This window comes from Sphingomonas carotinifaciens (assembly GCF_009789535.1).
GTDB classification, from domain to species: Bacteria; Pseudomonadota; Alphaproteobacteria; order Sphingomonadales; family Sphingomonadaceae; genus Sphingomonas; species Sphingomonas carotinifaciens.
Genome location: NZ_WSUT01000005.1, coordinates 452,101 through 509,069, shown reverse-complemented (window position 1 = coordinate 509,069; position 56,969 = coordinate 452,101). Strand labels below are relative to the sequence as shown.

Genomic DNA, 56,969 nt, shown 5'->3' with positions numbered 1-56,969 from the left:
GTCCTTTCGCATCGGGATGTTGGGGGGCGAGCCGCGGCTGGCGCGCTGCCTGTCCACCGCGGCGTCGCTGGGCGGATGGGAAGGCGGCGTGCCGGACAGCGGGCAAGGCATTGCCGCCCATGGCTTTCGTGGCAGCTATATCGCGGTGATGGCCGAGGCGCGGATGGGGCCGGGCGGGCGGCCGGTGGTGGAGCGGCTGGTCGCGGCGGTGGATTGCGGGCGGATGGTCAATCCGGACGTGGTGCGCCAGCAGATCGAGGGCGGGCTGATCTTCGGACTGGCGAGCGCGATCGGCGCGGCGACGGGCTTTGCCGGCGGGCTGGCGACGGCGCGCGGGTTCGACCGGCTGGTGCTGCCCCGCCTTGCCGACTCGCCCGACATCACCGTCGAGTTCGTCGCATCGGACGAGCCGCCGGGCGGGGTGGGCGAACTGGCGGTGCCACCCGTCGCGCCCGCCATCGCCAATGCATTGTATGCATCGGGCGGCTTCCGCATTCGCACATTGCCATTACATGGGGCGCCATGAACCTTCCCGCCGGGCACCCCGCCATTCCTTCGCCCAAGATCGGCGTGCTGCTGATAAACCTGGGCACGCCCGATGCGGCGGACCCACCGGCGGTGAAACGCTATCTGGGCGAGTTCCTGTCGGACAAGCGCGTGGTGGAGCTGCCGGCGATCGCGTGGCAGCCGATCCTGCGCGGCATCATCCTGACCACGCGGCCTAAAAAATCCGCCCATGCCTATCAACAGGTATGGCGCGAGGACGGGTCGCCGCTGGCGGCGATCACCAGGGCGCAGTCCAAAGGCTTGCAGGGTGCGTTCGGCGAGGGCGTGGTGGTCGACTGGGCGATGCGCTATGGCCGGCCGGCGATCGGCGACCGGATCCAGGCGATGAAGGAGGCGGGGGTGGAGCGCATCCTGCTGGCGCCGCTTTATCCGCAATATTGCGCGGCGACCACCGCCACCGCCAACGACAAGGCGTTCGCGCATTTGGCGACGATGCGCTGGCAACCGGCGATACGCACGCTGCCGCCCTATTATGACGATCCCCTTTATATCGATGCGCTGAAGACCAGTCTGGAGGCCGGGCTGGCGGCGCTGGATTTCACGCCGGATGCGATCCTGGCGAGCTTTCATGGTATGCCGCAGCGGACGCTGGAACTGGGCGATCCCTATCATTGCCATTGCCGCAAGACGGCACGGTTGCTGGGCGAGGCGATGCAGGAAACCCTGGGGGGACGCGAGCTGATCGTGACCTTCCAGTCGCGCTTCGGGCGGGCCAAGTGGCTGGAGCCGGCGACCGACACGGTGCTGGAGGCGCTGCCGGCCAAGGGCGTGAGGAAGGTCGCGATCCTGGCACCGGGATTCTCCGCCGACTGTCTGGAAACGCTGGAAGAACTGGCGATCCGCGGGCGCGAGAGTTTCGAGGGGGCAGGGGGCACGCACTTCGCCTATCTGCCCTGCCTGAACGACAGCGAGACGGGGCTGGCGATGCTGCGCGCGCTGCTGTCGCGCGAGTTGCAAGGCTGGGTTCCGTAAGGGAAAACCCGAAAGCCCCATTGCGGTGCGATCTTCGCACCCGTAGCATCGATCACGTCAAACCAAGGGAGAGGCTGATGGCACGAGTAGCGATCGTAACCGGTGGAACGCGCGGAATCGGCGAGGCGATCAGCCTTGCCCTGAAGGATGCCGGCATCACCGTTGCCGCCAATTATGCCGGCAATGACGAGCGGGCCCAGGCCTTTACCGAGCGGACGGGGATCAAGGCGTACAAGTGGGACGTCGCCGATTATGACGCATGCCAGGCGGGTGTCGCCAAGGTGGCCGAGGAACTGGGGCCGGTGGACATCATCGTCAACAATGCCGGCATCACCCGCGACGGCACCATCCTGAAGATGACCTACCAGATGTGGAAGGAGGTCATGGACACCAATCTCGGCGGTTGCTTCAACATGGCCAAGGCGGCGTTTCCGGGCATGCGCGAGCGCAAATGGGGCCGCATCGTCAACATCGGTTCGATCAACGGGCAGGCGGGCCAGTATGGCCAGGTGAACTATGCCGCCGCCAAGTCGGGCATTCACGGCTTCACCAAGGCGCTGGCGCAGGAAGGTGCGCGCGCGGGCGTGACGGTGAACGCGATCGCGCCGGGCTATATCGACACCGACATGGTGGCCGCGGTGCCCGCCGACGTGCTGGACAAGATCGTCGCCAAGATTCCCGTCGGCCGGCTGGGCCAGGCGAGCGAGATCGCGCGCGGCGTGGCGTTCCTGTGTTCGGACGAGGCCGGCTTCGTGACGGGATCGACGCTGTCGATCAACGGCGGGCAGCATATGTATTAAGGCGGTGTTTCCCTCTCCCCGGAGGGGAGAGGGACGGGCCCGCCGCGAAGCGGTGGGAGGGTGAGGGGGCGCCAAGCAGCGCTGCACTGCTTGTCTGCCCCTCACCCTTCCCACTGCCTGTCGGCAGCGGGCCCCTCCCAGCATCAGGTGAACAGCGCGGGGCGCTGTTCACCTGATGCTCCCCGTGGGGGAGAGGGATTTAAGAACAGGAAAGCCGGCCCCTGGTACATGGGGGCCGGCTTTCATCCTCGATACACTACGCGAGGAATTCGTGCTGCCGATCAGCGGCAGAAATTGGGGCGGTCGGACCGGTCGATCGCGCGGCCGGCAAGAGCGCCGGCGCCTGCACCCAGGATCGTGCCGAGGGCCCGGTCGCCGCGGGTGTCGACGGTGCGGCCGAGCAGGCCACCGGCGATCGCGCCGATGATGGTGCCGCCGTCGCCATCCTTGCAGGGGTTGCGACCACGATCCCGATAGCCGCGATCGTCGCGCCAGCCGCGATCGTTGCGGTAGCCACGGTCGTAGCGGCCGCGATCCCGATAGCCGTCGCGGTTGTAGCCGCGGTCGTAGCGGTCGCCATAATAGCCGTAGCGCTGTGCCTCTGCGGGGGCGGCGGCGACCAGCGAGCCGGCGGTCATCGCCAGTGCGGCACCAGCAAGCGACAGGCTCTTGATAAGCGGAACCTTGAACATCGTCTTCACTCCCGTTTCGTCTTCGCGGCGGCGGGATTTCCGTCGTCGTTGTCACGCTTATGGGTGATTCGCATTGAGCGATCCCTGAATGCGGTCGTTATCCTTCATTCAGGATGAAGCTGGCGGTATCGCAGCGCAGCACAGCCGTTATGACGCGGAGGTGATGCGTATTTTCCTGGCCCTGCTACTCGTCCTCATCGTCGTTCCCGGCTGGTCGGGGGAGGAGCGGCTGGCGCTGCTGAACGACCGCGCGCAGATGACGGTGACGCCCGTGGCGCTCGATCCGCGCGATCCGGGGGTGAGGCGGGTCGGCGCGCTGACCTATCTGGGCGGGATCCGCCTCAACAGTCGCGATCCGGCCTTTGGCGGCTTTTCGGCGATGACGCTGGTGGGGGACCGCTTCACGCTGCTCAGCGATGGCGGCAACGTCGTGCGGTTCCGGATGGGGGCGGACTGGCGGCCCTATGGCCTGCACTTCTCCTATCTGCCGGCCGGGCCCGGCACCGGATGGGAGAAGCGCGACCGCGACAGCGAATCGATGGCGATGGATCCGGCGACGGGCCGGATCTGGGTGGGATTCGAGCGGGCGAACCAGTTCTGGCGCTATGCCCCCGACTTCAAGGCGGCAGAGGGGCGGGTCGCCCCGGCGGCGATGAAGCGCTGGCCGGAGAATGGCGGCCCCGAATCACTGGCGCGGATGCCCGATGGTCGCTTCGTGACGATCAGCGAGGAGGCCAAGGTGCCGAAACCCCATTGGCGCGGACCGGAGGCACTGCGCCTGCATTCGCGCATCGGGCTGATCTTCGCCGGCGATCCGCTGGCGGGGCGGGCGCGGCGCTTCGGCTATATGGTGGCACCGCGCCATGACGTGGCGGATGCGGTCGCGCTGCCGAATGGCGACCTGCTGGTGCTGGAACGGTCGTTCGCGCTGCCGTTCCGATTCGGCAACCGGATCGTGCGGGTGGCGGCGCGCGACGTGGCGCCCGGCCGGGTGGCGCGGGGGCGGCTGCTGGCGACGCTGGCCGCCCCGCTGATTCACGACAATTTCGAGGGGATGGCGGTGGCCCGGGAGGGCGGGCGGACGATCCTGTGGCTGGTGTCCGACGACAACCAGTTTCCGCTGCAACGCTCGCTGTTGCTGAAGTTCGCGTTGGATGGGTAGGCTTGGCCTGGGCGACTAGCCTGAGCGATCCTAGGCAAACGCCGAAGGCCCGCCGCTCGGGGTGAGCAGCGGGCCTTTGACGCGATCGTCGCGAAGCGTTTAGGCTGCTTCGGTCTCGGCCGGGACGGCGCGCTTCTTCACCACGTCACGCTTCAGGCGACGGGCGCGCAGGCTCAGCTTGTCGTCCGAGGTCTTGACGAGCCAGTTGTCGAGGCCGCCATTATGCTCGACCGAACGCAGGCCGTGCGTGGACACGCGCAGGCGCACGCTCTTTTCGAGCGAGTCGGAAATCAACGTGACGTTCTGCAGGTTGGGCAGAAAGGTACGCTTGGTCTTGTTATTGGCGTGGGAAACGTTGTTGCCCACCTGCCGGCCCTTGCCGGTCAGCTCGCAAATGCGCGACATGATCGTTATCCTGGTTTCAGGCAATTGCCCGGAAAGGCCGCGCGGATAGCCTGTATGTCGGAGGTCGTCAACCGATTCACCGGTTGCCGGGTGCAACTCGCAGAGCGGCGCGGCGTTAGTTACGCTGCCGCACCATTCGGAGCCAGGACCTCATGCGTACGCTTCTTGCCCTTATCGCCATCGTCGTTCTTCTTGTCGCGGTGGCGATGAGCCTGGGCTGGGTCAGCATCGACCAGACGCGCCCCGGCGTGGTGCAGGCGCCGCAGTTCCGGGCCGAGGGGCCGAAGGTTTCGGTCGGCACGCAGACCAAGACGGTGGAAGTGCCGACGCTGTCGGTCGAGAAGCCGAGCGAGCAGCCCGCCAACGCGCAATAAGTTGCGGGCGCGCGGTCACACGGGCAGGGGGCGGAAATGTTCGCCACCCCCGATCCAATGCGCGCGGCACTGGAGGCCGCAGGCGCCGCGGCCGCAGCCGGCGAAGTGCCGGTGGGTGCCGCACTGGTCCATCAGGGGCAGGTGATCGCGGTCGCGGGCAATGCGCCGCGACGATTGTGCGACCCGACCGCCCATGCCGAGATGCGGGTGATTCGCGAAGGCGCGGCGCTGCTCGGGCGCGAGCGGCTGGAGGATTGCGACCTGTGGGTGACGCTGGAGCCGTGCGCGATGTGTGCGGGCGCGATTGCCCATGCGCGGATCGCGCGGCTCTACTACGCGGCGGCGGACGCCAAGGGCGGGGCGGTGGAGCATGGTGCGAGAGTGTTCGCGCAGGCCACCTGCCATCACCGGCCGGAGATATATGCGGGGATCGCCGAGCGCGAGGCGGGGGCGATGTTGCGGGAATTCTTTCTGGCGCGGCGGGGATGATCGCCATCGGGGTGCGCCTGGGGTAGCCCGTTGATCCGAAACGCCTCTCCCCCGAGGGGGAGAGGGCTGTTTCGTGAGCAATTAGCGCAGGTCGCCTTCGCGGATGGGTACGATCTTGATCTCGACGCGGCGGTTGGCGGCGCGGCCGGCATCGGTGTCGTTCGATTCGATCGGCTGCGTCTTGCCGAACCCGCGGGTGCCGATGCGGGCGCGCTGCACGCCGCGGCTGGCGAGGTAATCGGCGACGGAGACGGCGCGGCGCTCCGACAGCGTCTGGTTGTACGCGTCGCTGCCGGTCGAATCGGTGTGGCCGTACACGTCGATATAGGTCTGGTTATATTGCGACAGGGTGCTGGCGACCTGATCCAGCGTGCGCTGGAACTGCGGCTGCACATTGGCCGAATCATAGGCGAAGGTGATGCCCGAGGGGATGTTGAGCAGCAGATCGTCGCCCTGGCGGACGACCTGCACGTCGGTGCCCGCGGTCCGCTCGCGCAGCTCGCGCTCCTGCTTGTCCATATAGGCGCCAATGCCGGCCCCCGCGAGGCCGCCGATGCCGGCGCCCAGGATCTTTTCGGTGCGATCGCGGCGCCCGCCGACGAGATCGCCGAGCAGATAGCCGCCGACCGCGCCGCCCAGGCCGCCGATCGCAGCCTTGGAAATGCGACGTTCGCCGGTGACGGGATCGGTGGTGCAGCCGGCGGTGGCGACGAGTGCGGCCAGCGCGGCGGCGGTGGCGAACCTGGCGGATTTCAGCATGACGATTGTCCCTTTTTGCTGTCCCGATAACTCGGGCTGCTGATCCTTGTTCCGGATGCGAACTGAACGGTTGGTGACGGTTTAGCGACGAGGGCGCCATTTCGGCGATGCGCGCGAAGCCCAACAAGAAGCATTGTGGAAGGGGCGGCGTTGCGGTTAAGGACGATGCATTCCGATGGCACCGCTGCCCCCCTTCCCCTGGATCGACGTCGTCATCATCCTGCTGCTCGTGGGACTGAACGGCGTGTTCGCGATGAGCGAGCTGGCGATCGTCTCGGCGCGCAAGGCGCGGCTGGAGGCGATGGCGCGTACCGGGCGTAAAGGTGCGCAGGCGGCGATGCTGCTCGCCGCCGATCCGGGCAAGTTCCTGTCCACCGTGCAGATCGGCATCACGCTGATCGGCATCGTCGCGGGCGCCTATTCGGGATCGAGCCTGGGCGGGCCGGTGGGCGCGCGGCTGCAATTGCTGGGCCTGTCGGCGTCGACCGCGGCGTCGGTCGGCTTCGCGCTGGTGATCGGGCTGACCACCTATGCCTCGCTGATCGTGGGCGAACTGGTGCCCAAGCAGTTCGCGCTGCGCAAGCCCGAGCCGATCGCGGCGCTGGTCGCGCTGCCGATGCGCTGGCTGGCGGTCGTCACGGCGCCGATCGTCTGGCTGCTCGATTCGACCAGCGGCGTCGTCTTTCGCCTGCTGGGCCTGAACCGAGAGGCGGAAGACCAGGTGACGGCGGAGGAACTGCACCTGATCGTCGCCGAGGCGTCCAAGTCGGGCGTGATCGAGGAGCATGAACGCTCGATCATCTCGGGCGTGGTGCGGCTGGCGGACCGGCCGGTGCGCGAGGTGATGACCCCCCGGACCGAGATCGACTGGCTGGACTGCACGCTGGATGCCGAGGGGATTCGCGCCAAGCTGCTCGATACGCCGCGCACGCGCCTACCGGTGGGCGAAGGATCGATCGATTCGGTGATCGGCGTGGTGCAGGCGCGCGACATCGCGATGGCGCTGTTCCGCGGCGAGGCGCTCGACCTGAAGCGGCTGATGCGCAAGGCGCCGGTCGTGATCGACCGGATCGACGCGATGGATGCGCTGATCGCGCTGCGCCAGGCCGAGGTGCCGATGGCGCTGATCCATGACGAATACGGGCATTTCGAGGGGATCGTGACCCCGGCCGACCTGCTGGCGGCGATCGCGGGCGAGTTCGCCTCGGACGCGGAGCCCGGCGAGGCGCCCTCGGTCGTGGTGCGCGACGACGGGTCGCTGCTGGTGGCGGGCACGATGGCGGCGGATGCGCTGGCCGACCGGCTGGGCATCGACCTGCCCGACGACCGGGATTATGCCACCGTGGCGGGGCTGGCGCTGGCCGCGTTCCGCCACCTGCCGGGCGAAGGCGAAAGCTTCGTCGAGCAGGGATGGCGGTTCGAGGTGGTCGATCTGGACGGACGCCGGATCGACAAGCTGCTGGTCAGCGAGGAAGGCTGAAGCGACCGCTATTTCATGCGAGCGGCGCTGGTGATCTGCACCGGCTTGGCGAGCATCTCGCCCTTGAAGGGGCCGGCATTGGGATCGGTCGCGGTGTCGAGGATGCGGGCGATCACCTCCTTGCCCTCCACCACCTGGCCGAAGGCGGCATAGCCGAGATTGTCGCCGGGCTTCGTCGGATCGGCATCGAGCGAGGGCTGGTCGCCGACCATGATGGTGAAATCGCCACGCGCCGAGCCGGGGGCCAGACGGGCGATCGAGATGGTGCCGTCGAGATGCTTCAAGCCCGTCTGGGTGGTGGGTTCGTGCTTGATCGGCGGGAGGATGCGCTTGGGCTCGTTGCGGATGCCGAACTGAACGAAGCCGAAGCCGGGGGCGACCTTGACCGAGCGGTAGAAGTTGGTGCCGTTCAGCCGCTTTCCATCGACATAGCGCAGGAAATTGGCGGTGGTGATCGGCGCCTGGGCACGGGCGAGTTCGATGACGATGCGCCCGGCGGTGGTTTCGATCGCGACGCGGGTGGGCGCGGGCGCGGGTGCGGCGGCAGGCGTCGATGCCGCCTGGGGAACACCGGCGAGCAGCAGCGCGAAAAGGGGGGAAAGCATCGGAACGGTCCTTCGAGGCAGACAGGGATCGGCGCCAGTGTCTCACCGGAAGGGGCGGGGCGCCATCCCCAATGGGCTTCACCCGGCCGAGGGGTGATTATCATATCGCATCAGATATTTGGCCCGAAGGAGGCATAGTCGGATGCCGCCCTGTTCGACGCCGCCGCCGGGCGGCATCGTGGCGGCCGTCCCTTGCCACCAGCGCCCGAGGTAGGATGCGGCTGTTTCCCACGCGTGCCCCTCGCCTGCATCCGCAACGCCATACGGTGCGCAACACGCAGTCGGCCCCGCTGGAGGTACTCGTCGAGTATCTGCCCGACCGCTATGTGCTGCATCCCGGCGACGAAATGGTGATCGAGGCGCAGTCGCCGAACCGCGATGGCGGGTTCCTGGTGGTGGCCTATCCCGGCGGCCTGCAGGTGCATCCCGATTGGGGACTGGCAACTGGTGTCTGGATCAACGGGCGAATCGGGGTGACCGACTGGACGACGCCGGGGCCCAACGCCGTGGTGCGGCGGCACGAGCCGGTGGTGCGCCCGAGGATCCAGCGTGCGCGCGCGGCCGAAAAGCCACGGCGCCCTTATTCGATCACGGTGCGCATCCGGGGATCATAGCCGGCCGAACGCGGCCTCGAACCCGGCACGGTCGCCCGCGGCGAGAAGGCGCGCCTGTTCGCGCCAGCGGTCGCGCTGCATGCGGCCGGCAAAAGGACCGAGCTGCGCGTCGAGGGCGGCGGCCTGAGCGTCGTCCAGCGCGGCGATCTGGCCGACGGTGGTGATGCCCAGTTCGCCCAGACGCTGCTGGATCTTGGGACCAAGCCCCTTGAGCAGGCCAATCGGCTGATCCTGGGGCGCGGTGGCCGGGGGCGGGGTGGGGGCATCCGCCGCGATCGAGGCGGGGGTGGCGTCCATCGGCGCGGCGGCGGCCACCGGCTCGTCGGCGAGCGGGCTTTCGGGAAGCGGTTCGTCGACGGTGGGGATGGGGGCGGGTGCGGCCGGAGGCGGGACGGGAACCGGCCTTGACGCCGCGACAGGAGCCGGTGCCGGAACCGGGCTTGCAGCCGCAACAGGAGTTGGGGCTGCAACGGGAGCCGGAGCCGGAGCCGGAGCCGGAGCCGGAGCCGGAGCGGAAGCCGTTGGCTCCTTCAGCGGCGCCGTATCGGGCTCGATCATCGGCACGCCGGCCTGCTCGGCATTGCGCTCGACGGTGCGTTCCGCGTGCTTGCGGATGCGCTTGCGGCGGACGCCGATCAGGATGATCGCGATGGCGAAGGCGGCAACAAGTGCGATGAACACGAAGTGCATCGTCGTGATCGTGGCGACGCCGTCCGGGATCAGGCTGTCGCCGGGTGCGGCGGCGGTGGTTTCGTTCATGCGACCCGTTCTAGCTGGGGGGTGAATACACCGCGAGCGTTATTCGCCCGCGGCCGACCCAGCGTCATGAAGCCCCGCCGCGCGCGTGAGTTCCACGAATTCCTGTCGCCATGGCCCCCTGGGGTCGCCGGCGAGGCGGCGGACATCGCCCCAGGTGAAGCGGGCGAGCAGGGGATCGCCGCGCAGCTTCTGCCCAAAGGCGGCGACCGCGGTGACGAACGCCATGTCGCCGGCGGGCGCGGTGGCGCTACGCAGTTGTGCGGCGGGAATGGCGCGCGCGATCTCACGCGAGGTGGCACTGTCCGGCAGCTTGTAGCGCAGCTTTACATAGGCGCATTCGGTGCCCCCGGTCGTCTTCGCCAGCGGGCGATTGGCGGGATAGCGGCGAGCATCGCTCCACCCCTTGGCGTCCACCGGCACGACCTCGTACAGGGCGGTGACCTGATGGCCGGCGCCGATATCGCCGGCATCCACCGCGTCGTTGGTGAAATCCGCCTCGGCCAGCGCGCGATTTTCATAGCCGATCAGGCGGTACTGGCGAACCGCGTCGGGATTGAACTCGACATGGACCTTTACGTCCTTGGCAATGGTGACGAGGGTGGCGGACAGCTCGTCGTCCAGCACTTTGCGGGCCTCCATCGCGCTGTCGATATAGGCATAGTTGCCGTTGCCGATATCGGCGATGCGCTCCATCATCGCCTCGTTATAGTTGCCGCGGCCGAAGCCCAGCGTGGTGAGGGTGATGCCGTCGTCGCGGTTGCGTTTGACCAGTTGTTCCAGCGCCGTGTTGTCGCTGATGCCGACGTTGAAGTCGCCGTCGGTCGCCAGCAGGATGCGGTTGATGCCGCCCTTCACAAAATGCTGGCGCGCGGTGGTATAGGCGAGCGCGATGCCCTCGCCTCCGGCGGTCGAGCCGCCGGCGTCGAGGCAGGTGAGGGCGGCCTTGATCGCGTTCGGATCGGCGGTGGGGTCGAGGACAATGCCGGCGGCGCCCGCATAGACGACGATCGAGACGCGGTCGCGCGGGGTGAGCCGACCGGCGAGCATGGTCAGTGCCGATTTCACCAGGGGCAGCTTGTCCGGCTGGCCCATCGAGCCCGATACATCGACCAGAAAGACGAGGTTGGCGGGCGGGCGCCGGTCGGTCGCGACGTCATAGCCGCGCAGGCCGATGCGGATCAGGCGGGTGTCGGGGTTCCACGGCGTGACCGCGACATCGGTGGAGACGCCGAATGGTTCGGCAGCGTCGCGCGGACGAGGATAGTCGTAGCGGAAATAGTTGATCATCTCCTCGGTACGGACCGCCTCTGCGGGGACCGGCTGGCCTTCGCGCAGGAAGCGGCGGACATTGGCATAGCTGCCGGTGTCGACATCGACCGAGAAGGTGGAAACGGGGTTGGTGGCGACGTCCTGTACCGCCGCGACCTGCTGGCCGGCATAGCGTTCGGTGTTCGCAGGCGTGCCGTAAGGGGCGGTGGCCACCCCCGGCATGCGGGCGAGCGTCTGCGACACCATCGGGGCGGGTGGGGCGGACGGTGCCGGCACCGGTGCCGACAGAACCGCCGGTGGTGGCGGTGGCGGCGGCGGTGGTGGTGGTGGTGGTGGTGGTGGGGCGCCGGGGGCGAAGACGCGGCCGTTCGTGACCATGATCTCATTGTTCGTGCGGTCAGGCGTGATGCAGCGCACCGGCGACGCAGCTTTGCGCGCCTTGGCCTGGGGCAGCGGCGGTGGCGCCGCGCCGGTGGTGAGCAGGCCGACGAGCGCGACGAATGCCGTGAACCGCATGGTGTTCTCCCCCTTGCCGCTTCTTCTCTCCCAAGGAAGAAAAGGAGCGGCCTCCCTGACGGGGATATCGTGTCACGGTCGTGTTACAGCTTCAACCGCGTTCACGTTCCACTTCGCGCCAGCCGATGTCGCGGCGGCAGAAGCCGTCGGGGAAGGTGATCGCATCCACGGCGCGATAGGCGGCGGCCTGGGCGTCGGCGACGCTGGCGCCGCGCGCGGTGACCGCCAGGACGCGGCCGCCCGAGGCGACCAGCCGGTCGCCGTCCATCCGGGTGCCCGCCTGGAAGACGGTGGCGCCGGTCGCCTCGGCCGCGGCGAGGTTGTCGATGCCGCCGCCCGACTTCGGTGTGCCGGGATAGCCGGCCGCGGCCATCACCACGGTCAGCGCGGGCTCGGGCGAGAAGGTGGGGGCGGGGTGCTCGGCAAGCCGCCCCTGTGCCACGGCCAGCATCACGCCAAGCAGATCGCCGTCGAGGCGCGTCATCAGCACCTGACATTCGGGATCGCCGAAGCGGGCGTTGTATTCGATCAGCTTGGGCCCCTGCGCGGTCAGCATCAGCCCTGCATAGAGGACGCCGGAAAAGGGCGTGCCCTCCTCACGCAGCGTGTCGACGGTGGGCCGCACGATCGTGTCGATCGCCAGCGCCTCCAGTTCGGGCGTCAGGACGCGCGCCGGGCTGTAGGCGCCCATGCCGCCGGTGTTGGGGCCGGTATCGCCGTCGCCGACGCGCTTGTGATCCTGTGCGGAGCCGAAGGGCAGGAGCGCGGTGCCGTCGGTGAGGACGAACAGGCTGGCTTCCTCGCCGTCGAGAAACTCCTCGATCACCACCTCGGCACCGGAAACGCTGAACAGGTCGGCGAGGGCGGCGCGCGCCTCGTCCTTGGTGAAGGCGATGGTCACGCCCTTGCCGGCGGCGAGGCCATCGGCCTTGATGACCACGGGCAGGCCGAAGGTGGTGTCGAGCGCGGTCGCCGCGGCCTCCAGGCTGGAAACGCGCAGATAGCCGGCGGTGGGGATGTTCGCGCGGGCGCACAGGTCCTTGGTGAAGCCCTTGGACCCTTCGAGTTGTGCCGCCGCCTTTGACGGGCCGAAGACGGGGATGCCGGCGGCACGAAGCGAATCGGCAAGGCCGTCGACCAGCGGCGCCTCCGGCCCGATCACGACGAGGCCGATCGCGTGGTCACGCGCAAAGGCGATCACCGCGGCGTGATCCGTCGCGGCCAGCGGCACGCAGGTCGCATGCGCGGCGATGCCGGGGTTGCCGGGCGCGGCATAGAGCGTATCTAACCCCGGCGATTGTGCCAGCTTCCACGCCAGTGCGTGTTCGCGGCCACCCGATCCCAGCAGCAGGACGTTCATGCCCGATCCCTTATTCCTTGACGAAAGTTCGCGGCTGGTAGCCGAGCCGGTGGCCGGCGACAACGCGCTCGCGCTGTCGGTGGGCGAACTGAGCTTCAAGCTGAAGCGGATGGTGGAGGGCGAGTTCGGCCATGTCCGCCTGCGCGGCGAGATTTCCGGCTACAAGCGCGCGACCTCGGGCCATGTCTATCTGGCGCTGAAGGACGATCAGGCGGTGATCGACGGGGTGATGTGGAAGGGATCGGCGAACGCGCTCGCCTTCCAGCCGCAGGACGGCATCGAGGTGATCGCCACCGGCAAGCTGACCACCTATCCGGGGCGATCCAAATACCAGATCGTGATCGAGCGGATGGAACTGGCCGGCGCCGGCGCGCTGATGGCGCTGTTCGAGAAGCTGAAGGCGAAGCTCGCCGGCGAAGGGCTGTTCGACCGGGGGCGCAAGGTGGCGCTGCCCTTCATGCCGCGCACGATCGGCGTGGTCACCTCGCCGACCGGCGCGGTGATCCGCGACATCCTGCACCGGCTGGAGGATCGGTGCCCCACCCATGTCATCGTCTGGCCGGTCAAGGTGCAGGGCGAGGGCGCGGCGGCCGAGGTGGCGGCGGCGGTACGCGGGTTCGATGCGATGCCCGTGGGCGGCCCCGTGCCGCGGCCCGATCTGGTGATCGTCGCGCGCGGCGGCGGTTCGATTGAGGACCTCTGGGCGTTCAACGAGGAAGCGGTGGTGCGCGCGGTGGCAGACTGCACCATCCCGATCATCTCGGCGGTGGGGCATGAGACCGACACGACCCTGTGCGACCATGCCGCCGACCTGCGCGCGCCGACGCCGACCGCAGCCGCCGAGATCGCGGTGCCGGTGCTGGCCGACCTGCGCCTGACCGTCGCCAGCCACCGCCAGCGCACCGAGCGGTGCGCGCGCCGCTATGTCGAGCGCGGGCGCGAGCGGCTGGACGCGATGGCGCGGCTGCTGCCCAAGCGCGACCAGTTGCTGGGGCCGCAGCGCCAGCGTGCGGACGATGCCGGCACGCGGCTGGACCGGGGGCTGGAGCGGCGGGTGACGCTGGCACGCGGCGGGCTGGACCGGGCGGGCGCGGCGCTGCGCCCCGCCGTCCTGCTGCGGCAGGTGGAGCGCGGACACGAGCGGCTGGCGAACACCTGGCGGCTGGTGCAGTCGCTGAACCCCGACCGCATCCTGGAGCGCGGCTATGCGCGGATCACCGCGCGGCCGGGTGGCGAGACGCTGTCGTCGGCGGAGGCGGTGCGTGCGGCGGGCGCCATCACGCTCCGCTTCCGCGACGGCGCGGTGGAAGCGCGGGTTGAGCGCGCGCCCCCGCGTACCTATGACAAGGTGGTACCCGAACAGCCCGACCTGTTCTGATCCTTATCGAGAAGTGTTCCGTTCCATGCTGATGTCCAATGCCGATCGGGCCGCGCGCCTGCACTATATGGCCAATGGTTTCCGGGTGCTGTCGCCGGGCGATCATGTCGTATGCGCCCGGTCGGGGGCGCGGATCGCGCTGGAGGACCTGCGCTACTGGAGCGTGGCGGCGCAGGAGCCCTATGCGAGCCCGGCGATCGCCAGCGAAAGCCTGCGCCCGCGATGAGGGTGTTGGCGGCGGGAATGCTGGTGGCGGCTCTTGGCGGATGCGTCGCGCCGCGTGAGGACGTCGCGTCGTGGCTGGTCATGCCCGCGCCGCCGCCTCCACCGCCGCCGGTCAAGCCTGTCACCCCTGCGGCGATCGTGCTGGAGGGGGCCGCGATCCAGGGCGGGCTGGTCTTCGGGCGCGTGCCCGCCGGCACCACCGCGATGACGCTGGATGGCGAGGCGGTGCCCTTTGCCGATGACGGGCGCTTCGTGATCGGGTTCGACCGTGACGCGGGGCCGTCGGCGCAGCTGGTCGCGACGCTGGCGGACGGACGCCGGGTGGAGCGCGCGCTGGTGGTGGCACCGCGGGCGTGGCGGATCGAGCGGGTCGACGCACCCTATCGCGCGGGCAAGACCGATGCCGAGTTCGCCGCGGCCCGGCCCGCCGAACTGGCGCAGATCGTCGCGGCGCGGGCGCGGACCAGCGATGCGCAAGGATGGCGGCAGGCGATGCGCTGGCCGGCGACCGGGCGGCAATCGGGCTGGTTCGGGGCGCAGCGCGTTTATCAGGGCAAGCCCGGCGGCTATCATTCCGGCGCCGATGTCGCGGTGCCGACCGGCACGCCGGTGGTGGCGCCCGCCGACGGGGTGGTGATCCTGGCGGCGGCGGACAGCCCCTTCACGCTGGAAGGGCATCTGTTGATGATCGACCACGGCATGGGGCTGAACAGCGCGCTGCTCCATTTGTCGCGGATCGATGTGCGCGTGGGCGACACGGTACGGCGCGGCCAGCGGATCGGCCTGTCGGGCGCGACGGGCCGCGCGACGGGGCCGCATCTGCACTGGGGCCTGCAATGGCGCGGGCGCAAGCTGGACCCGCTGCTGGTGGCGGGACCGGTAAGTTAACGCGCGCAAGAGTTGCGTTGCATGGCTGTTCCGCTCACTCATCATGCATAGAGCCACGCGGTTGATGGATCATGGCCCCGAGTGGTCAAATGGAGGGCTCTCGGGATTTCCGTGAACTCAACGTGGCTGGTCGATGGTGGGCACGTGATCCGGAGCGTAGTCTGGGAGCGCCGCGTACATCTCATTACTTGTGAGGTGGTAAGGCATTGGTCGTCTCGCCTTCCGATCTTAATTGGAATGTCCGAAACCGCCCAGTAGCGGACATTATCCGCTTCACGTAGTGTGTGCGGATGCATCGTCGCTCACTCTGCCGGAATTTGGTATGTCTGCCCCTGGTCGTGAGCGGATGTGGCGGCGGGCAGCCTTCACCGACAACTGCCGTTCTAACGGTCAAAGAAGCACGAACACTGGCGCCCAGAATCCTCGCAAGCCGGCTTATTGGACCTGCTTTAGGATCGCGTGTCATCGAGGCTGTTCGCCGCGAGTACCCTGCCCGAGGCGGTATACCTCGTGAAGTCGATCTTTATTCCCAGCCCGAGTTCGCGTGGCCACAGATCAACGGGATCTGCCGAACAGACGTTGTGACTGTTGAGTACGATTGGTTTGATCACGACAATGCCAGCGAGACGACTCCGCTCAATGTCGTGCACGTGGAGGCAGTTAGTCGCTACAAAGCGTTCCCGATGCCGCCGGGAGAACCGGGATCATCGACAAATGAAGAGGCGCAATCAGAGCAGTGCGCTAAGATGACCACTGCTAAGGATGCTTTTCGTGCCCCAAGCGCTGGAGATGCGCAGTGGCTGGCAAAGCTTGCGCAGGAATATATGCGAGGTCCGGTCGGCCGAGCCTTCCCGTTCACGTGTGACGATTTTCAAGACCTGAGCTGCAAGCGGTCAGGGATGGCACTTCGCGGCCTTTCGCCTGGCCGCGCAACTCGGGTGGTTGCTGTTGACTGCCATAATCGCCGGCCTAACGATCAGATCAACTACTGCTACCAGCTGACGTTTCCCTATCCCGATAGTGATAACGTCGAGTGGCAAATTGCCGTCGAGGGCGGCATGCGCAACGGCATGGCCCCAGTTGAGATAAGATCGCTGCATCTCCATCACCAGCGAAAGCCTATGGTCATGCACTGAACGTCCACGTTCCACCAAAAACCGATTTGTGAAGCCGTGAGGTCCGACACGTCGTCGATCCCCGTCAATCCAGCGGGCGGACCTTGATCGAGGGGCCGGTTTTCACCTTCAGCCGGTAGCTGCCGAGCGCGCCAGCGCGGACTTCCACTGCGTCGCCGGGGTTGGGGCGGCGGCCGAGCGGGGCGTCGTCGGTCTGTAGCCAGCGGCCCCCTTGCGCCAGCGTGAAGATCCAGCGGCCATCGCCGCCGACGCTGGCGGTGCGCAGCGTGGTGGTCAGCGGGCCTTCCTTGTCCTCGTTCAGCACGCGGCGCGGCGCCGGATCGCGGCTGCGCCCCGGCAGGACGGCCATCGCGTCGTAGCAGGCGAGGCGGGTCGTGGTATCGGTCAGCGTGCGGCAGCGCTTCAACTGGTCCGCCAGCGGTGCCGATGCCTGTACGGGCGTCGCCCGTACCGGTGCGGCAGTGAGCGGCAGCAGAAACAGAAGGATCTTGAAGGGCTTTGACATGCACTCTTGCTGGCGAAATCGGGAGTGAAACGCAACATGCCGCATACGCACTGTTTTGTTGCTTAACCGCCACAGCGCTGGAATAATATGTGGCCTGCTTTCAATGGGACGTTGCATCTATGTTGCAGCGCCGTGAAAACCCCGGCCAGCGACCCCGTGACCGCAACCGGCCCGGGGTCCGAAGTTTCCTTCGGCAGGCACAGCCGCCGGAGAAAAGGGGACGTTTCATGAAGGCCATTTCCATCAAGACCTGCCTGCTGGTGACCACGGTGTTCACTGGTGTCGCGATGATCGCACCGGCATCGGCGCAGACGACGACCGATACGCCGTCCACCCAGAACGAGGGCACGACGGCGCCGATCGCGCCCGCGACCTCCAATACGCCGGACGCCGATACCGGCGGCGACATCGTCGTGACGGGCTCGCGCATCGCATCGCCGAACCTGACCTCGGCCAGCCCGATCACCGTGGTGAACTCGCAGGAAATCCGCCTGCAGGGTGCGACCCGCGTCGAGGACGTGCTGAACAGCCTGCCGCAGACCTTCGCCTCGCAAAGCTCGTCGGTGTCGAACGGATCGAACGGCACCGCGACCGCCAACCTGCGCAACCTGGGCGATCAGCGCACGCTGGTGCTGGTCAACGGCCGCCGCCTGATGCCGGGCGATCCCAACTCGACCAGCTCGGCCGCCGACCTGAACGTCATCCCGTCGACCCTGATCAAGCGCGTCGACGTGCTGACCGGCGGTGCCTCGTCGGTCTACGGTTCGGACGCGGTCGGCGGCGTCGTCAACTTCGTGCTGGATACCGATTTCACCGGCGTCAGCGTCGATGCGAATTATGGTTTCTACAACCACAACAACAACAACCAGCGGTTGCAGAACCTGGTGCGCAGCTCCGGCTATGACGCGCCGAGCGGCTTCACCAACGACGGCAAGCAGTTCGACGTCAACCTGAAGATCGGTGGCGGCACCGAGGACGGGCGCGGCCATGTGGTCGGCTATCTCGGCTACCGCAAGATCGACGCGATCACGCAAGGCAGCCGCGACTATTCGTCGTGCGGGTTGAACGCAGGCGCGGCAGGCAGCAGCGAATATGTCTGCGGCGGTTCGGCCACGGCATTCCCGGCCAACTTCACGCTGGTCGATGCCGTATTCAACGGCACCGCGACGGGCCTGCCGCAGCAATATACGCTGAACGGCGCAGGTGGTTTGGTCGCGGGGCGTACGCTCTACAATGCGAACCCGCTGAACTATTACCAGCGTCCGGACACGCGCTACACCGCCGGCTTTTTCGCCCATTACGACGTGAGCGAAGGGTTCAAGCCCTATGCTGAGTTCATGTTCATGGACGATCGCTCGGTCGCGCAGATCGCGCCGTCGGGCAATTTCAGCAACACGCAGGTCCTGAACTGCAACAACCCGTACCTGTCGCCGCTGCAGCAGGCGACCTTCTGCCGTACGACCAATCTGGTGCGTGACGGGGCGGGCAATGCGGTGACGCTGACCAACCCGGACGGCTCGACCTACAACCAGGCCAAGGTGCTGATCGGCCGTCGTAACGTGGAAGGCGGCGGGCGTCAGAGCGACCAGACGCACACCTCGTACCGCTTCGTCGCGGGCGCGCGCGGCGATGTCGCGGCCGGCGTCAGCTACGACGTGTATGGCCAGTATGGCACGACCAAGTACAACCAGATCTATCGCAACGAATTCAGCGTTTCGCGCACGCAGCGCGCGCTGGATGCGATCACCGACACGCGCGCCGGCTCCGCAACGCTGGGCCAGATCGTCTGCCGCTCCGTCGTCGATGGCACCGATCCGAACTGCGTGCCGCTGAACATCTTCGGTTCCGCGGCGATCACGCCGGAAGCGCTGAACTATGTTCAGGTCGCGGGCTTCATGCAGGGCCAGACGAAGGAAAAGATCGTCAGCGGCTCGGTTACCTTCCGTGGGTCCGAATATGGCATCACCTCGCCCTGGGCGAGCGAGGGCATCGCGCTGAACATCGGCGGCGAATATCGCGAGGAGTCGCTGGAGCTGGAGGTCGACACGGCGTTCGCGACGGGCGATCTGGCGGGCCAGGGCGGCCCGACCCTGCCGGTAGCGGGTCAGTATAACGTCAAGGAAATCTTCGCCGAAATCCAGCTCCCGCTGGTCAGCGACCGCCCCTTCTTCCACGAACTGACGGTCAACGGCGGCTATCGCTATTCGGACTACAACACCTCGGGCGGCGTTCACTCGTACAAGGGTGAGATCACCTGGGCCCCGGTACGTGACCTGACGCTGCGTGGCGGCTACAACCGCGCGGTGCGTGCACCCAACGTGCAGGAACTGTTCCGTTCGCAGTCGGTGCAGATCGACGGTGCGACCGATCCGTGCGCGGGTGCCAACCCGACCGCGACGCAGGCACAGTGCGTCAACCTGGGCGTGCCGGCGAACCTGTACGGCCTGATCGCGAACAATCCGTCGGAGCAGTATAACGGCTTGGTCGGCGGCAATCCGAACCTGCGTCCGGAGACGGCAGACACGTTCACCGCGGGTATCATCCTGCAGCCGCGCTTCCTGCCCGGCTTCAATCTGACGGTCGATGCGTTCAGCATCAAGGTGAAGGACATCATCGGCGTCATCGGAGCCGATACCATCCTGAACCAGTGCGTGCAGACCGCCAATCCGCAGTTCTGCGACCTGATCAACCGCGATGCTGCCGGAACGCTGTGGCAGACGCCGCAGGGCTTCGTGGTCGACACGAACCTGAACGCAGGGTCGATCAAGACGCGCGGCATCGACGTGAATGCGGGCTACGTCGTCCGTACCGCCTCGGCGGGCAGCTTCGCGGCGAACTTCACCGGCACCTATGTCGACGAGTTCACCCGCGACAAGGCGGGTGCGCGCTTCGACTGCGCCGGCCTGTACGGCGCACAGTGCGGTTATCCGCAGTCCAAGTGGCGTCATCAGGTCCGCCTGACCTGGGACGGGCCGGACGGCATCGGCATTTCGGGCCGCTGGCGCTACCTGTCCGCGACGGAGTTCGAGCGGACGAGCAGCGACAGCGATCTGGCCGCCGGCTTCTTCCCGCTGGACGCGCGCGTTCCCTCGCAGAGCTATTTCGACCTGGCGCTGACCGCGCGGGTGCAGGATGGCTTCACCTTCCGCCTGGGCGCCAACAACCTTCTGGACCGCGAGCCCCCGGTGCTGAGCGCGACGGCTTCGCCGATCGGCTCGTTCGGCAACGGCAACACCTATCCGGGCATCTACGAGGCCAATGGCCGCTACATCTTCGTCGGCCTGACCGTCGATATGTAAGCTGCCCTGACGGGTATCTTGGCGGCGGGGCGAAAGCTCCGCCGCCGGTAAAGGGAGTGGTGTCGTCCGGACGCCGCTCCCTTTTGCTTTTCAGGGGCCTCACGCGCAGATCGGGCGGTTCGGCATCCTCGCAGTGCGAAAAGGGGTAAAGACGCCTGATGAGCCTTTTACGGGGCAATGACGCCGCACAGACTTTGTGGACGCGCCAAACATCGCCACGCGTCACACAGCGATCAGTCGCGACCTTGTCCAAATTGTCGATTGCTGCATGCGGCCATGACCAAGCATGACGCCAAGAGTTTGCCACCTGGATCATCCGATCCGCCGCAAACTGCATTTCCACCATGGGTGGAAAATGGTGCCCAGAAGAGGACTCGAACCTCCACGACCTTGCGATCGCCAGCACCTGAAGCTGGTGCGTCTACCAATTCCGCCATCTGGGCACGGGGTAGGGCCGCGCCTTTAGGGTGGGTTTGGATGCCTTGTCAACGGGGGAAGTGAACGGCAAAGGGGCGGCACGCACTTTTTTTCTCTTTCGCGGGTGAATGGCATGAAGAACAAGCTGGTGACGCTGATCGGCGGTGGAGGCTTTGTCGGCCGGTACGTCGCGCAGGCCCTGTTGAGGGCCGGGGCACGGGTACGGATCGCGCAGCGCGATCCACGCGGGGCCTTTTTCCTGAAGCCGCAGGGCGGGCTGGGGCAGACGCAGTTCATCGCCGCCGACGTTTCGCGACCCGAGACGATCGCGCGCGCGGTGGCGGGTGCGGATGCGGTGGTGAATCTGGTCGGCGTGCTGGCGGGCGATTTCCAGCGCTACCATATCGAGGGCGCGCGGATCGTGGCAGAGGCGGCGCGAAACGCGGGCGTCGAGGCGCTGGTGCAGGTGTCGGCGATCGGTGCGAACCCACAGGCCGAATCGGGCTATGCGCGCAGCAAGGGCGAGGGAGAGGCCGCGGTGCGGGCCGCCTTCCCCGGTGCGACGATCATGCGCCCCTCGATCGTGTTCGGGCGCGAGGACCAGTTCGTGAACCGGTTCGCCGGCATGGTCGCCAAGGCGCCGGTGGTGCCGGTACTGCGCGCGCCGACGCGGTTCCAGCCAGTATTCGTCGCGGACGTGGCCGAGGCGATCGTGGCCGCGGTCGCCGATCCCGGCACGCATGGCGGACATATCTATGAACTGGGCGGGCCCGACATCATCAGCATGGGTGCGCTGATCCGGTGGATCGCCGAGGCGCTGGGCCGCTCGCCATCGATCGTGGAACTGCCGGACAGCGTGGGCTCGATGCTCGCCAGCCTGCCCGGCAGCCCGATCACCCGCGACCAGTGGCGCATGCTGCAGACCGACAATGTGGTGAGCGATGGCGCCGAAGGCTTTGCCGCATTCGGCATCGCGCCCCGTCCGCTGGAAGCGGTCGCCCCCGAATGGCTGGTACGCTTCCGTCGTCAGGGCCGCTTCGGCCGGCGCCTGAAGACGATCGCCGCCTGATCCATATCCCCCCGGGAGACACGCTTTTGTCCGAAATCCTCATCGCCATCCTCCTCGGCATCGTCGAGGGGGTGACCGAATTCCTGCCCGTATCCTCAACCGGCCACCTCGTGCTGGCCACCGAACTGCTCGGCTATGATCCGCAGCGCTGGGCGGTGTTCAACATCGCGATTCAGCCGGGGGCGATCCTGGCGATCGTGGTGCTGTACTGGCGTACCTTCTGGGCGGTGTTGCAGGGGCTGATGCGCGGGTCGCGCGAGTCGATCGCCTTTGTGCGCAACCTGTTGATCGCCTTCGTGCCGGCGGTGGCGCTGGGACTGGCGTTCAACGACCAGATCGAGACGCTGCTGGAGAATGCCACGGTGGTCGCCTGGGCGCTGATCGTCGGCGGCATCGGCATCCTCGTCATCGAGCGGCTGGCGCGGCCCAAACAGTCCGGCGGGATCGCGGCGGTGTCGGTGGGCCAGTCGGCCAGCATCGGCCTTGTCCAGTGCATCGCGATGATCCCCGGCGTCAGCCGTTCGGGCGCGACGATCATGGGCGCTATGGCGCTGGGCATCGAGCGGCAGACGGCGGCCGAGTTCAGCTTCTTCCTGGCGCTGCCGACGCTGACCGGTGCCACCGTTCTGCAGATGGCCAAGCATCACGACGCGATCACCAGCGGCGACCTGCAACTGATCGCGGTCGGTTTCGTGGTGTCGTTCGTGGTGGCGCTGGCGGTGGTGAAGGCATTCCTGGCGGTGGTGACCAAGCACGGCTTTGCCCCCTTTGCCTGGTACCGAATCGCGGCGGGTGCGGTGGCCCTGATCGCCCTGTCGATGCGGTAAGGTTTAAACCGGACCTAATATAGGCGACTCAGTTGCGAGCGACCCGCAACTGAGTCGCCTATCGCATCTATTATAGACAGCAATGCTGTCTCAAATGCTGTTTTGCGAGTGACAAGGCAGCGTGTGCGCAATATCCGCGTCTTCGGAGGCGGGTATGGCGAACGAATCTATGTTGAAGTTCGTGGGACGCGAGCAGGCTTATCCAGCCAAGCGGGACGCGACCCATCGTGCGGAAGATTTTCAGGAGATCGCAGGGCGCTATGCCGTGGCGGCCGCCGAAGATCAGGCGGGGCGCTGTTCGCAGTGCGGCGTGCCCTATTGCTCGGTGCATTGTCCGCTGCACAATCACATTCCCGACTGGCTGCGCCTGACCGCCGAGGGGCGGCTGCGCGAAGCCTATGAGCTTTCCAACGCGACCTCGACCATGCCGGAAATCTGCGGGCGCATCTGTCCGCAGGACCGGCTGTGCGAGGGGAATTGCGTGATCGAATTCTCCGGTCACGGCGCGGTCACGATCGGGTCGGTCGAGAAGTTCATCACGGACACCGCCTGGGAAGAGGGCTGGGTCGAGCCGCTGGTGCCGGGGCCGGCACGCGGACTGTCCGTGGGCGTGATCGGCGCGGGGCCGGCCGGGTTGAGCGCGGCGGAATATCTGCGCGGATACGGCTATGACGTGCATGTGTACGACCGGCACGACCGGGCCGGCGGGCTGCTGACCTACGGCATTCCGGGGTTCAAGCTGGAGAAGCCCGTGGTGATGCGCCGCGTCGAGCGGCTGAAGGCGGGCGGCATCGTGTTTCACGAGGGCTTTTCGGTCGGCGAGGATGCCAGGCTGGACGAGCTTCGCCAGCGTCATGACGCGATCCTGATCGCGACGGGGGTATACAAGGCGCGCAACGTCGATGTGGACGGTGCCGCCGCCGAGGGCGTGATCGCGGCGCTGGATTACCTGACCGCATCGAACCGCAAGGGCTTTGGCGACACGGTCGAGGCGTTCGAGGACGGCCGGCTGGATGCGGCGGGCAAGAATGTGGTGGTGATCGGCGGCGGCGACACCGCGATGGACTGCGTGCGTACCGCCATCCGCCAGGGCGCCAAGAGCGTGAAGTGCCTGTACCGCCGCGACCGCGCGAACATGCCGGGCAGCCAGCGTGAAGTCGCCAATGCCGAGGAGGAAGGCGCCGAGTTCGTCTGGCTGTCCGCGCCGCTGGGCTTCGAGGGCGGCGAGGCGGTGCATGCCGTGCGCGCCAACCGGATGCGGCTGGGGGCGGCGGATGCCAGCGGCCGGCGCTCGCCCGAGGTCGATCCGGGCGGCGAGTTCGCGCTGGAGGCGGACATGGTCATCAAGGCGCTCGGCTTCGACGCCGAGGACCTGCCCGGCCTGTTCGGCGCGCCCGAACTGGGCGTCAGCCGCTGGGGCACCGTGCTGGTCGACAGCCGCACGCTGATGACCAGCCTGGACGGCGTGTTTGCCGCCGGCGACATCGTGCGCGGGGCCAGCCTGGTGGTGTGGGCGATCCGCGACGGCCGCGACGTGGCGAGCGCGATGCACAAGTGGCTGAAGAACAAGGCCAAGAACGAAAGGCAAGCGGCGTGAGGCGCATCGCATATGGCTCGGCGCTGACGCTGGCGCTGGCGATGCCAGCCGCGGCGCTCGCACAACAGGCGACCCCGCCCGCGACCGCCGCCGCGCCGATCGAACCCGCGCGACTGGCCGCGGCGCGGCAGGTGATCGACCTGATCATGCCCCCCGCCACGCGCGCCGCGATGATCCGGTCGCTGCTCGACCCGATGCTGACCAATATCCGTCAGGGCATGATGCAGGCGCCCGTCTTTGCGGACGCGATCGGTCGCGACCAGCGCGCCCGTGCCACGTTCGACACCTTCATGACGCGCCAGAACGAGAAGACGATGGCGATGTTGGAGGCGGACCTGCCCAGCATGGTGGAGGCGATGAGCCGCGCCTATGCCCGGCGCTTCACCGTCGCACAGCTCGGTGACCTTCGCACGTTCTTCGAAACGCCGACGGGGCAGGTCTATATGCGCGAAGCGTCCACCCTGATGAGCGATCCGGACGTGGCGGCATGGCAGCGGCAGATGATGGCCCGGTCGATGGAACGGGTTCAGCAGGACGTGGCAGCGTTCGCCAAGGACATGGCGAAGATCCAGCAGGACAAGAAGTGATGACCGACCAGCGCACCTATCTTGCCGAACATGGCATGTACCGGCCCGAGTTCGAAGGCGATGCCTGCGGCGTCGGCCTGGTCGCGGCGACCGACGGGCGCGCGTCGCGCCGCGTGGTGCAGTCGGCGGTCGATGCGCTGAAGGCGGTGTGGCACCGCGGCGCGGTGGATGCGGACGGCAAGACCGGCGACGGCGCCGGCATCCATCTGGACCTGCCGATCCGCTTCTTCGACGACGCGGTGGCGGCATCGGGGCACAAGGTGCGGCCGAACCGGCTGGCGGTGGGCATGATCTTCCTGCCGCGCACCGATCTGGGCGCGCAGGAGACGTGCCGGACGATCGTCGAATCGGCGATCATCGAGGCGGGCTACACCATCTATGGCTGGCGCCAGGTGCCGGTCGACGTGTCCGTCATCGGCATGAAGGCGCAGGCGACGCGCCCCGAGATCGAGCAGATCATGATCGCCGGGCCGATGCCCGACGAGGTGGACGCCGCCGAGTTCGAGAAGAACCTGTATCTCGTCCGCCGGCGCATCGAGAAGCGGGTGATCGCCGCGCAGATCAGCGGCTTCTACATCTGTTCGCTGTCGTGCCGGTCGATCATCTACAAGGGCCTGTTCCTGGCGGAAAGCCTGTCGGTCTTCTATCCCGACCTGACCGACCAGCGGTTCGAAAGCCGCGTCGCGATCTTCCACCAGCGTTATTCCACCAACACCTTTCCGCAATGGTGGCTGGCGCAGCCGTTCCGCTGCCTCGCGCACAACGGCGAGGTGAACACGATCCGCGGCAACAAGAACTGGATGCTCAGCCACGAAATCCGGATGGCCTCGATCGCGTTCGGCGACAATTCGGAGGACATCAAGCCGGTGATTCCGGCGGGTGCGTCCGACACCGCCGCGCTGGACGCGGTGTTCGAGACGATCTGCCGGTCGGGGCGTGACGCGCCCACCGCCAAGCTGATGCTGGTGCCGGAAGCGTGGCAGGCGGATGCCGACGTGCCCGGCGATCATGCCGCGATGTACCAGTATCTGGCGAGCGTGATGGAGCCGTGGGACGGCCCGGCGGCGCTCGCCATGACCGACGGCCGCTGGGCGGTGGCCGGCATGGACCGCAACGCGCTGCGCCCGCTGCGCTATACGCAGACCGCCGACGGGCTGCTGATCGTCGGATCGGAAAGCGGCATGGTCGTGGTGCCGGAGGCGACGGTTGTTGCCAAGGGGCGGCTGGGGCCGGGGCAGATGATCGCGGTCGACCTGGCCGAGGGCAAGCTGTTCCACGACCGCGCGATCAAGGACCGGATCGCGGGCGAGCAGGATTATGCCGCGATGATCGGCGAGTTCCTGACGGTGGACGACCTGCCGGCGGCCGGGGAGGATGCGCTGATGCGCTACGGCCGGGCCGATCTGGCGCGCCGCCAGGTGGCGGCCGGCCAGACGCTGGAGGATATGGAGCTGATCCTGTCGCCCATGGTCGAGGGCGGCAAGGAAGCCATCGGATCGATGGGCGACGACACGCCGCTGGCGGTCATTTCCGACAAGCCGCGCCTGATCAGCCAGTTCTTCCGGCAGAATTTCAGCCAGGTGACGAACCCGCCGATCGACCCGCTTCGCGAACGTTACGTCATGTCGCTGAAGACGCGGTTCGGGAACCTTGCCAACATCCTGGACGTGCGCGACCAGCGCGAGCGCGTGCTGGTGCTGGACAGCCCGGTGCTGACCGGTGCCGACTGGCAGCGGCTGCGCGCGCATTTCGGACGCTCGGCCGCCGAGATCGACTGCACGTTCGAGGCCGATGGCGGCCCCGAAAAACTGCGTGCCGCGATCCAGCGCATCCGCAACCAGGCCGAGCAGGCGGTGCGCGAGGGCCGGTCCGAACTGTTCCTGACCGACGAGCATGTGTCGGAGGACCGTGTCGCGATCGCGGGTGTGCTGGCGGCGGCGGCGGTGCACACGCATCTCGTTCGCCGGGGCCTGCGCTCCTATGCATCGATCAACGTGCGTTCGGCCGAATGCCTGGACACGCATTATTATGCGGTGCTGATCGGGGTCGGCGCGACGACGGTGAACGCCTATCTGGCCGAGGCCGCGATCGTCGATCGCCATGGCCGCGGGCTGTTCGGCGACCTGTCGATCGAGGACTGCCTGACGCGGCATCGCACCGCGATCGAGGAAGGCCTGCTCAAGATCATGTCGAAGATGGGGATCGCGGTGATCTCCAGCTATCGCGGCGGCTACAATTTCGAGGCGGTGGGGCTGTCCCGCGCGCTGGTCAACGACCTGTTCCCCGGCATGCCCGCCAAGATCTCGGGCGAGGGCTATGCGTCGCTGCATTACAGCGCGCTGGTGCGGCACGAGGCGGCGTGGGATGCCGCGGTGGCGACGCTGCCGATCGGCGGCTTCTATCGCCAGCGTCATTCGGGCGAGACGCACGCCTATTCCGCGCAGCTGATGCACCTGCTCCAGACCGCGGTCAGCACCGACAGCTATTCGACCTATCTGCAATTTTCGCGCGGGGTGGCGGATCTGCCGCCCGTCTACCTGCGCGATCTGTTGCAGTTCAACTTCCCCGGTGAAGGGGTGCCGGTCGATCAGGTCGAGGCGATCACCGAGATCCGCAAGCGCTTCGTGACGCCGGGCATGTCGCTGGGCGCGCTGAGCCCGGAGGCGCACGAGACGCTGGCGATCGCGATGAACCGCATTGGCGCCAAGGCGGTGTCGGGCGAGGGCGGCGAGGACAAGAGCCGCTACACGCCCTACGACAATGGCGACAACGCCAATTCGACGATCAAGCAGATCGCGTCCGGGCGGTTCGGCGTCACCGCCGAATATCTGAACGCGTGCGAGGAGATCGAGATCAAGGTCGCGCAGGGTGCCAAGCCCGGCGAGGGCGGGCAGCTGCCCGGCTTCAAGGTGACCGAGTTCATCGCCAAGTTGCGCCATGCGACGCCGGGCGTGACGCTGATCTCGCCGCCGCCGCATCACGACATCTATTCGATCGAGGATCTCGCGCAGCTCATCTACGACTGCAAGCAGATCAACCCGCGGGCGCGGGTCTGCGTGAAGCTGGTCTCGTCGGCCGGTATCGGCACGGTGGCGGCGGGCGTGGCGAAGGCGCATGCCGACGTTATCCTGGTATCCGGCCATGTCGGGGGCACGGGTGCGAGCCCACAGACCAGCATCAAGTACGCCGGCACGCCGTGGGAAATGGGCCTGTCGGAGGTCAACCAGACGCTGACGCTGAACGGGCTGCGCGGGCGCATCCGCTTGCGGGCCGATGGCGGCCTGAAGACCGGGCGCGACATCGTGATCGCGGCGATCCTGGGTGCCGAGGAGTTCGGCATCGGCACGCTGAGCCTCGTGGCGATGGGATGCATCATGGTGCGCCAGTGCCATTCGAACACCTGCCCGGTGGGCGTGTGTGTGCAGGACGAGCGGCTGCGCGCCAAGTTCACCGGCACGCCGGAAAAGGTCATCAACCTGATGACCTTCATCGCCGAGGAGGTGCGCGATATCCTGGCAAGGCTGGGCTGCAGGAGCCTGGACGAGGTGATCGGGCGCACCGAGTTCCTGCGGCAGGTGAGCCGCGGCGCGGAACATCTGGACGACCTGGACCTGAACCCGATCCTCGCCAAGGTCGATGCGACCGATGCGGAACGGCGCTTCTCGCTCAACACCTTCCGCAACGACGTGCCGGACAGCCTGGACGCGCAGATCATCAAGGATGCGTCCGCGGTGTTCAGCCGTGGCGAGAAGATGCAGCTGACCTATTCGGTGCGCAACACGCACCGGGCGGTGGGCACGCGCCTGTCGAGCGAGATCACCCGCACCTTCGGCATGAGCAAGCTGGCGGACGGGCACGTCACGATCCGGCTGCGCGGAAGCGCGGGCCAGTCGCTGGGCGCGTTCCTGTGCAAGGGCATCACGCTGGAGGTATTCGGCGACGCCAACGACTATGTCGGCAAGGGCCTGTCCGGGGGCACGATCATCGTGCGGCCGGCGGTATCGTCGCCGCTCGCCAGCCAGGACAACACGATCATCGGCAACACCGTGCTGTACGGCGCGACCTCCGGCCGGCTGTTCGCCGCCGGGCAGGCGGGCGAGCGCTTTGCGGTGCGCAATTCCGGCGCGACCGTGGTGGTCGAGGGCTGCGGCGCGAATGGCTGCGAATACATGACCAACGGCATCGCGGTGGTGCTGGGCGCGGTCGGCGCGAACTTCGGTGCGGGCATGACCGGCGGCATGGCGTTCATCTACGACGCCGAGGACCGCTTTGCAGCGCGGGCCAATCCGGAGAATATCGTGTGGCAGCGCCTGGCATCCGAACACTGGGAGGGCGTGCTGCGCGATCTGGTCGAACAGCATGCCAAGGCGACCGACAGCCGCTGGTCCAAGGGGCTGCTGGATGACTGGGACCGGGTCGCGGGCAAGTTCTGGCAGGTGGTGCCCAAGGAGATGCTGACCCGGCTGGCCCATCCGCTCGACGACAGCGTGGCACTGGAAGCCGCGGAATAGGCTTGGCGAGGGCTGCCACTGGCGCTTAGGTGAGGGCCATGTGGCAGCTCTTTCAATTTCCCCTGTGTCCCTTCTCGCGCAAGGTGCGCCTCCTGCTGGGCGAGAAGGGCGTGGGATACGAGCTGGTGCGCGAATCGCCCTGGCTGCGGCGGGATGAATTCCTGGACATGAACCCTGCCGGCCAGACGCCGGTGATGGTCGACAACCAGCGCGGCATGCTGCTGATCGATTCGATGGCGATCTGCGAGTATTTCGAGGAAACCGTCGAAAAGGCCGCGATGATCAACGGCACCGCGGTGAACCGCGCCGAGATCCGCCGGCTGGTGACGTGGTTCGACACGCATTTCTACCGCGACGTGACCGGGCCGCTGCTGCACGAGCGGATGGTGAAGCGCGTCGCCAAGGTGGGCAGCCCCGATGGCCGGGCGCTGCGCGAGGCGATGAAGGCCGCGGTCGGGCATCTCGATTATACCGACTATCTGCTCGACCATCGCAACTGGCTGGGGGGCGCGACGCTGAGCCTGGCCGATCTGGCGGCGGCGGCGCAGATTTCGGTGGCGGACTATCTGGGCGGGATCGACTGGAAGGGGCATGAGCAGACCGCGCGCTGGTATCGCGGGCTGAAGAGCCGGCCCTCCTTCCGTCCGCTGCTGTCCGAGCGGATGGAGTTGATCGGGCCGCCGGCCCATTATGACAATGTGGACTTCTGATGCACGTATCGCATGATCCGGCGGCGGCAGCCGCGGAGACCATCGGGTTCGACGCTTTCCTGAAGGTCGATATCCGGGTGGGGACGGTCGTCGCCGCGGAGCCGTTTCCCGAAGCGCGCAAGCCGGCGATCAAGCTGACCATCGACTTCGGCCCCGCCATCGGGATCAAGCGGTCGTCCGCGCAGATCACCGAGCATCATCCGGTGGATAGCCTGGTCGGTACCCAGGTGGCGGCGGTGGTGAACTTCCCGCCGCGGCAGATCGGGCCGATGATGTCCGAGGTGTTGACGCTGGGCTTTCCGGACGCGGACGGCAAGGTGGTGCTGGCGCGCCCGAGCGAGCCGGTGCCCGATGGCGGACGGTTGTTCTGAGCGAGGGAAGCCGACGGCGTTGTGCTTGCCCTTCGCCTTCGCTCAGGGCGAACGAAGGTTTTTAGCTTACTCCAATGACTTGCTGGCCTGCTCGTAGAGATCGCGGGACAGGCCGGGGACCGCGACGATGCGTTGCAGCTCGGCGCGCATGAGGTCGGCGCGGGCGGCGTCGAAGCGGCGCCAGCGGCCGAGCGGGGGGAGCAGCTTGGCGGCGGTCTGCGGGTTGAGGCGGTCGAGCGCGATCAGCTGGTCGGCGAGGAAGCGATAGCCCGAGCCGTCGGCGGCGTTGAAGGCACGCTGGTTGACGCCGAACGCGCCGATCAGCGCGCGGGCGCGGTTGGGATTGGCGAGGGTGAAGTCCGGATGGCGGGCAAGCGCCGCGACCACCGCACCGGTATCGTCGCGTGAGGACAGCGCCTGCGTCTGGAACCATTTGTCGAGCACGAGCGCGTTGCCGGCATAGCGCGTGTAGAAGCGGTCGAGGGCCGCCTGGCACGCCGGGCCACCAAGATTGACCAGCGTGCTGAGCGCGCTTTGCCGGTCGGTCATGTTGTCGGCCGCCTCGAACTGGCGGAAGGCGAGGTCGGCGGCGTCGGGGGCGCCGCTGGCGGCGATATAGCCGAGCGCGACGCCGCGCAGCCGGCGCTTGCCCTTGGCCTCCGGCGAATAGGTGTAGGCGCCCTGTCCGGTCTGGTCGTAGAGCGCACGCCAGCGATCGGCGAGCGCGGTGCCGAGGGCCTGGCGAAGCGCCTCGCGCGCGGTATGAATTCCTTGCGGATCGACCACCGCCAACTGGTCGCCGACAAAGTTTTCGGAGGGGATCAGCACCGCCTCCGCCAGGAACGCCCAGTCAAGATCGGGGCCGTCGAGGGTGCGCGCGACCGCATCGACCACGCCCTGATGATCGGCCGCATCGCCGAGCGCGCCGGCGACGAGGGTGTCGAGCATCAGTTGCTGCATCGCCTCGTACCGGGCGAAGGGGTCGTCGTCATGCGCGGACAGGAAGGCGAGGTCGGCGGGCGAGCGGTCGCTTTCCACCACCACCGGGGCGGAGAAGCCGCGATTGATCGACAGCACCGGCCGCTCGGCCACGGTTTCGAAGACGATGGTCTTGCTGGGCTGGTCGAGCAGGACGAGCTGTTCGTCGGTCAGCGGCTGGCCGGTTTGCGCGCCGAACAGGCGCAGGCGCAGCGGCAGCACCATGGATTGCTTGACCGGCTGGCCGGGGGTGGGGGGCACATGCTGGGCGAGGCGCAGCGTGGCGCGGCCGCCGCCGGCCTGATGCTCAAGGCTGGCGGAGACGCGCGGGGTGCCGGCTTGGCTGTACCACAGGCGGAATTGCGACAGGTCGATGCCGCCCGCTTCCTCCATGCAGGCCACGAAATCCTCGCAGGTGGCGGCCGTCCCGTCGAAGCGGTCGAAATACAGGTCGGTGGCGGCGCGGAAGGACTGGGGCCCCAGGATGGTCGCCATCATCCGGATCAGCTCGGCGCCCTTGTTGTAGATGGTGGCGGTGTAGAAGTTCGAGATTTCCAGATAGGCCTCGGGGCGGACCGGATGGGCGAGAGGGCCCGAATCCTCGGGAAACTGGCTGGCGCGAAGCCCGCGCACATCCTCGATCCGCTTGACCGCGGGCGAGCCCTGATCGGCGGAGAAGCCCTGGTCGCGATAGACGGTGAAACCTTCCTTCAGCGACAATTGGAACCAGTCGCGGCAGGTGATGCGGTTGCCCGACCAGTTGTGGAAATATTCGTGCGCGACGACGGCGGCGATCGCGTCATAGTCGTAATCGGTCGCGGTATCGGGATCGGCGAGGATGTAGCGGCTGTTGAAGATGTTCAGCCCCTTGTTCTCCATCGCGCCGAAGTTGAAATCGTCGACCGCGACGATGTTGAACACGTCGAGATCATATTCGCGGCCATAGACGCGCTCGTCCCACGCCATCGACAGTTTGAGCGCGTGGAGCGCATGATCGGTCTTGGGCAGGTCGGCGGCGCGAACCCAGATGCCGAGTTGCACCACGCGCCCCGAACGGGTGGTGAAGGTGCCGCGATTGACCGCCAGATCGCCCGCGACCAGCGCGAACAGATAGGACGGCTTGGGAAAGGGATCGTGCCATTCGGCCCAGTGGCGGCCGTCCGGCAGCTCGCCTTGGCCAACGGGATCGCCGTTCGACAGCAGGACGGGAAAGCGCCGGGCGTCCGCGGTCATCCGCACCCGGTAGACGGTGAGGACGTCGGGGCGATCGGGAAAGAAGGTGATGCGGCGAAACCCCTCCGCCTCGCACTGGGTGCACAGATTGCCGCCGGACGCGTAGAGGCCCATCAACTGGGTGTTGCGATCGGGCGCGATCTCCACCTCCGTCTCGACGCGGTGCGCGTCGCCGGCAAGCGGCACGACGAGCCGCTCGCCCTCCATCCACCAGTCGTTGACCGCGACGCCGTCGACACGGACCGCCAGCGGGGTCAGCCCCTCGCCATCCAGACGCAGCGGTTCGCCGTGCGCGCCGCCGCGTTCCACCGACAGCGTGGCGCGGACGCGTGTGGCGGCCGGGTCGAGATCGAAATCCAGCGCCAGTTCGGGCACGCGCCAGGCGGGCGGGCGGTAATCCGCGCGGTGGATGACCGACGGGGTGGCGGCGCTGTGCTGCATGTCCATGGGCCGCAATATAGGGGCAAGCGGCGGCGGCGTCAGTGGGGTGATTCGGGGCATTTTCGGCGACATGGCCGGGCGGGGCGGCTGGAAGTGGACACTACACCCCCCTCCTGTGTCCACTTACCGTTTTTGCAATCGGGCGCTGGGGGGAAAGGCCGGGTCTGGGGCCGGGTGCGCATGGCGTGGATGGTAGCGGATTCGGGGTTTGTAGGACAGCGGCGTGTGTTCCCTCGCCCCTTCGGGGAGCATCAGGTGAACAGCGCCCCGCGCTGTTCAGCCCATGCCGGGGGCATGGGCGACCTGATGCTGGAAGGGGCCCGCTGCCGTCAGGCAGTGGGAAGGGTGAGGGGTTGACCAGCAGTGCTGCGCTGCTTGGCGACCCCTCACCCTCCCACCGCTTTGCGGCGGGCCCCTCCCTCTCCCTGGAGGGGAGAGGGTAAGGTTATGAAAATCATCATGATTCAGGTTGGTGTCGAGTGGTTTTGCCGGACCCTCCCCGGGCGCTGCACGTTGGCGGGCGGAAGGAGTAGCGGATGCGGATCCATCATCTGAACTGCGGCACCGATTGCCCGGTGGGCGGCGCGTTGTTCGACGGGTGCAGCCACGGCGTGCTCGGGCATCTGGTTTGCCATTGTCTGTTGATCGAGACGGATGCGCATGGGCTGGTGCTGGTCGATACCGGCTATGGTTTGCGCGACGTGGCGCGGCCGCATGCCTCGCCCTCGCCGCGGATCACGCGGACGTGGCGGGCGATGCTGAACATCCGGCTGCGCGAGCGGGAAACGGCGATCCGGCAGGTCGAGGCGCTGGGATACCGGGCGCAGGATGTGCGGCACATCGTGGTGACGCACCTGGATTTCGACCATGCCGGCGGGCTGGAGGATTTTCCGAATGCCGCGGTGCATGTGATGGCGCGCGAATATAGCGACGCGACGGGCCCGCGTGCGGGCGTGGTGGCGCAGGCGCGGTGGCGGCCGAGCCAGATCGACGGCGTGCGCGACTGGCAGCTATACGGTCCGCAGGGAGACGGCTGGTTCGGCTTCGAGGCGGTGCGCGACCTGAAGGGCCTGCCGCCCGAGATACTGATGGTGCCGCTGCCCGGACATACCTGGGGACATGCCGGGGTGGCGGTGGCGCAGCCGGGTGGCCGCTGGCTGCTGCACGCAGGGGATGCCTATTTCTATCGCGGGGAGATGCGGAGCGCGCGGCGGCGGTGCACGCCGGGTCTGCGCGCCTATCAGCGGCTGATGGAGGTGGATGCGCGCAGCCGGATGGACAATCAGGCGCGGCTGCGCGCGTTGTCGATCGAGCAGGCGGACGTGGTGACGGTGACGTGCACGCATGATCCGGTGGAACTGGCCCGCGCGCAGGCGGGAAAGCCGCTTTGAGTGCTGTTTCGATCGGGTGCGATGTGCTTTAGGTGCGTGCAACAGTCTGTTCCGAAGGACCCTGCATGTTCCGTCGTGTCGCGCTCGTTTCGCTGCTTGCCCTGTCCGCCGCCGTGTCCGCCCAAACCACGCCCGCCATCCCCGAACTGCCGGCCGACCAGGCGGCCATGCGCGCGCATGTCATGTTCCTGGCCTCCGACGCGATGAAGGGGCGCGAGGCGGGAAGCCCCGAATATGACATCGCGGCGCAATATGTCGCATCGCAATTCTATGCGGCCGGGCTGAAGCCGGCGGGCGATGCCGGCGGCTATCTGCAAAAGGTGCCGCTGGTCAGCTACAAGGCGGCCGATCAGGGAAGCTTCGTCTGGACGGCGCGCGGGGGGCAGCCGGTGACGCTGACCTTCGGCGAGGATTATGCGCCGTCGCCGGTGCCGGGGCAGGCGGAGACCAGCCTGTCGGCGCCGGTCGTCTTCGTCGGCTATGGCATCGATGCGCCGCAATATGGCCAGAACGACTTCAAGGGCGTCGACGTGCGCGGCAAGATCGTGGCGTTCGTCCCCGGCACGCCCGCAGGGCTGGGCGGCGAGGAGCGCGCCTTCTTCGGCAGCGCGGCGAACAAGGCCGCACTGGCCGCCGCGCGCGGTGCGGTGGGTGCGATCCAGCTCGACATGCCGGGTGGCGGCGGGCGGCAGCGGCCGTTCAACCTGCTGGCAGGCAGCTATGATCGGCCGCGCGTGGGCTGGGCCAATGCCGACGGCACCGTCCATAATCCGACGCCGGGCACGCCGATCCTGGGAACGCTGAGCGCGGCGGGCGCGGCCAGGCTGTTCGGCAAGGACTGGGATGCGGTGGTGAAGGCCGCGGCGGCAGAAACCCCGCGCTACCGGCCGGTGGCGGCCAGGGGCACGCTGACCGTCGCGCTGAAGACCAGCGCGACGCCGATGCCGAGCAGCAACGTCATCGGCATGATTCCGGGCAGCGATCCCAAGCTGAAGGACCAGGTGGTCGTGCTGTCCGCGCATCTGGACCATATCGGCGTCAACGAGGGCGGCGACGGCGACCGGATCAACAATGGCGCGCTGGACAATGCGATCGGCATCGCCAGCCTGATCGAGGAAGCCAAGCGCTTCAAGGAAAGCGGCAAGCCGCCGCGGCGCAGCGTAATGTTCCTGGCGGTGACCGCAGAGGAGAAGGGGCTGGTCGGGTCCGACTATTTCGCGAACAACCCGACCGTGCCCCTGGCGTCGATCGTGGCGGACGTGAACCTGGACATGCCGATCCTGACCTACACGTTCGAGGACATGATCGTGTTCGGCGCCGAGCGCTCGACGCTGGGGCCGATCGTGCGCAAGGCGGTGGGGGCGCTCGGCCTGCCGCTGTCGCCCGATCCGATGCCGGAAGAGGGCATCTTCGTGCGCTCCGACCATTTCCGCTTCGTCCAGAAGGGCATCCCTTCGGTCTTCCTGTGGCCGGGCCAGAAGGGGCCGGGCGCCGCGGCGGTGAAAACGTTCATGTCGACCAACTATCACCGGCCGTCCGATGATCTGAGCCTGCCGATCGACTGGAGCCAGGGGCCGCGCTTCGTGGGCGTGAACTATGCCATCGCGCGCGAGATCGCGGATGGCGATGCGCGGCCGGTGTGGAACAAGGGCGACTATTTCGGCACGCTCTACAAGGGGCCGATGGCGGCCAAGTAAGGCGCATCGGGTGAGCCGGCTTCTGGTCTTCGGCATGGGCTATGTCGCGTCGGCACTGGCGGCGCGGCTGACCCGTGCCGGCTGGCAGGTGACGGGCACGACGCGCGACGGGCGGGACGGCACGATCCGCTTCGACGACGACGCGGCGGTGGTCGCGGCGCTGGCGTCGGCGACGCATGTGCTGTCCTCGGTGCCGCCGGCGGACGAACGCGATCCGGTGCTGGACCGGTACGGTGCGTGGCTGGGGCGCGGCTGGCTGGGCTATCTGTCCTCCACCGGCGTCTACGGCGATGCCGGGGGCGCGTGGGTTGATGAGAGCGCACCGACCGGCGGCGGGCGGCGGGTGGCGCGCGCGCAGGCGGATGCGGCGTGGCTGGCGCGGGGCGCGCGGGTGTTCCGCCTGCCCGGCATCTATGGGCCGGGCCGCTCGCCGATCGACCGGGTGCGTTCGGGGCGGGCGCACCGCATCGGGCTGGCCACCCAGGTGTTCAGCCGGGTGCATGCCGACGACATCGTGGCGGGCGTGATCGCTGGGTTCGATGCGCCGGCCGGGGCGTACAACCTGGCCGACGATGTCCCATGCCCGCAGGACGATGTGGTGGCGTTCGCCGCGTCGCTGATTGGCCTGCCGCCGCCGCCGGTCGTATCCCTGGACAGCCTGTCGCCGATGGCGCGTGGTTTTTATGCGGAGAACCGGCGGGTGGCGAACGGCAAGGCGAAGCGGGTGCTGGGCTGGACCTTGCGCTTTCCCGATTACCGGTTGGGCCTGCGCGCGCTGAGCGCGATGACCAGCCCCAGCCCGGTGACGGCGGCCCCGGCGGCGGCGAGCGGCGACCAGCGATAGCCCTCGAACAGCGTCGACAGCAGCATCGCGATGACGGGGACGATGACGCTGGAATAGGCCGCCTTGGCCGGGCCGATGACGCGCAGCACGCGGTAATAGAGCGGAAAGGCGAGCGCGGAAGCGGCGAGGCCGAGATAGACGATGCCGGCGACATAGCCGGCGCGCCACTCGAAACTGGGTGGTCCGGCCAGCGCATAGGCGAGCAGGGCATCCATGCCGGCGCCCGAGAGCATCGCCACGGCAAGGACGCTGTGCATCGGATAGCGTTTCGCGGTGCGGGTCGCCTGCATGACGTTGGCGGTGGAGGCGGCGAGGATGGCGAGGGCGGTGAAGCCGATGCCGGCAAGGGCGTTGGCGGGGCCGGCGGGATCGACGCGCGCCTCGTGCACGAAGAGGAGGGCGGCGCCGGCCATGGCGACGGCGGAGCCGGCGATGAGCTGTCCGCCGAGGCGCTGTCCGAGGAAGACGCGCGCGAACAGGGCGTTGGGGACGAGCAGCATCGCGAAGACGACGGCGACGAGGCCGGAGGTGATGAACTGTTCGGCGCGGTAGACGAAGTTGAAGTTCATCACGAACTGGAACACGCCGATGGCGAGCGCGAACAGCAGCCCGCCGGCGCCCAGCCGGAAGCTTTCGCCGCGAAACTTCGCATAGGCGGCCATGGCGAGCCCGGCGACGAGGAAGCGGTAGCTGACCGACCAGGAGGGCGGCACCACGCCCAGTTGATCGCGGATGACCAGCCAGGTCGATCCCCAGATCAGCGTGACGATCGCAAAGGGGACGAGGATCGCTGCCTTGGTCGATTGCGGGCGGTGGTCGAATTCGCTCACAGGAGGGCAATCGCGTCGGCGAGGCGGGCGACGGCGTCCTCGTCGCTGTCCCAGGCGGTGACGAGGCGAATCTCGCCCGCCGCCCAGTCGTAGAAGTCGAAGCCTTGCGCCCGGAGCGCCGCGGCCTCGTCCGGGGTCATGCGCAGGAAGACCTCGTTGGCCTCGACCGGATGGACCAGCCGGTCGCCGGCGGCGGCGGCGAGGCGCGCGGCATGCGCGTTGGCGGCAGCGCCGTTGGCGATCCACAGATCGTCCTCGACCATCGCCAGGATCTGCGCGGCGAGATAGCGGCCCTTGGAAAAGAGCAGCCCGGCCCGCTTGCGGCGGCGGCGCGCGGCATCGGCATGGCCGGGGGTGAAGAAGACCAGGGCCTCCGCACTCATCCCGCCATTCTTGACGAAGCCGAAGGACAGCGCATCGACACCCGCGCGCCAGGTCAGGTCGGCAGGGTGCGCGCCGGTGCCGGCGACCGCATTGGCGAAACGGGCACCGTCCATGTGGAGCGCGAGGTTGCGGCTCCGGGCAAGTTCGCCGATCGCGGCGACCTCGTCCGGCGTGTAGACGCGACCATATTCGGTGGCGTTGGTAATCGATACGGCGTGCGGCTGGACGCTGTGAACATGCGCCGGGATCGCATCCAGCAGATGGGCGATGGTGGCCGGCGTCAGCTTGGCACCCTCGCCATCGGCCAGCATCAGCTTGGCGCCATGGGTGTAGAATTCGGGGGCGCCGCCCTCGTCATTCTGGATATGCGCGTCGCGGTGGCAGACGACGCCGCCATAAGGCGGGCAGAGGCTGGCCAGCGCGAGGCAGTTGGCGGCGGTGCCGGTGGGCACCCACAACACCTCCACCGTGGTATCGAACAGCGCGGAAAGCCGTGCGTCCAAGCCTTGCGACCAGCGATCGCCGTCATAGGCGGTGTCCAGCGTGTCGGCGGCGACGATCGCGTCGAGAACCTTGGGATGGATGCGGGCGGCGTTGTCGGAAAAGAAGCGCATGCGCAGCGCCTTGGGCGCGAGGCGCGGGGGCGTCAACGGCTGTCCGCGATGCGTCAGGGTGCGACCACGATCAACCGTTTCAGCGCCGGCCGCATCCTTGAGGCTCGACCGCGAGAATATGCCCCGGCACAGCCGGCTGCCTAGATCGGTGTGCAGCCACAGCGCCACGCCGGTATAGAGAAGCGGGTGGAGCAGCGCGATCATCGGCTTGGTCGGTATCACCGGTCGAGATCGACCGCCGCGGCGTGAACCTTGTAGATGCTGCAGATGGCTACTGCATGCGCCCGGGCGACGGTGGCGACATCGTCGCTCGACAGCGCGGTTCCCCTCTCTCCGGAAGGGAAAGGGCTTCAGCCGACCTCTAGAAATCCTCGTCCGGTTCTTCCGGCCCGTCGCGGGGGCGGCGGTCTTCGGGGGGTGGGCCGCGTTCCTCGTCGCGGCGGCCGCGGGTGGGGCCGACGATCAGCGAGCCGTCCTCGCCCAGCCGCATGTCGACGCCCATGCCCTGGATCAGGTCACCGACCGGGTCACCGCTTTCCATCACGTTGGCGTCGATGACGTTTTCGTCGACCGCCTCTTCCACGACCGGGGCGGGAACGGGGGCGATGTCGAGCGCGGATTGCATGAAGTCGCGCCAGATCCGCGCCGGCACGCCGCCGCCGGACAGGCCGGGATTGGGGGTGTTGTCGTCGTTGCCGACCCAGACGCCGACCACCAGATCGCGCGCGAAGCCAACGAACAGCGCGTCGCGCGCATCCTGCGTCGTGCCGGTCTTGCCATATGCGTCGACGGTCAGCAGCGCCTCGCGCCCCGTGCCGCTGCGGATCGAGGAGCCGAGCAGGTCGAGCATCCCGTCATGCACGCTGGCGGAGAAACCCTGGGGACGATCGGTCAGCGACTGGTACCAGCTCTTGTCGCGGACATCGGCGAGGCCGCGGGGTTGGACCGGATAGCTTTCGTTGGCGATCGCGGCATAGGCGGCGGTGAGTTCGAGGAGCGAGACGGTGGAGGTGCCGAGGCCGATCGTCGCCTCGTTGGCGATCGGGGTGGAGATGCCGAGATCGCGGGCCGCCTTGATGACCGCGCGGACGCCGACCTGTTGCGTCAGGCGTGCCGCCGCGACGTTGGACGACCGCGCGAACGCCTGACGCAGCGTGATGTCGCCGAGATAGCGGCCGTCGCTGTTGCGCGGCTTCCACCCGGCGATGTCGACGGGGCGATCCTCGACGGTCGAATCCGGGGTCAGGCCGGAGCGGAGCGCGGCGAGATAGACGAACAGCTTGAAGGCGGAGCCCGGCTGGCGGCGCGCCTGGGTGGCGCGGTTGAACGGGCTCTTGGCGTAATCCTTGCCGCCGACCATCGCGACGACGCGGCCATCGGGGCGCATCGCGACCAGCGCGACCTGCGCCTGACGCAGTCCGGCGCGGCGCACGGTGCGCTCGGCCAGGCGCTGGAGGCGGCGGTCGAGCGTGGTCCTGACGGTCGCCTCGGTCTTGATCTCGCCGGCCTGATCGCGCGCCTCGGGCAGCACCCAGTCGGCGAAATAGGTGCCGCTGGGCAGGGTTTCGGGGCGCTGCGCCAGCACGCGTTGCGGGCGGACGGCATCGGCCTCCGCCTTGGTGAGGAAGCCGGCATCCTCCATCGCGGCGACGACCACCGCCTGCCGCTTGCGCGCGCCGGCAAGGTTGCTGGTGGGGGCGAGGCGCGAGGGCGCCTTGACCAGCCCGGCGAGCATCGCGGCCTGACCGATGTTGAGCGTCTTTGGCGTGCGGCCGAAATAATGCTTCGCCGCCGCGTCGATGCCGTAGACGTTATCGCCGAAATAGACGTTGGACAGATAGCGCGACAGGATCTCGTCCTTGGTCAGCCACGCCTCCAGCCAGAAGGCGATCATCGCCTCGCGGATCTTGCGCCCGGCGGTGCGGTCGGAATCGAGGAAGGCGTTCTTGGCGAGCTGCTGCGTGATCGTGCTGCCGCCCTCGCGCACGCCGCCCGAGCCGAGATTGTGGACCAGCGCGCGCAGGATGCCGCGCGGGTCTATGCCCCAGTGCGAATAGAAACGCCGGTCCTCGATCGCCATGAACGCCTCGCGCACATGCGGGGGCAGGGTGGCGGCATCGACGGGCTTGCCGATGATCGCGCCGCGCCGGGCGATCGGCTGGCCGTCATCGTCGGTCAGCGTGATCGAGGGCGGGGTGGGCGGTTGCAGCGAGCGCGAAAGGGGCGCGGTGACCGCCAGCCAGATGATCGCGACGACGAGCAGGACGATGCCGGCGCCGAGCCCGCGCACCAGCCACTTGCCCCAAGCGGGGCGGCGGCGACGCGCGGGCTCGTCCACCGGGCCGAAGGACCAGCGTTCGTCATTCTCGTCATAATAGGGGCTGGCGTCGCCGATCGGTTCGAACGGGCGATCGGGTGGCGGACGCTCGCCCCGGAAAGGATCGTTGGGATTGAAGGGATCGGGGCGCATGACTTGGGGTTCCGGCGGTCGGCCACTCGCGTGTATTACCTTGGCAACGCACCGCTGGCAAGCTCATGCGCCTTTTACGCCGCGGGGGCGGCCTCGGGCAAGACGTCCTGCGTGGGCGCGTCCGCCAGCAGGCCGGCACGCTTGGCGACCAGCGTCGGGACCAGCGCCTGCCCCGCGACGTTGATCGCGGTGCGGCCCATGTCGAGGATCGGGTCGATGGCGAGCAGGAGGCCGGCTCCCTCCAGCGGCAGGCCAAGGGTGGAGAGCGTCAGCGTCAGCATCACCACCGCGCCGGTCAGCCCCGCGGTCGCGGCCGAGCCGAGCACGGAAACCGCGACGATCAGCAGGTAATCGGTCGCATGGAGGGCAAGGCCGTAATATTGCGCGACGAACAGCGCGGAGATCGCCGGGTAGATCGCGGCGCATCCGTCCATCTTGGTGGTCGCGGCAAAGGGCACGGCAAAGGCCGAATAGGCGCGGGGCACGCCGAGGCGGCGTTCGACGGCATCCTCGGTGACGGGAAGGGTGGCGATCGAGGAGCGCGAGACGAAGCCGAGCTGGATGGCGGGCCAGGCGGCGGCGAAGAAGCGGCGGGGGGAGAGGCCGTTGGCGAGGAGGAGGAGGGGGTAGACGACGAAGAGGACGAGGGCGAGGCCGAGATAGACGGCAAACGCGAAGCTGCCCAGCGCCGACAGCGATTGCCAGCCATAGCGGACGATGGCGTTGCCGAGCAGCGCGCCCGAGCCGATCGGGGTGAGGCGGATCACCCAGGTGAGGATGCGGCGGAAGATGGCCAGCGCGGAGGCGTTGAACGACAGAAAGGCGTTGCCCGCCTCGCCCACCCGCACCGCGGCGACGCCGATGGCGACGGCCATGACGATGATCTGGAGGATGTTGAAGGACAGGGCGGTCGCGAAACCGCCGGTGTCGGGCACCTTGGTGGCGGCGGACAGACCCAGAATATTGGCGGGAATCAGGCCGCGCAGGAAATCGAGCCAGGAGCCCGCGGTGTCGGGGCGGGTGGCGGTCGCGGGGGCGACGCCGGCGTGGAGGCCGGGTTCGAGGATGGTGCCGAGGGCAAGGCCGATGGTGACCGCGATCAGCGCGGTGATGGCGAACCAGATAAAGGTGGAGGCGACGAGCCGCGCGGCATTGTTGAGATTGCGCAGCGCCGCGATCGACGCGACGATCGCGGTAAAGACCAGCGGCACGACCAGCACCTTGAGCAGCTGGACGAAGCTTTCCCCGACGATGCGAAGCGCCTCGGCCAGGCCGGTGAGGTTCGACTGGCGCGCGAGAAGGCCGAGCATCAGGCCGGCGGCCATGCCGACGAACACCTGTGCCCCGAAGGAGAAGCGGATCTTCATCGCGGCAATGTAGTGCATGGCGACAGCCGCGACAGCCAAGATTTGCGTGAGGCGGCTAAAGCGCGGGACGGGCACCGATGCGCTCGGCCAAGGCGATCGTCGCCAGCATGGCGAGCGACAGCATGGCGATGGCGATGCCGAGCCCCGGCCAGCCCCAGAGCCCGACGACCAGGCCGCCGAGCGGCGGGCCGATGAGCGCGCCGCCCGCGCCGAACTGGGTCAGCAGGCCGTTGGCGGTGGCGATGCGCGGATCGTCGGCCGCGGCGGCGCGCGCCAGGATCGGCAGGCGCGCGAAGACGAGCGGGGAGACGAGGCCGCTGGCGCCCACCACCGCCACCGCGACGAGCGCCGCCATGCCCCAGCCGCCGATATCGACGAAGACCAGCGGCGCGAGCAGCGCGGTGACGGCAAGTGCGGGCGCGACGATGCGCATCATCGCGCCGGACCTGAGCGCACCGCGCCGCATCAGCGCCATCGCGATCGCCGATCCGGGAAGCGCCGCAAGCGAGGCAAAGGCGGCAACGAGCCCGGCGGTGGCGAGCGAGGCACCGCGCATCTCGGTCAGGAAGGTGGGCAGCAACATGGTCAGCGCGCACAGGAACAGCGTGTAGAGGCCGAAGCCGAAGGTGGCGATCCACGCCGCCGGCGCCGGCAATGCGAGCCCGCGGGACGCGGCGGTGCCGAGCGGCAGGCGCAGCGCCGGTATGACCGCCAGCGCCAGCAGCGCCGCCCAGAGCAGGAGCAGGCCGGTGGCGTCCAGCACTTGCGTCCCCATGCCCGTCACCGCGCCGCCGATGGCGACGCCGACGGGCACGAAGCTGCTCCACAGGGCCAGCGCGCGGGGGCGGTCGCGGTCGCTTGCGATGGCGGCGATCGCGGTGGGCGCGGCGATGACGACGAGAAGATAGCCGATCCCCTCCACCCCGCGTGCCACGAACAGCGGGGCGGGGGTGGTCGCCAGCGCCTCGACCAGGCTGCATCCCGCCAGCGTGGCGAGCCCGGTGACCAGCGCGCGGCGATAGCCGATGCGGCCGAGCGCCAGCCCCGCGACAAAGCCGAGCAGGCCGCCGCCGACCTCCAGCAGCGAGATCAACAGCCCGGTGGCGGGCAGCGACAGCGCAAAGCGGGCGCGCAGGACGGGCGCGATGGTGGAGAATTTGGCGAGCTGCGCGGCGGCCAGGACGCCGAGCAGCCAGAGCGCGATGATGGCGGGCCAGCGGCGATGCATGCGCCGCCGCCTAGCGGCCGGGCGGCGCGATCGCAAATGCAGGCGCCGTTTCGGCGGCGGCGCGTGCCCGATGAAGGCGGACGGGGCGGCGTCATCATACCTATTGAGGGCGTTTCTTGACGATACTCTGGCCGCATGATGTGACGTTGGCGAATTTTGTCCGAGCGATGATTGACGGCCCCTAAAACTTGTATGATAAGCCGCAGCAACAGCGGAATACCGTGGCAAGAGGAGGGGTGAGGTGAGAACAGCGATGCTGATCGGTGCGTCTTCGGGCGCGATGGCCCTGTTGCTGGCGGGATCGCCGGCGGCGGCACAGACCAACCTGTCGACCCCGCCGGGCGCCAATCCCGCTCCGAGCGCGCAAAGCCCCGATCCGCAGACCGCACCGGCCGCGCCGCCGGCATCCGACACGCCGACCGCGCCGACCGCGGTGCCGCCGCAGGACGGGGCGAGCGGCACCGAAGGCGGCGAAATCGTCGTCACCGGCTTTCGCCGGAGCCTGGCCGAAGGGCTGGAGTTGAAGCGCGAGGCGATCGGCGTGCGCGATTCGATCGTGGCGGAGGATATCGGCAAGTTCCCGGAAGCCAATGTCGCCGACTCGCTGCAACGCATTCCCGGCGTGATCCTGAGCCGCGACGGAGCCTCGAACGAGGGGCAGCGGATCAGTATCCGCGGGCTGGGGTCCGAATTCACCGTCACCACGATCAACATGGCGCCGGTTCGCACGACATCGTCGCTGGATGCGGGCGGATCCTCGCGCAACTTCAACTATGACGTGTTTCCGTCCGAATTGTTCGGGCGCGTCGACGTATACAAGACGCCGCTCGCCAATCTGGAGGAAGGCGGCATCGGCGGCAATGTCGACCTGCAGACGCCGCGCCCTTTCGACAGCAAGGGGCGGGTGATCCGCTATACCGCGCAGGGCAATTACAACACCCAGTCCAAGCGCTGGGGGCCGCGCGGATCGCTGCTGTTGAGCGATACGGTGGGCAATTTCGGTGCGCTGGTGGGCGTGGCCTATTCGCGCACGGTCAACGAACGCTCGGGCTTCCAGTCGACCGGCGGGTACAATTCGTCGGTGATCGGGTCGGGCGGTTATCGCACGCCGCCGGGGCAGACGCGCCCCCTGGTCGGACCGTTCGAGTTCCAGCTCGACCTGGACAATCCGCGCGCCAATTTCGGCGGGCTGACCCGCGAACAGGTGGCCAACGGGCTGTTGCCGCGCTTCTACCGCGTGTTCGCATCGGATAATGAACGCGAGCGGCTGGGGCTGGTCGGCTCGCTGCAATACAAGACCGACCGGCTGGATATCAGCCTGGACGGCATCTATTCGCACCTGAAGGACATCGGCGACGAGTTCACCTGGGGTGTGGCTGTGCGCAACAGCCGCACCGTGCCTGGCTCGACCGACCCGGCCGGTCGCGGCACGAATTCGGGCATCATCCCGCTCGACGTGAAGCTGGACCAGTACAACAACCTCTACGGCACCTTCGGCAATACCAGCGTGCTGACCGAGAGCCTGTATCGCACCAGCGAGACCAAGTTCCGCTACGGCATCCTGCGCGCCTCCTATGACGTGACCGACGCGGTAAAACTGTCGGTACAGGGCAATCTGAGCGACAGCCGCGCCTACAAGGAAGGCAATCGCATCCTGTCCAACATGTACGGGGTGACGACGACGTTCGATCCGACGGTGAACGTCACCTATCCGACGATCACCACCCCCGGGCTCGATCCCACCGATCCACGCAACTATTCGGTGCCGACGCTCGGCTTCGGCCGCGACGAGGAGGACGACAAGCAGCGCAATGTGCGCGCGGTGGTCGACTGGAACATGGTCGATGACGGCGACCGGCTGTTCGCGCTGAAGCTGGGCGGCAGCTATGTCTCCACGGTCAAGGAGATCCGTCGGCGCGACGGCAGCACCATCGCCACCAACCGCGTGCTGCCCGGCGGCGGCACCTTCCGCACGATCGACGTGTTCGCCAACATGGACCCGTTCGTGCAGTTCGGGAGCTTGCGCAACGGCGGCAATGCCGGTTTCCCGTCGCAATTCGCGACCTTCCCGCGCAGCTTTGTCGAGGGGACGCTGGATGCGGGCGGCGCGAACGCGGCGGCACCGGTGCAGTTGAACGGCGCGTTCCGGGCGGAGGAAATCGTCTCCACCGGCTTTTTCGAGGTCAATTTTAAACTGCCGCTGCTGGGCAGCGAACTGCGCGGCAACGCGGGCGTGCGCTATTCGGACACGCGCACCGTGGTCGACAATTATGTAACCAACGGGCGTGGCGGCTTCGTGCCGGCCAATCGGCGCGGCGGCTATGACAACTGGCTGCCCTCGGCCAGCCTGGCGTTCGATGCCACCCGCAACCTGACGCTACGTGCATCGGCGGGTCAGACGATCACGCGCAACGCGCTATCGTCGATTGCGGGCAGCACGGTGATCGGCAACCCGTTCAACGCCGACGTCACAGTGGGCAATCCGGACCTTCGCCCCCAACTGGCGACGCAATATGACGCGGTGGCCGAATGGTATTTCGCGCCTGGCGCGCTGCTGAGCGCGGGCGTGTTCAAGAAGGACATCACCGACCGGCCCTTCTCGTTTCAGGATTTCGTGTCGTTCGGGTCGCTCGGCCTGTCGTCCAACGTCTTCAATGCCCTGTCGCTGGGCTTCCCCAGCGGCATCATTCCGGACGATTTCCAGATCCGGCGTACCCGCATCATCAACCAGGGCGAGCTGAAGCTGAAGGGGCTGGAGGTCGGATACCAGCAGAACTTCACCTTCCTGCCCAAGCCCTTCGACGGGCTGGGGGTGACGAGCAGCTTCACGCTGATCGACCAGGAGGGCGGTGATTTCATCGCCTCGACGGGCACGCGCCGGTCGATCTCGTTCGTGCCGGACTATTCGTACAGCATCACCGGCTTCTACGAAAAGGGCCCGGTCTCGATCCGCGGCTCGTACAATTACCGCGCCAAGACGGGCACCTCGTTCGTCAACGTCGGCAACGACCAGATCGCCTATGTCGCGCCGCAGGGTTTCCTGGACGGCACGGTCAGTTACCGCGTGAACGATTATATCGAACTCAGGGTGGATGCGCTGAACATCACCAACGAGAACGTCTATCTTTACTATGAAAATCCCGACCAGCCGGATGGCAACGGTCTGTCGCGGCGGGACAATTCCTTCTTCAACGGCACCACCATCTCGTTCGGCATCCGCGGCAAGTTCTGATCCCGACCCCTCCTGGGTGCCCGGCCCGGACCCCGGCCGGGCACCCGCTTTTTTGGCCGCTGCGGGTTGCGGTGGCCGGGTGGCTGTGCTGTTCGGCTCCCCATGCACAATTACGCTTTGGCCATCGCGCTGATCGGCGCCCTTGGCGTCGGTGCCCAGTGGCTCGCATGGCGGACGGGCTGGCCCGGCATCGCCCTGATGCTGGCGGCCGGCATCATCGCCGGACCGGTGACCGGCCTTGTCCGCCCCGCCGAGGTGTTCGGCCCGCTGCTGGAGCCCGCCGTGTCGATCGCGGTCGCGGTGATCCTGTTCGAAGGCGGGTTGAGCCTGAATTTCCGGGAATTGCGCAAGACCGAGGGCGCGGTGATGCGGCTGGGCCTGATCGGCATGCCGGTCGGCTGGGTGCTGGGGACGCTGGCCTGTTACTATATCGCCGGGCTGGTGTGGCCGGTGGCGATCCTGTTTGCCGGCATCCTGGTCGTCACCGGGCCGACGGTGGTGCTGCCGCTGCTGCGCCAGAGCAACATCGCGGCGCGGCCGCGCGCGATCCTGAAATGGGAAGCAATCGTCAACGACCCCTTTGGCGCGCTGTTCGCGGTCATCACCTATGAATATCTGCGCCGGTCGGGGGACGGCGCGTCGCTGGCAGGCGTCACCGCATCGATCCTGTTCGCCGCGATCGTCGCAGGGGTGATCGGCTTTGCCATGGCCTGGGCGATCAAATGGGCGTTTCCGCGCGGCCATGTGCCCGAGCATCTGAAGGCGCCGGTGCTGTTCGTCGCGGTGATCGTCACCTTTGTGCTGTCCAACCTGATCCAGCACGAGACCGGGCTGGTCGCGGTGACGGTGATGGGCGTGGCGCTGGCCAACATGAAGCTGAGCAGCCTGCGCGACGTGCATCCGTTCAAGGAGAACGTGACCGTCCTGTTGATCTCGGGCGTGTTCGTCCTGCTGTCCGCCTCGCTGGACCTGGACGTGGCGCGGCGGTTCGAATGGCGGTTCCTGGCGTTCCTGATCGCGCTGCTTTTCCTGGTGCGGCCGGCGACGGTGCTGGTCAGCCTGGCCTTTTCCAAGGTGCCGTGGCGCGAGCGCATCCTGATCGCGTGGATCGCGCCGCGCGGCATCGTCGCGGTGGCGATGTCGGGGCTGTTCGCGCTCAGGCTGGGGGCGCTGGGCTATGGCGACGGCGGCATCCTGGTCACGCTGTCCTTCGGCGTGGTGGTGGCGACGATCGTCGCGCACGGCTTCAGCATCCGCTGGGTCGCGCGGCGGCTGGGCGTGACCGCGACCGGGCAGCGCGGGCTGCTGATCGTGGGGGCGACGCCGTGGAGCCTAGCGCTGGCGCGCCACCTGCAGCAACTGGAGGTAGCGGTGACGATCAGCGACGCGAACTGGCGTGCGCTGACGGGCGCGCGCCAGCATGGGCTGTCGACCTTTCACGGCGAGATCCTGGCGGAGACGAGCGAAGAGCATCTGGACATGGGCCGCTTCCAGGCGCTGGCGGCGGCGACCCCGAACGAGGCGTATAACGCCCTGGTGTGCAGCGAATTCGCCCCCGAGATCGGGCGCGACGCGGTGTATCAGCTCGGCGGCGGCGGGGGCGACAGCGCGCCCGACGATCGTGGCCTGTCCGAAGCGCTGCGCGGGCGGTCGCTGTTCGCGTCGGGGGTCGGCATCGACGAGATCGAGGCGCGGGCGGCCGCCGGCTGGACCTTCCGCAAGACGCGGATCAGCGAACAGTTCGACTTTGCCGCGGCGCGCGCCGCCCTGCCGGCCGAGGCGGACCTGCTGCTGGTGCTGCGCCCCGGCGGTCAGCTGCGCTTCTTCACCCATGCGACCCGGCCGGTGCCGGTGGCGGGCGACGTGATCGTGTCCTACGCGCCGCCGCAGCCGCGCCGCGACGGGGCTGGTGCCGAGGTGGAGGCTGTCGCATGACCGGATCATCGTTCGCAAAGGGAGGGGTATGACCATGTTGCGCCATCCGCTGGGATTGTGCGTCCTGCTGGGCCTGTCGCTGGCGGGGTGCGAGGGCGGCGCGCCGTCGAACACCGCCGCGCCGGTCAATGCGGCCGACACGCTCACCCCCCCGCTTCCCGTGCCGAGCCCGACGCCCGAGGGCGAGGTGAAGTCGATCATCCGCCCGGCGGTCCATGCCGAGGTGGCCGAGGCGCCTGAGCCCGAAGCGACGCCCGAACCGCTGTCGCGCACGATCGGCTTTCCGCGCAGTGCCGCGCTGGACGATGCGGCGCGCGCGGCGCTGGATGCGCTGGCGCAGGAGGCGCGGACGCGGGGCGGCCCGATCGTGCTGCGCGGGCATTCCGACTCGCAAGGGTCGGACAAGGACAATCTGCGCACCGCCCGCCGGCGGGCGGAGGTGGTGCGCGACTATCTGGTCGAGCAGGGGGTGCCGCGCGAGCGGATTACCGTGATCGCGCTGGGCGAGGCGCGGCCGATCGCCCCGAACGCCAAGCTGGACGGCAGCGACGATCCCGAGGGGCGCGCCCGCAATCGGCGGGTGGAGGTGGAGATCGGGGTACCGACTGCGGCGGCGGCGCCCGCACCAGCCGCGACGCCGACGCCCGCACCGGCGGGATAGCGCAACGGCCACGCAGCCTTGACGATGCAACGGCGTTATGCGCTTGAAACAGCGCGGGCTGCATGGGCGAACAATGTGACGGTGGTGGCAGGCAGCAAGGAAGCGGCGTTCCTGATCGGGGGCGGCGAAATGGGGAAGCGGATCGGCACCTTTGCGTGGGAGACCACGCCGATCGGCGCGATCGCGAGTTGGCCGGTGGCGATGCGCTCCGTACTGGCCTTTGTCTTGCGCTCGCCGGTGCCGATCGTGACGCTGTGGGGTCCGACCGGCGTGATGATCTACAACGACGCCTATCGCGGGTTCGCCGGCGACCGGCATCCGGCACTGCTCGGCACCAACGTGCTGGAGGGCTGGCACGAGGTCGCGGACTTCAACGCGCATGTGATGCAGGTGGTGTATCATGGCGGCGGCACGCTGTCGTACCAAGACCAGGAACTGACGCTGGTGCGCGACGGCACGCCACGCGCCTTGTGGACCGACCTGGAATATTCCCCGGCGCTGGACGATGACGGCCGGCCGATCGGCGTGGTCGCAGTGGTGATCGAGACGACCGAGCGCGTGCTGGCGGGCCGCCGGTTGCAGGACGACCGCGACCGGCTGTGGGCGATCTCGCAGGACCTGCTGCTGGTCTGCACCTTCGAGGGGATCATCACCGCGGTGAATCCCAGCGCGACGCGGATGCTGGGCTGGGCGGAAACCGAACTGGTGGGCCAGCCGTTGAGCGCCTTCCTCCATCCCGACGATCTGGCGAGCACCGCGGCCGAAGTCGCCACGCTGAGCGACGGAGTGACGACGATGGCGTTCGAGAACCGGTACCGGACCAAGGCGGGCGACTACCGCCTGCTCGCCTGGACCGCGGTGCCCTCCGCCGGGCGCATCCATGCGGTGGGACGCGACATCACCGAGGAAAGGCGGCTGGCGCGCGACCGCGAGCGGATCTGGACGCTGTCGCCGGTGCTGAAGGTGGTGACCGATGCCGCGGGCATCATCACCAACGTCAATCCGTCCTGGACCGCGACGCTGGGCTGGACCCATGCCGAATCGGTCGGGCGGCGCAGCACCGATTTCATGGAGGATGACGAGGGATCGTGGCGCGAGCGGGTGCGCATCCTGTCCGCGGGGCAGGCGCTGCACGATTACCGCACGACCCTGATCGCCAAGTCGGGCGAGCGACGGCTGATCCGCTGGACGACGGTACCCGAGGGAGGGACCTTTTACGGCTTCGGCCATGACGTGACCGCCGAAAACGAGGCCGCCGCGGCACTGGCCACCGCCGAGGCGCAGTTGCGGCAAAGCCAGAAGATGGAGGCGGTGGGCCAGCTGACCGGCGGCATCGCGCACGACTTCAACAACCTGCTGCAAGGGATCACCGGCAATCTGGAGATCGTCGAGCGGCGGGTGGCGCAGGGGCGCACCGAGGAACTGGACCGTTTCGTGACGGCGGCGGCGACGGCGGCGAACCGGGCGGCGTCGCTGACCCACCGGCTGCTCGCCTTTTCGCGCCGCCAGCCGCTCGATCCGAAGCCGGTGGAGGTCAACCGGCTGATCGGATCGATCGAGGACCTGTTGCGCCGCACGATCGGCGAGCGGATCGCGCTGGACCTGCATCTGGACGCCGATCTGTGGCCGACCCGGTGCGATCCCAACCAGTTGGAAAGCGCGATCCTGAACCTGGCGATCAACGCGCGCGATGCGATGGAGGGCGGCGGCCGCCTGACCATCGAGACGGGCAACGTGACGCGTGAGAACAGCGCGTTCGTATGCATCCGGGTGGGCGATACCGGTACCGGCATGGATGCCGACACGATCGCGCGCGCGTTCGAACCGTTTTTCACCACCAAGCCGATCGGGCGCGGCACCGGGCTGGGCCTGTCGATGATCTACGGCTTTGCCAAACAGTCCGAGGGCACCGCGACGATCGAAAGCGCGCCGGGCGAGGGAACGAGCGTGCGGCTGTACCTGCCGCGCCATGACGGGCCGATGGACGAGGCGGGCGAGGCGCCGGCGGCGGCACCGGTGCCGCTGAGCGGCCGGGGCGAGGTCGTGCTGGTGGTCGAGGACGAGGCGGTAGTCCGCGCCCTGATCCTGGAGGAACTGCAGGAGCTGGGATACCGCACGCTGGCGGCGGGCGACGGCGCGAGCGGCTTGGCGCTGCTGAGAAGCCATGCGCGGATCGACCTGCTGGTCACCGACATGGGCCTGCCCGATCGCGACGGGCGTCAGGTGGCGATGGAGGCACGGGCGATGCGGCCTGCGCTGAAGGTGCTGTTCATGACCGGCTATGCCGAAACCGCCGCCGCCGCGTCCGGCTTCATGGAGCCGGGGATGGCGATGATCACCAAGCCGTTTGCGATGAACGTGCTGGCGGGAGCGGGTGCAAGGGATGCTGGCGGGGTAGGCCCAACCCACACCCTCCGGCCTGAGCGAAGCCGAAGGTCAGGCGATGGCGGCTGTGCTTCGACTTCGCTCAGCACGAACGGAAGGAGTGTTTACTGCTCGGACGCAGCTATCGGTCGGGCATGGGATCGCGCGGGGTGGCGACCTGGGTTGCGTTGGCGTCGCTGCGTTCCTTTTGCCGGGCATGGCTGAAGATCATGCCGGCATAGGTGAGGATGCCGAGGACGAACACGACGGCGATGATGACGGCGAAGCGGCGGATGATCGGGGCTTCCCGACGTTCGCGACGCTCGGCGCGGGCGTCGGCGGCGTGGACCCGGTCGTCGAGATGCGGATCAGGCAAGTTTCAGCCCTTCCTTGTTCATCTGGCGGGTCAAATGGGCGTTCTGGGCGTCGGAGAGTTCGGCGCGCAGGCGCGGGAACAGATCGTCCTCCTCCTCGCGCATATGCTGTTCGATCATCGTGCGAAACTCGCGCAGTTTGGGCAGCCAGGCGGGATCGTCCTTGGCCATCTCGCCCAGATCGAAGAAATATTGCTTCACATAGCCATGTTCGTGATTCAGATGATCCGCCGCCTCGGGCATGCCCCGGTCGCGCATCATCGCGTAGACGGCGTTCTCCTCCTGCAAGGCATGTTTGCCGATTGCGTGCTTCAACTGGGCGAGCAGCACGGTGCGACGCCTCGTGTCGCTCGCATCGCTGCGTTCCAGCGCGTCGAACAGGGCGAGTGCCGCGGCATGTTCGGCGGCGAGCGCCTTGTCCCATTCGCCCGCGAGCAGGGTGGGCGCCTGAACCGCGGCCTTGCGGGCGAGATTCGCGGCGATGCCGATCGCGATCCCGGCCGCCATGCCGATCGCCAGCGTGTGGCGCCCTTCGCGGGGTTCGTCCGATTGGGTCATGCATCCACTCCGTCAGCCACAAACAGGCGTACCGGACCAACGGGACAGGATGGGGATCGTTGCCGCAGTTCTCCGGAAAATCTCGTTGATCTACGTTACATATCAATGGGTTGCTCGATCGCGGTGGCGATTGCCACCGCGCCGGTGATGGCGCCGTGCACGCGCACCGGGGCAAAGGCCAGGCGGACGGGCCTTTCGGTGCCCGCGCGCGTCAGGAAGCGGGTGGCGAAGGCCGGCGGTGGCGTGCCGGTCAGCACCGCCTCCACCTGATCGGCGGTGGCACGGCGCAGCGGCAGGGGCAGGATGTCGGTCAGCCGGACGCCGTGCAGCTTGTCCGGGGCGAAGCCCGCCAGCCGTGCGAACCCCGCATCGACCTCCGCCAAGGTGCCGCGCATCGACAGCAGCGCGCGACCGACCTCGCCGTGCGCGGCGAGCGCGGCCAGCGTCGCGCTGCGTGCGTCTTCATGACGCTCGGTGGCGAGCCGGTCTGTGATGTCATCGAACAGGCAGGCAGATCCGCCGGCGAACGGCATGGCCCGCAGCCGCAGCCAGCGCCCCTCCCGCGCGAAGGAGGGCAGTTCCAGGCAGGTGGTGGCGCCCGACGCCACCGCGCGGGCCAGCGCGGCATAGCCGGGCCGATCCTCTATCCCCGGCCAGATCAAGGGCAGCGCCCGGCCGCGCACCGCCTCTGCCGAGACCATCAGGAAGGCGCAGGCAGCGGCATTGATCGCGCGCACCCGCATCGCGCCGTCCAGCGCCAGAAAACCCTGCTCCAGATGCTCCAGCACATGCGACACGGGCGGCACCGCGCCGGGATCGGCATCGCTGGGCGTCGCCAGCGCCTCGAACGCGGCGAGCGACAGCATCACCAGTCGCGGGCGACCGTGATGGGTGATGAATACCGGGCCGGCGGCGGCGCGCGCCTGCCATGTGCCGAATTGCCGTACCAGCTCGCCCGCGGTTACCGCGGGCGGCGCCGCCCCATTCCTTGCCAGGATCATCGGCTCCCTTTCCGATCAACCAGTCCCCGTTTCCTGTCATGCGTAGAACTATTTAAACATTCCAGTGTTTTAAGTCCCGATGCCGATCTATTCGCCACCGGAACGGGGTTGTCGTAAATTGCGTGAAACGCGGTGCGGCGATGGCGTGGGTCGGCCGGCTATCGCATCTCTTCCCACGCAAATGCCGTATTTCGAGCGAATTGCACGGGAACGCCGCGTTAGGATTCGGCAGGCGACCATGGCCCTGTCCGGCACTCTCCCCACCCCTCGCCGGACGGAGGAGGACAGGATGGCCGGCACCGGATACGCCCCCCCCGATCCGATGGCCGCATCATATGGAGCGATGGTCCCGCTTCCCACGCGTGCCGCCGGCCATCCTGTCACCGATGCAGGGCAGGCCTGCCCGGTCGGGTTCTGACATCGTGACGGCCGGGGCGGCTTCTCCATCCGGTGCCCCGGCCGTTTCCCGCCATCCCGCCTGGTTGCGCTGGATCACCCGCCTGCTGCCGATGCGGCGCGGGCGGCCGGATCGTGCGCCGGTCAGCTATCACGCACGGCGTGCCGCACAGGAGCGGGCGCTGGCCCGGCGGGCACGCTGTGCCGTCGCGCGCGCCCGTCATCTCGCGCTGGCGGAACTGCACAGCGCGCATGACCGGCTGGAAAGCGGCGTGCCGAACCCGGTACCGCCGGGACCACGGACGATGGAGGCGGCCCTGCGCGGGGCGATGATGCCCTCCACGCAGCGCAGCCGGTTGCCGGATATCGCGCCGGACCTTAGCGGGTAGCCTCCACACCGGAGGCGAGCGCATCGCGCAGGTGCTGCACGCGTTCGTTGAGCGTGCCCAGTTCCTCCAGCGACATCCCCGACTGCGCGATCAGCTTTTCCGCCAGACAGCCGCAGCGGTCGCGCAAATCCCACCCGGCCTGGGTCAGGGCGACCTGAACCTGACGCTCGTCAAGGGGATTGCGGGTCCGCCTGACCAGACCCGATGCCTCCAGCCGCTTGACCAGCGGGGTCACCGTGCTCGACTCCAGCGCGAGGCGCGACGCGATCGCGCCGACGCTGCGGCCATCCTCCTCCCACAGCGCGTGCAGCACCAGATATTGCGGATAGGTGATCCCCAGCGCGTCGAGCAGCGGCTTGTACGCCCGGTTGATCGCCATCGACGTGGCATAAAGCGAGAAGCACAACTGGCTGTCGAGCGGCGCGGGGGCGGCCATGGCAATCATCCTTTCGCGTGTACGATTTCGATATCGCGATAAACATTCCGCTGGACAAGCCCGGTATGACCTCCTACATAGGTATCGCGATAAAGATTATTCCGATAAGGAGAATAGCATGTCGGTCGATGTAAAGTACCGCACCGCAGCCACCGCCACTGGCGGGCGCGATGGTCATGCCCGTGTCGATGACGGCAATTTTGACGTGAAGCTGTCCACCCCCAGGGAATTGGGCGGTGCGGGCGGCGAGGGTACGAACCCCGAGCAACTGTTCGCGGCCGGCTATGCGGCTTGTTTCATCGGCGCATTGAAGGCGGCCGGTCATCAGCTGAAAGTCGCGGTGCCCGCGGATACGCAGGTATCGGCCACGGTTGGCATCGGTCCGCGCGCGGCCGGCGGGTTCGGCATCACCGCCGACCTGACCGTCACGCTGCCCGGCGTCGCGCCCGATGTGGCGCAAACGCTGGTCGACACCGCGCACCAGATCTGCCCCTACAGCAACGCGACGCGCGGCAATGTCGATGTCGGCCTGACGCTCGCCTGATCTTTTCCCATCGGGCCTGCCCGCGTTTCCCTCCCTTGGACGCGAGGGGCGGGCCCGTTCCGGCGGTATCCTCCCATGCCGCGCAGGACCCGGCGGCGACGGCACCCCTCCCTGGCCGTCGCCGCCGGTTTTGATTCTAGCCTGCCGCCTCCCCGACCCTGGCCAGCACCGCGGCGTGCGGGGGCAGCGTGCGGGCGAGCGTGGCATTGGCGCGGCGCATCTGGCGCAACGCATCGGCCACCCGGTCCTCGTCCAGCGCATCGACGATCGGGTCATAGCCATCGGGCATGATGTTCTGCCCGATCATCACCGCGACCCAGCTGGGGACCGCGAACAGTTCGTCGTCATAGCGGAAGATGCGGCCCTTTTCGCGGAACAGCGCGATCTTCTCGGCCAGCGTGTCGGGGATCGTCATGGTGCGGACGTGGCGCCAGAAGGGCGTGTCGTCGCGGCGGGTGGCGTGATAGTGCAGGATGATGAAATCGCGGATCCCGTCATAGGCGTCGGTCATGAAGCGATTGTAGCGGTCGCGCTCGACTGCGGTGAAACGCTTGTCGGGGAACAGCGCGAACAGCTTCGATATGCCGTTCTGGATCAGGTGGATGCTGGTCGATTCCAGCGGCTCCAGGAAGCCGCCGGCCAAGCCCAGCGCCACGACATTGCCTTCCCACATGCGCTGGTAGCGGCCGGCCCTGAACGACAGGCGGCGTGGGGTGTCGGTCGGTTCGGCATCGAGATTGGCGAGCAGCAGGCGCTCGGCCTCGGCATCGTCCATGAAGGCGCTGGCATAGACATGGCCGTTGCCGGTACGGTGTTGCAGCGGGATGCGCCATTGCCAGCCCGCGGGCCGTGCGGTGGCGCGAGTATAGGGCAGCACCGGATCGGTCCGGCGCGTCGGCACGGCCAGCGCCCGGTCGCAGGGCAGCCAGTGCGACCAGTCGACAAAGGGCACCCCCATCGCCTGGCCGAGCAGCAGGCTGCGAAAGCCGGAGCAGTCGATGAACAGGTCGCCGGCGACGCGGCGACCGTCCCCCAGCACCACCGCGGCGACATGGCCGCTGGCGGGGTCGCGCTCCACGCGTTCGATCCGCCCCTCGATCCGGGTGACGCCGCCGGCCTCCGCCTGCGCGCGCAGAAAGGCGGCGTAGCGGCCGGCATCGAAATGATAGGCATAGGCCAGCCCCGACAGGGGTGAGCGCGGATCGGCGACGGGCGGTGCAAAGGTGCCCGCGTGCGCCGCGGCGGCGGCCATCGCGTAA

The 56,969-nt window shown here is 68.0% G+C and carries 48 protein-coding genes and 1 tRNA gene (2 of these 49 only partly in view); 29 read left to right on the top strand and 20 right to left on the bottom strand.

What is annotated here, in order from left to right; translation table 11 throughout:
- The 3 genes from GQR91_RS04315 to phbB all read left to right on the top strand — a co-directional run.
- Nucleotides 1-526, top strand: partial view of a xanthine dehydrogenase family protein molybdopterin-binding subunit gene (locus GQR91_RS04315; protein ID WP_149681295.1) — the 3' portion only. Its footprint begins 1,670 nt before the window's first position; only the last 526 of its 2,196 coding nucleotides appear in the window; its start codon lies off the left edge, out of view; it ends in the stop codon at nt 524-526.
- A complete protein-coding gene (gene hemH, locus GQR91_RS04310; RefSeq protein ID WP_149681294.1) occupies nt 523-1,539 on the top strand; it encodes a ferrochelatase in 1,017 nt (338 codons plus the stop codon). The genes GQR91_RS04315 and hemH overlap by 4 nt, the downstream gene beginning before the upstream one ends.
- 77 nt (nt 1,540-1,616) lie before the next feature.
- Complete coding sequence (gene phbB / locus GQR91_RS04305) at nt 1,617-2,339, top strand: acetoacetyl-CoA reductase (RefSeq protein WP_112381633.1); 723 nt, start codon at nt 1,617-1,619, stop codon at nt 2,337-2,339.
- A gap of 281 nt (nt 2,340-2,620) precedes the next feature.
- Here phbB and GQR91_RS04300 read toward each other — a convergent pair whose 3' ends face one another.
- Nucleotides 2,621-3,031 (bottom strand): glycine zipper 2TM domain-containing protein, encoded by a 411-nt coding sequence (locus GQR91_RS04300; RefSeq protein ID WP_112381818.1) that lies wholly within the window; start codon nt 3,029-3,031, stop codon nt 2,621-2,623.
- A 163-nt stretch (nt 3,032-3,194) separates the two neighbouring features.
- Between GQR91_RS04300 and GQR91_RS04295 the strand changes: the two genes are divergently transcribed.
- Nucleotides 3,195-4,193: an esterase-like activity of phytase family protein gene (locus GQR91_RS04295; RefSeq protein WP_149681293.1), complete on the top strand. Its 999-nt coding sequence runs from the start codon at nt 3,195-3,197 to the stop codon at nt 4,191-4,193.
- A gap of 99 nt (nt 4,194-4,292) precedes the next feature.
- Here GQR91_RS04295 and rpmB read toward each other — a convergent pair whose 3' ends face one another.
- Nucleotides 4,293-4,598, bottom strand: a complete 306-nt coding sequence (gene rpmB, locus GQR91_RS04290; protein ID WP_112381632.1) for a 50S ribosomal protein L28 — start codon at nt 4,596-4,598, stop codon at nt 4,293-4,295.
- A 152-nt stretch (nt 4,599-4,750) separates the two neighbouring features.
- Here rpmB and GQR91_RS04285 point away from each other — a divergent pair, with 152 nt between their 5' ends.
- Both GQR91_RS04285 and GQR91_RS04280 read left to right on the top strand, forming a co-directional pair.
- Nucleotides 4,751-4,972 carry a hypothetical protein gene (locus GQR91_RS04285; protein ID WP_112381631.1) on the top strand — a complete coding sequence of 74 codons (222 nt, stop codon included), beginning with the start codon at nt 4,751-4,753 and terminating at the stop codon, nt 4,970-4,972.
- Between the two features lie 57 nt (nt 4,973-5,029).
- Nucleotides 5,030-5,461 (top strand): nucleoside deaminase, encoded by a 432-nt coding sequence (locus GQR91_RS04280; RefSeq protein WP_149681492.1) that lies wholly within the window; start codon nt 5,030-5,032, stop codon nt 5,459-5,461.
- Nucleotides 5,462-5,542: 81 nt separating this feature from the next.
- On the opposite strand, the gene GQR91_RS04275 is transcribed toward GQR91_RS04280, so the two are convergent.
- Nucleotides 5,543-6,220, bottom strand: coding sequence for a YiaD family glycine zipper/OmpA-like lipoprotein (locus tag GQR91_RS04275; RefSeq protein WP_112381630.1), 678 nt, complete (start codon nt 6,218-6,220; stop codon nt 5,543-5,545).
- Between the two features lie 175 nt (nt 6,221-6,395).
- Here GQR91_RS04275 and GQR91_RS04270 point away from each other — a divergent pair, with 175 nt between their 5' ends.
- On the top strand, nt 6,396-7,700 hold the full coding sequence (locus tag GQR91_RS04270) for a hemolysin family protein (protein WP_149681292.1): 1,305 nt from the start codon (nt 6,396-6,398) through the stop codon (nt 7,698-7,700).
- A gap of 8 nt (nt 7,701-7,708) precedes the next feature.
- Here GQR91_RS04270 and GQR91_RS04265 read toward each other — a convergent pair whose 3' ends face one another.
- Nucleotides 7,709-8,305 (bottom strand): peptidylprolyl isomerase, encoded by a 597-nt coding sequence (locus GQR91_RS04265; protein WP_149681291.1) that lies wholly within the window; start codon nt 8,303-8,305, stop codon nt 7,709-7,711.
- A 215-nt stretch (nt 8,306-8,520) separates the two neighbouring features.
- Between GQR91_RS04265 and GQR91_RS04260 the strand changes: the two genes are divergently transcribed.
- Nucleotides 8,521-8,919, top strand: coding sequence for a hypothetical protein (locus tag GQR91_RS04260; protein WP_149681290.1), 399 nt, complete (start codon nt 8,521-8,523; stop codon nt 8,917-8,919).
- On the opposite strand, the gene GQR91_RS04255 is transcribed toward GQR91_RS04260, so the two are convergent.
- From GQR91_RS04255 to purD, 3 genes are all read right to left on the bottom strand, one after another.
- Nucleotides 8,914-9,678 (bottom strand): hypothetical protein, encoded by a 765-nt coding sequence (locus GQR91_RS04255; protein ID WP_149681289.1) that lies wholly within the window; start codon nt 9,676-9,678, stop codon nt 8,914-8,916. The two genes, GQR91_RS04260 and GQR91_RS04255, sit on opposite strands and share 6 nt — an antisense overlap.
- Nucleotides 9,679-9,717: 39 nt before the next feature.
- The gene (locus GQR91_RS04250; RefSeq protein WP_235903864.1) at nt 9,718-11,463 is read right to left on the bottom strand and encodes a vWA domain-containing protein; all 1,746 of its coding nucleotides are present in this window, start codon (nt 11,461-11,463) and stop codon (nt 9,718-9,720) included.
- A 91-nt stretch (nt 11,464-11,554) separates the two neighbouring features.
- A complete protein-coding gene (purD, locus tag GQR91_RS04245) occupies nt 11,555-12,823 on the bottom strand; it encodes a phosphoribosylamine--glycine ligase (protein WP_149681288.1) in 1,269 nt (422 codons plus the stop codon).
- On the opposite strand from purD, the gene xseA reads away from it, so the two are divergent.
- The 4 genes from xseA (at nt 12,822) to GQR91_RS04225 (ending at nt 16,450) form a co-directional block, all read left to right on the top strand.
- Entirely contained in the window at nt 12,822-14,201 is a 1,380-nt protein-coding gene (xseA, locus tag GQR91_RS04240; RefSeq protein ID WP_149681287.1) for an exodeoxyribonuclease VII large subunit, read from the top strand. The two genes, purD and xseA, sit on opposite strands and share 2 nt — an antisense overlap.
- 25 nt (nt 14,202-14,226) lie before the next feature.
- Nucleotides 14,227-14,427 (top strand): DUF2093 domain-containing protein, encoded by a 201-nt coding sequence (locus GQR91_RS04235; RefSeq protein WP_112381623.1) that lies wholly within the window; start codon nt 14,227-14,229, stop codon nt 14,425-14,427.
- Complete coding sequence (locus GQR91_RS04230) at nt 14,424-15,314, top strand: M23 family metallopeptidase (RefSeq protein ID WP_149681286.1); 891 nt, start codon at nt 14,424-14,426, stop codon at nt 15,312-15,314. Before GQR91_RS04235 ends, GQR91_RS04230 begins: the two co-directional genes overlap by 4 nt.
- A 581-nt stretch (nt 15,315-15,895) precedes the next feature.
- Complete coding sequence (locus GQR91_RS04225; RefSeq protein ID WP_149681285.1) at nt 15,896-16,450, top strand: hypothetical protein; 555 nt, start codon at nt 15,896-15,898, stop codon at nt 16,448-16,450.
- A gap of 64 nt (nt 16,451-16,514) precedes the next feature.
- Here GQR91_RS04225 and GQR91_RS04220 read toward each other — a convergent pair whose 3' ends face one another.
- On the bottom strand, nt 16,515-16,955 hold the full coding sequence (locus GQR91_RS04220) for a hypothetical protein (RefSeq protein WP_149681284.1): 441 nt from the start codon (nt 16,953-16,955) through the stop codon (nt 16,515-16,517).
- Nucleotides 16,956-17,182: 227 nt separating this feature from the next.
- Here GQR91_RS04220 and GQR91_RS04215 point away from each other — a divergent pair, with 227 nt between their 5' ends.
- Entirely contained in the window at nt 17,183-20,254 is a 3,072-nt protein-coding gene (locus GQR91_RS04215; RefSeq protein WP_149681283.1) for a TonB-dependent receptor domain-containing protein, read from the top strand.
- 356 nt (nt 20,255-20,610) lie between these two features.
- Here the strand turns inward: GQR91_RS04215 and GQR91_RS04210 are convergent.
- A tRNA-Leu gene (locus GQR91_RS04210) sits at nt 20,611-20,697 on the bottom strand.
- 107 nt (nt 20,698-20,804) lie between these two features.
- Here GQR91_RS04210 and GQR91_RS04205 point away from each other — a divergent pair.
- The 7 genes from GQR91_RS04205 (at nt 20,805) to GQR91_RS04175 (ending at nt 30,343) form a co-directional block, all read left to right on the top strand.
- Nucleotides 20,805-21,740: a complex I NDUFA9 subunit family protein gene (locus tag GQR91_RS04205; RefSeq protein WP_149681282.1), complete on the top strand. Its 936-nt coding sequence runs from the start codon at nt 20,805-20,807 to the stop codon at nt 21,738-21,740.
- A gap of 26 nt (nt 21,741-21,766) precedes the next feature.
- The gene (locus tag GQR91_RS04200) at nt 21,767-22,567 is read left to right on the top strand and encodes an undecaprenyl-diphosphate phosphatase (RefSeq protein WP_174236583.1); all 801 of its coding nucleotides are present in this window, start codon (nt 21,767-21,769) and stop codon (nt 22,565-22,567) included.
- 154 nt (nt 22,568-22,721) lie between these two features.
- Nucleotides 22,722-24,164: an NAD(P)-dependent oxidoreductase gene (locus GQR91_RS04195; RefSeq protein ID WP_149681280.1), complete on the top strand. Its 1,443-nt coding sequence runs from the start codon at nt 22,722-22,724 to the stop codon at nt 24,162-24,164.
- The gene (locus GQR91_RS19880) at nt 24,161-24,751 is read left to right on the top strand and encodes a DUF2059 domain-containing protein (protein ID WP_149681279.1); all 591 of its coding nucleotides are present in this window, start codon (nt 24,161-24,163) and stop codon (nt 24,749-24,751) included. The genes GQR91_RS04195 and GQR91_RS19880 overlap by 4 nt, the downstream gene beginning before the upstream one ends.
- Nucleotides 24,751-29,262, top strand: coding sequence for a glutamate synthase large subunit (gltB, locus tag GQR91_RS04185; protein ID WP_149681278.1), 4,512 nt, complete (start codon nt 24,751-24,753; stop codon nt 29,260-29,262). Before GQR91_RS19880 ends, gltB begins: the two co-directional genes overlap by 1 nt.
- A 38-nt stretch (nt 29,263-29,300) precedes the next feature.
- Nucleotides 29,301-29,972 carry a glutathione S-transferase family protein gene (locus GQR91_RS04180; protein ID WP_112381614.1) on the top strand — a complete coding sequence of 224 codons (672 nt, stop codon included), beginning with the start codon at nt 29,301-29,303 and terminating at the stop codon, nt 29,970-29,972.
- Nucleotides 29,972-30,343 (top strand): tRNA-binding protein, encoded by a 372-nt coding sequence (locus GQR91_RS04175; RefSeq protein WP_149681277.1) that lies wholly within the window; start codon nt 29,972-29,974, stop codon nt 30,341-30,343. Before GQR91_RS04180 ends, GQR91_RS04175 begins: the two co-directional genes overlap by 1 nt.
- A 66-nt stretch (nt 30,344-30,409) precedes the next feature.
- On the opposite strand, the gene pepN is transcribed toward GQR91_RS04175, so the two are convergent.
- Nucleotides 30,410-33,001 carry an aminopeptidase N gene (pepN, locus tag GQR91_RS04170; protein ID WP_149681276.1) on the bottom strand — a complete coding sequence of 864 codons (2,592 nt, stop codon included), beginning with the start codon at nt 32,999-33,001 and terminating at the stop codon, nt 30,410-30,412.
- 530 nt (nt 33,002-33,531) lie between these two features.
- On the opposite strand from pepN, the gene GQR91_RS04165 reads away from it, so the two are divergent.
- The 3 genes from GQR91_RS04165 to GQR91_RS04155 all read left to right on the top strand — a co-directional run bounded on the left by GQR91_RS04165 (nt 33,532) and on the right by GQR91_RS04155 (nt 36,927).
- The gene (locus GQR91_RS04165; protein ID WP_149681275.1) at nt 33,532-34,386 is read left to right on the top strand and encodes an MBL fold metallo-hydrolase; all 855 of its coding nucleotides are present in this window, start codon (nt 33,532-33,534) and stop codon (nt 34,384-34,386) included.
- Nucleotides 34,387-34,451: 65 nt separating this feature from the next.
- On the top strand, nt 34,452-36,083 hold the full coding sequence (locus tag GQR91_RS04160) for a M28 family peptidase (protein WP_149681274.1): 1,632 nt from the start codon (nt 34,452-34,454) through the stop codon (nt 36,081-36,083).
- Nucleotides 36,084-36,117: 34 nt separating this feature from the next.
- Entirely contained in the window at nt 36,118-36,927 is an 810-nt protein-coding gene (locus tag GQR91_RS04155) for a Rossmann-fold NAD(P)-binding domain-containing protein (RefSeq protein ID WP_149681490.1), read from the top strand.
- Here GQR91_RS04155 and GQR91_RS04150 read toward each other — a convergent pair.
- From GQR91_RS04150 to GQR91_RS04130, 5 genes are all read right to left on the bottom strand, one after another.
- Entirely contained in the window at nt 36,837-37,757 is a 921-nt protein-coding gene (locus GQR91_RS04150) for a DMT family transporter (RefSeq protein WP_112381609.1), read from the bottom strand. The genes GQR91_RS04155 and GQR91_RS04150 overlap by 91 nt on opposite strands.
- Entirely contained in the window at nt 37,754-38,755 is a 1,002-nt protein-coding gene (locus GQR91_RS04145) for a threonine aldolase family protein (RefSeq protein ID WP_149681489.1), read from the bottom strand. The genes GQR91_RS04150 and GQR91_RS04145 overlap by 4 nt, the downstream gene beginning before the upstream one ends.
- Before the next feature lie 361 nt (nt 38,756-39,116).
- Nucleotides 39,117-41,225: a transglycosylase domain-containing protein gene (locus GQR91_RS04140; protein WP_149681273.1), complete on the bottom strand. Its 2,109-nt coding sequence runs from the start codon at nt 41,223-41,225 to the stop codon at nt 39,117-39,119.
- Nucleotides 41,226-41,299: 74 nt separating this feature from the next.
- The gene (locus tag GQR91_RS04135; RefSeq protein WP_375781594.1) at nt 41,300-42,610 is read right to left on the bottom strand and encodes a dicarboxylate/amino acid:cation symporter; all 1,311 of its coding nucleotides are present in this window, start codon (nt 42,608-42,610) and stop codon (nt 41,300-41,302) included.
- A gap of 37 nt (nt 42,611-42,647) precedes the next feature.
- Nucleotides 42,648-43,820 carry an MFS transporter gene (locus GQR91_RS04130; protein WP_149681272.1) on the bottom strand — a complete coding sequence of 391 codons (1,173 nt, stop codon included), beginning with the start codon at nt 43,818-43,820 and terminating at the stop codon, nt 42,648-42,650.
- Between the two features lie 241 nt (nt 43,821-44,061).
- On the opposite strand from GQR91_RS04130, the gene GQR91_RS04125 reads away from it, so the two are divergent.
- The 4 genes from GQR91_RS04125 (at nt 44,062) to GQR91_RS04110 (ending at nt 52,237) form a co-directional block, all read left to right on the top strand.
- On the top strand, nt 44,062-47,052 hold the full coding sequence (locus GQR91_RS04125; RefSeq protein ID WP_235903862.1) for a TonB-dependent receptor: 2,991 nt from the start codon (nt 44,062-44,064) through the stop codon (nt 47,050-47,052).
- 102 nt (nt 47,053-47,154) lie between these two features.
- Nucleotides 47,155-48,987 carry a cation:proton antiporter gene (locus tag GQR91_RS04120; RefSeq protein WP_149681271.1) on the top strand — a complete coding sequence of 611 codons (1,833 nt, stop codon included), beginning with the start codon at nt 47,155-47,157 and terminating at the stop codon, nt 48,985-48,987.
- 28 nt (nt 48,988-49,015) lie between these two features.
- Nucleotides 49,016-49,648 (top strand): OmpA family protein, encoded by a 633-nt coding sequence (locus tag GQR91_RS04115; RefSeq protein WP_235903861.1) that lies wholly within the window; start codon nt 49,016-49,018, stop codon nt 49,646-49,648.
- 75 nt (nt 49,649-49,723) lie between these two features.
- A complete protein-coding gene (locus tag GQR91_RS04110) occupies nt 49,724-52,237 on the top strand; it encodes a PAS domain S-box protein (protein ID WP_346266279.1) in 2,514 nt (837 codons plus the stop codon).
- Here GQR91_RS04110 and GQR91_RS04105 read toward each other — a convergent pair.
- From GQR91_RS04105 to GQR91_RS04095, 3 genes are all read right to left on the bottom strand, one after another.
- Complete coding sequence (locus GQR91_RS04105; RefSeq protein ID WP_149681269.1) at nt 52,155-52,388, bottom strand: hypothetical protein; 234 nt, start codon at nt 52,386-52,388, stop codon at nt 52,155-52,157. The genes GQR91_RS04110 and GQR91_RS04105 overlap by 83 nt on opposite strands.
- Complete coding sequence (locus tag GQR91_RS04100) at nt 52,381-52,944, bottom strand: hemerythrin domain-containing protein (RefSeq protein ID WP_149681268.1); 564 nt, start codon at nt 52,942-52,944, stop codon at nt 52,381-52,383. The genes GQR91_RS04105 and GQR91_RS04100 overlap by 8 nt, the downstream gene beginning before the upstream one ends.
- A 95-nt stretch (nt 52,945-53,039) precedes the next feature.
- Complete coding sequence (locus GQR91_RS04095) at nt 53,040-53,945, bottom strand: PAS domain-containing protein (RefSeq protein WP_149681267.1); 906 nt, start codon at nt 53,943-53,945, stop codon at nt 53,040-53,042.
- Nucleotides 53,946-54,280: 335 nt separating this feature from the next.
- Here GQR91_RS04095 and GQR91_RS04090 point away from each other — a divergent pair, with 335 nt between their 5' ends.
- Nucleotides 54,281-54,730 (top strand): hypothetical protein, encoded by a 450-nt coding sequence (locus GQR91_RS04090; RefSeq protein ID WP_149681266.1) that lies wholly within the window; start codon nt 54,281-54,283, stop codon nt 54,728-54,730.
- On the opposite strand, the gene GQR91_RS04085 is transcribed toward GQR91_RS04090, so the two are convergent.
- Complete coding sequence (locus GQR91_RS04085; RefSeq protein WP_149681265.1) at nt 54,720-55,166, bottom strand: MarR family winged helix-turn-helix transcriptional regulator; 447 nt, start codon at nt 55,164-55,166, stop codon at nt 54,720-54,722. The genes GQR91_RS04090 and GQR91_RS04085 overlap by 11 nt on opposite strands.
- A 118-nt stretch (nt 55,167-55,284) precedes the next feature.
- Here GQR91_RS04085 and GQR91_RS04080 point away from each other — a divergent pair, with 118 nt between their 5' ends.
- Nucleotides 55,285-55,710 (top strand): organic hydroperoxide resistance protein, encoded by a 426-nt coding sequence (locus tag GQR91_RS04080; protein ID WP_112381600.1) that lies wholly within the window; start codon nt 55,285-55,287, stop codon nt 55,708-55,710.
- A 136-nt stretch (nt 55,711-55,846) separates the two neighbouring features.
- Here the strand turns inward: GQR91_RS04080 and GQR91_RS04075 are convergent, their stop codons facing one another.
- Nucleotides 55,847-56,969: the 3' portion of a tryptophan halogenase family protein gene (locus tag GQR91_RS04075; protein ID WP_149681264.1), read on the bottom strand. Its footprint extends 383 nt past the window's final position; only the last 1,123 of its 1,506 coding nucleotides appear in the window; the start codon falls outside the window, past its right edge; its stop codon occupies nt 55,847-55,849.

What these genes read in the sequence shown, in the direction of transcription:
- hemH (WP_149681294.1), top strand. Translation starts at nt 523, where the DNA reads ATGAACCTTCCCGCCGGGCACCCCGCCATTCCTTCGCCCAAGATCGGC.
- phbB (WP_112381633.1), top strand. Translation starts at nt 1,617, where the DNA reads ATGGCACGAGTAGCGATCGTAACCGGTGGAACGCGCGGAATCGGCGAG.
- GQR91_RS04300 (WP_112381818.1), bottom strand. Translation starts at nt 3,031, where the DNA reads ATGTTCAAGGTTCCGCTTATCAAGAGCCTGTCGCTTGCTGGTGCCGCA.
- GQR91_RS04295 (WP_149681293.1), top strand. Translation starts at nt 3,195, where the DNA reads ATGCGTATTTTCCTGGCCCTGCTACTCGTCCTCATCGTCGTTCCCGGC.
- rpmB (WP_112381632.1), bottom strand. Translation starts at nt 4,598, where the DNA reads ATGTCGCGCATTTGCGAGCTGACCGGCAAGGGCCGGCAGGTGGGCAAC.
- GQR91_RS04285 (WP_112381631.1), top strand. Translation starts at nt 4,751, where the DNA reads ATGCGTACGCTTCTTGCCCTTATCGCCATCGTCGTTCTTCTTGTCGCG.
- GQR91_RS04280 (WP_149681492.1), top strand. Translation starts at nt 5,030, where the DNA reads ATGCGCGCGGCACTGGAGGCCGCAGGCGCCGCGGCCGCAGCCGGCGAA.
- GQR91_RS04275 (WP_112381630.1), bottom strand. Translation starts at nt 6,220, where the DNA reads ATGCTGAAATCCGCCAGGTTCGCCACCGCCGCCGCGCTGGCCGCACTC.
- GQR91_RS04270 (WP_149681292.1), top strand. Translation starts at nt 6,396, where the DNA reads ATGGCACCGCTGCCCCCCTTCCCCTGGATCGACGTCGTCATCATCCTG.
- GQR91_RS04265 (WP_149681291.1), bottom strand. Translation starts at nt 8,305, where the DNA reads ATGCTTTCCCCCCTTTTCGCGCTGCTGCTCGCCGGTGTTCCCCAGGCG.
- GQR91_RS04260 (WP_149681290.1), top strand. Translation starts at nt 8,521, where the DNA reads ATGCGGCTGTTTCCCACGCGTGCCCCTCGCCTGCATCCGCAACGCCAT.
- GQR91_RS04255 (WP_149681289.1), bottom strand. Translation starts at nt 9,678, where the DNA reads ATGAACGAAACCACCGCCGCCGCACCCGGCGACAGCCTGATCCCGGAC.
- GQR91_RS04250 (WP_235903864.1), bottom strand. Translation starts at nt 11,463, where the DNA reads ATGCGGTTCACGGCATTCGTCGCGCTCGTCGGCCTGCTCACCACCGGC.
- xseA (WP_149681287.1), top strand. Translation starts at nt 12,822, where the DNA reads ATGCCCGATCCCTTATTCCTTGACGAAAGTTCGCGGCTGGTAGCCGAG.
- purD (WP_149681288.1), bottom strand. Translation starts at nt 12,823, where the DNA reads ATGAACGTCCTGCTGCTGGGATCGGGTGGCCGCGAACACGCACTGGCG.
- GQR91_RS04235 (WP_112381623.1), top strand. Translation starts at nt 14,227, where the DNA reads ATGCTGATGTCCAATGCCGATCGGGCCGCGCGCCTGCACTATATGGCC.
- GQR91_RS04230 (WP_149681286.1), top strand. Translation starts at nt 14,424, where the DNA reads ATGAGGGTGTTGGCGGCGGGAATGCTGGTGGCGGCTCTTGGCGGATGC.
- GQR91_RS04220 (WP_149681284.1), bottom strand. Translation starts at nt 16,955, where the DNA reads ATGTCAAAGCCCTTCAAGATCCTTCTGTTTCTGCTGCCGCTCACTGCC.
- GQR91_RS04215 (WP_149681283.1), top strand. Translation starts at nt 17,183, where the DNA reads ATGAAGGCCATTTCCATCAAGACCTGCCTGCTGGTGACCACGGTGTTC.
- GQR91_RS04205 (WP_149681282.1), top strand. Translation starts at nt 20,805, where the DNA reads ATGAAGAACAAGCTGGTGACGCTGATCGGCGGTGGAGGCTTTGTCGGC.
- GQR91_RS04195 (WP_149681280.1), top strand. Translation starts at nt 22,722, where the DNA reads ATGGCGAACGAATCTATGTTGAAGTTCGTGGGACGCGAGCAGGCTTAT.
- gltB (WP_149681278.1), top strand. Translation starts at nt 24,751, where the DNA reads ATGACCGACCAGCGCACCTATCTTGCCGAACATGGCATGTACCGGCCC.
- GQR91_RS04180 (WP_112381614.1), top strand. Translation starts at nt 29,301, where the DNA reads ATGTGGCAGCTCTTTCAATTTCCCCTGTGTCCCTTCTCGCGCAAGGTG.
- GQR91_RS04175 (WP_149681277.1), top strand. Translation starts at nt 29,972, where the DNA reads ATGCACGTATCGCATGATCCGGCGGCGGCAGCCGCGGAGACCATCGGG.
- pepN (WP_149681276.1), bottom strand. Translation starts at nt 33,001, where the DNA reads ATGGACATGCAGCACAGCGCCGCCACCCCGTCGGTCATCCACCGCGCG.
- GQR91_RS04165 (WP_149681275.1), top strand. Translation starts at nt 33,532, where the DNA reads ATGCGGATCCATCATCTGAACTGCGGCACCGATTGCCCGGTGGGCGGC.
- GQR91_RS04160 (WP_149681274.1), top strand. Translation starts at nt 34,452, where the DNA reads ATGTTCCGTCGTGTCGCGCTCGTTTCGCTGCTTGCCCTGTCCGCCGCC.
- GQR91_RS04155 (WP_149681490.1), top strand. Translation starts at nt 36,118, where the DNA reads ATGGGCTATGTCGCGTCGGCACTGGCGGCGCGGCTGACCCGTGCCGGC.
- GQR91_RS04145 (WP_149681489.1), bottom strand. Translation starts at nt 38,755, where the DNA reads ATGCGCTTCTTTTCCGACAACGCCGCCCGCATCCATCCCAAGGTTCTC.
- GQR91_RS04140 (WP_149681273.1), bottom strand. Translation starts at nt 41,225, where the DNA reads ATGCGCCCCGATCCCTTCAATCCCAACGATCCTTTCCGGGGCGAGCGT.
- GQR91_RS04135 (WP_375781594.1), bottom strand. Translation starts at nt 42,610, where the DNA reads ATGCACTACATTGCCGCGATGAAGATCCGCTTCTCCTTCGGGGCACAG.
- GQR91_RS04130 (WP_149681272.1), bottom strand. Translation starts at nt 43,820, where the DNA reads ATGCATCGCCGCTGGCCCGCCATCATCGCGCTCTGGCTGCTCGGCGTC.
- GQR91_RS04120 (WP_149681271.1), top strand. Translation starts at nt 47,155, where the DNA reads ATGCACAATTACGCTTTGGCCATCGCGCTGATCGGCGCCCTTGGCGTC.
- GQR91_RS04115 (WP_235903861.1), top strand. Translation starts at nt 49,016, where the DNA reads ATGACCATGTTGCGCCATCCGCTGGGATTGTGCGTCCTGCTGGGCCTG.
- GQR91_RS04100 (WP_149681268.1), bottom strand. Translation starts at nt 52,944, where the DNA reads ATGACCCAATCGGACGAACCCCGCGAAGGGCGCCACACGCTGGCGATC.
- GQR91_RS04095 (WP_149681267.1), bottom strand. Translation starts at nt 53,945, where the DNA reads ATGATCCTGGCAAGGAATGGGGCGGCGCCGCCCGCGGTAACCGCGGGC.
- GQR91_RS04090 (WP_149681266.1), top strand. Translation starts at nt 54,281, where the DNA reads ATGGAGCGATGGTCCCGCTTCCCACGCGTGCCGCCGGCCATCCTGTCA.
- GQR91_RS04085 (WP_149681265.1), bottom strand. Translation starts at nt 55,166, where the DNA reads ATGGCCGCCCCCGCGCCGCTCGACAGCCAGTTGTGCTTCTCGCTTTAT.
- GQR91_RS04080 (WP_112381600.1), top strand. Translation starts at nt 55,285, where the DNA reads ATGTCGGTCGATGTAAAGTACCGCACCGCAGCCACCGCCACTGGCGGG.